General features: G+C 60.4%; 54 protein-coding genes (1 of these 54 cut by a window edge). 24 read left to right on the top strand and 30 right to left on the bottom strand.

What is annotated here, in order from left to right:
* Positions 1–12 precede the first annotated feature (12 nt).
* Entirely contained in the window at positions 13–1,026 is a 1,014-nt protein-coding gene (gene hemB, locus WA225_RS25740) for a porphobilinogen synthase (RefSeq protein WP_008084506.1), read from the bottom strand.
* A 207-nt stretch (positions 1,027–1,233) separates the two neighbouring features.
* On the opposite strand from hemB, the gene WA225_RS25735 reads away from it, so the two are divergent.
* Positions 1,234–1,884, top strand: coding sequence for a DedA family protein (locus tag WA225_RS25735; RefSeq protein ID WP_422610164.1), 651 nt, complete (start codon positions 1,234–1,236; stop codon positions 1,882–1,884).
* Positions 1,885–2,161: 277 nt separating this feature from the next.
* Positions 2,162–2,830 carry an isoprenoid biosynthesis glyoxalase ElbB gene (gene elbB, locus WA225_RS25730; protein ID WP_422610163.1) on the top strand — a complete coding sequence of 223 codons (669 nt, stop codon included), beginning with the start codon at positions 2,162–2,164 and terminating at the stop codon, positions 2,828–2,830.
* A 128-nt stretch (positions 2,831–2,958) separates the two neighbouring features.
* On the opposite strand, the gene WA225_RS25725 is transcribed toward elbB, so the two are convergent.
* Both WA225_RS25725 and WA225_RS25720 read right to left on the bottom strand, forming a co-directional pair.
* Positions 2,959–3,414 (bottom strand): YaiI/YqxD family protein, encoded by a 456-nt coding sequence (locus WA225_RS25725; RefSeq protein ID WP_034152009.1) that lies wholly within the window; start codon positions 3,412–3,414, stop codon positions 2,959–2,961.
* 105 nt (positions 3,415–3,519) lie between these two features.
* On the bottom strand, positions 3,520–5,415 hold the full coding sequence (locus WA225_RS25720) for an FTR1 family protein (protein WP_422610162.1): 1,896 nt from the start codon (positions 5,413–5,415) through the stop codon (positions 3,520–3,522).
* Between the two features lie 206 nt (positions 5,416–5,621).
* Between WA225_RS25720 and WA225_RS25715 the strand changes: the two genes are divergently transcribed.
* The 5 genes from WA225_RS25715 (at position 5,622) to WA225_RS25695 (ending at position 10,385) form a co-directional block, all read left to right on the top strand.
* Complete coding sequence (locus WA225_RS25715) at positions 5,622–7,022, top strand: COG3014 family protein (protein ID WP_422610161.1); 1,401 nt, start codon at positions 5,622–5,624, stop codon at positions 7,020–7,022.
* Positions 7,023–7,229: 207 nt separating this feature from the next.
* On the top strand, positions 7,230–8,624 hold the full coding sequence (locus WA225_RS25710; RefSeq protein ID WP_422610160.1) for a COG3014 family protein: 1,395 nt from the start codon (positions 7,230–7,232) through the stop codon (positions 8,622–8,624).
* 15 nt (positions 8,625–8,639) lie between these two features.
* Positions 8,640–9,014: a YcfL family protein gene (locus WA225_RS25705; protein ID WP_422610159.1), complete on the top strand. Its 375-nt coding sequence runs from the start codon at positions 8,640–8,642 to the stop codon at positions 9,012–9,014.
* A gap of 36 nt (positions 9,015–9,050) precedes the next feature.
* Complete coding sequence (gene lpoB / locus WA225_RS25700) at positions 9,051–9,638, top strand: penicillin-binding protein activator LpoB (protein ID WP_016772610.1); 588 nt, start codon at positions 9,051–9,053, stop codon at positions 9,636–9,638.
* 3 nt (positions 9,639–9,641) lie between these two features.
* The gene (locus tag WA225_RS25695; RefSeq protein ID WP_422610158.1) at positions 9,642–10,385 is read left to right on the top strand and encodes a penicillin-binding protein activator LpoB; all 744 of its coding nucleotides are present in this window, start codon (positions 9,642–9,644) and stop codon (positions 10,383–10,385) included.
* Positions 10,386–10,456: 71 nt separating this feature from the next.
* On the opposite strand, the gene rhtB is transcribed toward WA225_RS25695, so the two are convergent.
* The 3 genes from rhtB to WA225_RS25680 form a co-directional block, all read right to left on the bottom strand.
* Complete coding sequence (rhtB, locus tag WA225_RS25690) at positions 10,457–11,089, bottom strand: homoserine/homoserine lactone efflux protein (protein ID WP_034152015.1); 633 nt, start codon at positions 11,087–11,089, stop codon at positions 10,457–10,459.
* 190 nt (positions 11,090–11,279) lie between these two features.
* Positions 11,280–11,861 carry a mechanosensitive ion channel domain-containing protein gene (locus WA225_RS25685; protein ID WP_422610157.1) on the bottom strand — a complete coding sequence of 194 codons (582 nt, stop codon included), beginning with the start codon at positions 11,859–11,861 and terminating at the stop codon, positions 11,280–11,282.
* On the bottom strand, positions 11,861–13,771 hold the full coding sequence (locus WA225_RS25680) for an ATP-binding cassette domain-containing protein (RefSeq protein WP_422610156.1): 1,911 nt from the start codon (positions 13,769–13,771) through the stop codon (positions 11,861–11,863). The genes WA225_RS25685 and WA225_RS25680 overlap by 1 nt, the downstream gene beginning before the upstream one ends.
* 50 nt (positions 13,772–13,821) lie before the next feature.
* Between WA225_RS25680 and WA225_RS25675 the strand changes: the two genes are divergently transcribed.
* Positions 13,822–14,283: a TIGR02444 family protein gene (locus WA225_RS25675; protein ID WP_422610155.1), complete on the top strand. Its 462-nt coding sequence runs from the start codon at positions 13,822–13,824 to the stop codon at positions 14,281–14,283.
* Here the strand turns inward: WA225_RS25675 and WA225_RS25670 are convergent.
* Positions 14,280–15,503: an AlgP family protein gene (locus WA225_RS25670; RefSeq protein WP_422610154.1), complete on the bottom strand. Its 1,224-nt coding sequence runs from the start codon at positions 15,501–15,503 to the stop codon at positions 14,280–14,282. The two genes, WA225_RS25675 and WA225_RS25670, sit on opposite strands and share 4 nt — an antisense overlap.
* Positions 15,504–15,695: 192 nt before the next feature.
* On the opposite strand from WA225_RS25670, the gene WA225_RS25665 reads away from it, so the two are divergent.
* A complete protein-coding gene (locus WA225_RS25665) occupies positions 15,696–16,361 on the top strand; it encodes an FKBP-type peptidyl-prolyl cis-trans isomerase (protein ID WP_422610153.1) in 666 nt (221 codons plus the stop codon).
* 57 nt (positions 16,362–16,418) lie between these two features.
* Here WA225_RS25665 and WA225_RS25660 read toward each other — a convergent pair whose 3' ends face one another.
* The 7 genes from WA225_RS25660 to WA225_RS25630 form a co-directional block, all read right to left on the bottom strand.
* Positions 16,419–16,877, bottom strand: a complete 459-nt coding sequence (locus tag WA225_RS25660) for an Rsd/AlgQ family anti-sigma factor (protein ID WP_064116385.1) — start codon at positions 16,875–16,877, stop codon at positions 16,419–16,421.
* A gap of 183 nt (positions 16,878–17,060) precedes the next feature.
* Positions 17,061–17,612, bottom strand: coding sequence for a disulfide bond formation protein B (locus WA225_RS25655; protein ID WP_422610152.1), 552 nt, complete (start codon positions 17,610–17,612; stop codon positions 17,061–17,063).
* 218 nt (positions 17,613–17,830) lie between these two features.
* Positions 17,831–19,069 carry a heme biosynthesis protein HemY gene (locus WA225_RS25650; protein WP_422610151.1) on the bottom strand — a complete coding sequence of 413 codons (1,239 nt, stop codon included), beginning with the start codon at positions 19,067–19,069 and terminating at the stop codon, positions 17,831–17,833.
* On the bottom strand, positions 19,066–20,208 hold the full coding sequence (locus WA225_RS25645; protein ID WP_422610150.1) for a uroporphyrinogen-III C-methyltransferase: 1,143 nt from the start codon (positions 20,206–20,208) through the stop codon (positions 19,066–19,068). The genes WA225_RS25650 and WA225_RS25645 overlap by 4 nt, the downstream gene beginning before the upstream one ends.
* 16 nt (positions 20,209–20,224) lie before the next feature.
* Positions 20,225–20,986 carry a uroporphyrinogen-III synthase gene (locus WA225_RS25640; protein WP_422610149.1) on the bottom strand — a complete coding sequence of 254 codons (762 nt, stop codon included), beginning with the start codon at positions 20,984–20,986 and terminating at the stop codon, positions 20,225–20,227.
* Positions 20,983–21,924, bottom strand: coding sequence for a hydroxymethylbilane synthase (gene hemC / locus WA225_RS25635; RefSeq protein WP_422610148.1), 942 nt, complete (start codon positions 21,922–21,924; stop codon positions 20,983–20,985). Before hemC ends, WA225_RS25640 begins: the two co-directional genes overlap by 4 nt.
* A gap of 138 nt (positions 21,925–22,062) precedes the next feature.
* Positions 22,063–22,809 (bottom strand): LytR/AlgR family response regulator transcription factor, encoded by a 747-nt coding sequence (locus tag WA225_RS25630; RefSeq protein WP_007911111.1) that lies wholly within the window; start codon positions 22,807–22,809, stop codon positions 22,063–22,065.
* Between the two features lie 471 nt (positions 22,810–23,280).
* Between WA225_RS25630 and argH the strand changes: the two genes are divergently transcribed.
* On the top strand, positions 23,281–24,675 hold the full coding sequence (gene argH / locus WA225_RS25625; protein WP_422610147.1) for an argininosuccinate lyase: 1,395 nt from the start codon (positions 23,281–23,283) through the stop codon (positions 24,673–24,675).
* 120 nt (positions 24,676–24,795) lie between these two features.
* Here argH and WA225_RS25620 read toward each other — a convergent pair whose 3' ends face one another.
* Entirely contained in the window at positions 24,796–25,455 is a 660-nt protein-coding gene (locus WA225_RS25620) for a glutathione S-transferase family protein (protein WP_422610146.1), read from the bottom strand.
* A 123-nt stretch (positions 25,456–25,578) separates the two neighbouring features.
* On the opposite strand from WA225_RS25620, the gene WA225_RS25615 reads away from it, so the two are divergent.
* The 3 genes from WA225_RS25615 (at position 25,579) to WA225_RS25605 (ending at position 29,417) form a co-directional block, all read left to right on the top strand.
* Complete coding sequence (locus tag WA225_RS25615; protein ID WP_422610145.1) at positions 25,579–25,869, top strand: hypothetical protein; 291 nt, start codon at positions 25,579–25,581, stop codon at positions 25,867–25,869.
* Positions 25,870–26,144: 275 nt separating this feature from the next.
* Positions 26,145–26,390: a TIGR02647 family protein gene (locus tag WA225_RS25610; protein ID WP_008084565.1), complete on the top strand. Its 246-nt coding sequence runs from the start codon at positions 26,145–26,147 to the stop codon at positions 26,388–26,390.
* A gap of 183 nt (positions 26,391–26,573) precedes the next feature.
* The gene (locus WA225_RS25605; RefSeq protein ID WP_422610144.1) at positions 26,574–29,417 is read left to right on the top strand and encodes a class I adenylate cyclase; all 2,844 of its coding nucleotides are present in this window, start codon (positions 26,574–26,576) and stop codon (positions 29,415–29,417) included.
* A gap of 6 nt (positions 29,418–29,423) precedes the next feature.
* Here WA225_RS25605 and rnk read toward each other — a convergent pair whose 3' ends face one another.
* The 3 genes from rnk to cyaY form a co-directional block, all read right to left on the bottom strand.
* Positions 29,424–29,843: a nucleoside diphosphate kinase regulator gene (gene rnk, locus WA225_RS25600; RefSeq protein WP_422610143.1), complete on the bottom strand. Its 420-nt coding sequence runs from the start codon at positions 29,841–29,843 to the stop codon at positions 29,424–29,426.
* Positions 29,844–29,971: 128 nt separating this feature from the next.
* Positions 29,972–30,196, bottom strand: a complete 225-nt coding sequence (locus tag WA225_RS25595) for a DUF1289 domain-containing protein (protein ID WP_422610142.1) — start codon at positions 30,194–30,196, stop codon at positions 29,972–29,974.
* 4 nt (positions 30,197–30,200) lie between these two features.
* Positions 30,201–30,533, bottom strand: a complete 333-nt coding sequence (gene cyaY / locus WA225_RS25590; RefSeq protein ID WP_422610141.1) for an iron donor protein CyaY — start codon at positions 30,531–30,533, stop codon at positions 30,201–30,203.
* 217 nt (positions 30,534–30,750) lie between these two features.
* On the opposite strand from cyaY, the gene lptM reads away from it, so the two are divergent.
* Genes lptM through WA225_RS25560 form a run of 6 tightly spaced genes read left to right on the top strand, consistent with a single transcriptional unit; the run spans position 30,751 to position 35,357 of the window.
* Positions 30,751–30,924 (top strand): LPS translocon maturation chaperone LptM, encoded by a 174-nt coding sequence (gene lptM / locus WA225_RS25585; RefSeq protein WP_042561715.1) that lies wholly within the window; start codon positions 30,751–30,753, stop codon positions 30,922–30,924.
* A gap of 9 nt (positions 30,925–30,933) precedes the next feature.
* Positions 30,934–32,181, top strand: coding sequence for a diaminopimelate decarboxylase (gene lysA / locus WA225_RS25580; RefSeq protein WP_422610140.1), 1,248 nt, complete (start codon positions 30,934–30,936; stop codon positions 32,179–32,181).
* Positions 32,182–32,184: 3 nt separating this feature from the next.
* Positions 32,185–33,015, top strand: coding sequence for a diaminopimelate epimerase (gene dapF, locus WA225_RS25575; protein ID WP_008084573.1), 831 nt, complete (start codon positions 32,185–32,187; stop codon positions 33,013–33,015).
* A 13-nt stretch (positions 33,016–33,028) separates the two neighbouring features.
* Positions 33,029–33,754: a DUF484 family protein gene (locus WA225_RS25570; RefSeq protein ID WP_422610139.1), complete on the top strand. Its 726-nt coding sequence runs from the start codon at positions 33,029–33,031 to the stop codon at positions 33,752–33,754.
* A gap of 2 nt (positions 33,755–33,756) precedes the next feature.
* Positions 33,757–34,656: a tyrosine recombinase XerC gene (gene xerC, locus WA225_RS25565; RefSeq protein ID WP_034152032.1), complete on the top strand. Its 900-nt coding sequence runs from the start codon at positions 33,757–33,759 to the stop codon at positions 34,654–34,656.
* Positions 34,653–35,357, top strand: coding sequence for an HAD family hydrolase (locus WA225_RS25560; protein ID WP_422610138.1), 705 nt, complete (start codon positions 34,653–34,655; stop codon positions 35,355–35,357). Before xerC ends, WA225_RS25560 begins: the two co-directional genes overlap by 4 nt.
* Before the next feature lie 200 nt (positions 35,358–35,557).
* Here WA225_RS25560 and sutA read toward each other — a convergent pair whose 3' ends face one another.
* The 4 genes from sutA to glnK form a co-directional block, all read right to left on the bottom strand.
* Positions 35,558–35,884, bottom strand: a complete 327-nt coding sequence (gene sutA, locus WA225_RS25555; protein WP_007920420.1) for a transcriptional regulator SutA — start codon at positions 35,882–35,884, stop codon at positions 35,558–35,560.
* Positions 35,885–35,986: 102 nt separating this feature from the next.
* Positions 35,987–36,412 (bottom strand): secondary thiamine-phosphate synthase enzyme YjbQ, encoded by a 426-nt coding sequence (locus tag WA225_RS25550; RefSeq protein WP_102901435.1) that lies wholly within the window; start codon positions 36,410–36,412, stop codon positions 35,987–35,989.
* 215 nt (positions 36,413–36,627) lie between these two features.
* Positions 36,628–37,965 carry an ammonium transporter gene (locus WA225_RS25545; RefSeq protein WP_064116402.1) on the bottom strand — a complete coding sequence of 446 codons (1,338 nt, stop codon included), beginning with the start codon at positions 37,963–37,965 and terminating at the stop codon, positions 36,628–36,630.
* Positions 37,966–38,003: 38 nt separating this feature from the next.
* Positions 38,004–38,342: a P-II family nitrogen regulator gene (glnK, locus tag WA225_RS25540; protein ID WP_002555808.1), complete on the bottom strand. Its 339-nt coding sequence runs from the start codon at positions 38,340–38,342 to the stop codon at positions 38,004–38,006.
* A gap of 414 nt (positions 38,343–38,756) precedes the next feature.
* On the opposite strand from glnK, the gene WA225_RS25535 reads away from it, so the two are divergent.
* A complete protein-coding gene (locus tag WA225_RS25535) occupies positions 38,757–39,017 on the top strand; it encodes an accessory factor UbiK family protein (RefSeq protein WP_007920416.1) in 261 nt (86 codons plus the stop codon).
* A 791-nt stretch (positions 39,018–39,808) separates the two neighbouring features.
* The gene (locus WA225_RS25530) at positions 39,809–41,302 is read left to right on the top strand and encodes a YifB family Mg chelatase-like AAA ATPase (RefSeq protein ID WP_422610137.1); all 1,494 of its coding nucleotides are present in this window, start codon (positions 39,809–39,811) and stop codon (positions 41,300–41,302) included.
* Here the strand turns inward: WA225_RS25530 and WA225_RS25525 are convergent.
* The 3 genes from WA225_RS25525 to WA225_RS25515 form a co-directional block, all read right to left on the bottom strand.
* A complete protein-coding gene (locus tag WA225_RS25525; RefSeq protein ID WP_422610136.1) occupies positions 41,299–42,513 on the bottom strand; it encodes an aldose 1-epimerase family protein in 1,215 nt (404 codons plus the stop codon). The two genes, WA225_RS25530 and WA225_RS25525, sit on opposite strands and share 4 nt — an antisense overlap.
* A 215-nt stretch (positions 42,514–42,728) precedes the next feature.
* A complete protein-coding gene (locus tag WA225_RS25520) occupies positions 42,729–44,705 on the bottom strand; it encodes a methyl-accepting chemotaxis protein (protein WP_422610135.1) in 1,977 nt (658 codons plus the stop codon).
* 184 nt (positions 44,706–44,889) lie between these two features.
* Positions 44,890–45,810, bottom strand: coding sequence for a LysR substrate-binding domain-containing protein (locus tag WA225_RS25515; RefSeq protein ID WP_422610134.1), 921 nt, complete (start codon positions 45,808–45,810; stop codon positions 44,890–44,892).
* A 159-nt stretch (positions 45,811–45,969) separates the two neighbouring features.
* Here WA225_RS25515 and WA225_RS25510 point away from each other — a divergent pair, with 159 nt between their 5' ends.
* On the top strand, positions 45,970–47,364 hold the full coding sequence (locus WA225_RS25510) for a NorM family multidrug efflux MATE transporter (protein WP_422610133.1): 1,395 nt from the start codon (positions 45,970–45,972) through the stop codon (positions 47,362–47,364).
* Positions 47,365–47,411: 47 nt separating this feature from the next.
* On the opposite strand, the gene WA225_RS25505 is transcribed toward WA225_RS25510, so the two are convergent.
* Positions 47,412–49,085: a putative bifunctional diguanylate cyclase/phosphodiesterase gene (locus WA225_RS25505; RefSeq protein WP_422610132.1), complete on the bottom strand. Its 1,674-nt coding sequence runs from the start codon at positions 49,083–49,085 to the stop codon at positions 47,412–47,414.
* Positions 49,086–49,347: 262 nt separating this feature from the next.
* Between WA225_RS25505 and rep the strand changes: the two genes are divergently transcribed.
* Positions 49,348–51,357, top strand: coding sequence for a DNA helicase Rep (gene rep, locus WA225_RS25500; protein ID WP_201236314.1), 2,010 nt, complete (start codon positions 49,348–49,350; stop codon positions 51,355–51,357).
* Between the two features lie 59 nt (positions 51,358–51,416).
* Positions 51,417–51,989, top strand: coding sequence for a xanthine phosphoribosyltransferase (locus WA225_RS25495; RefSeq protein WP_122842209.1), 573 nt, complete (start codon positions 51,417–51,419; stop codon positions 51,987–51,989).
* 137 nt (positions 51,990–52,126) lie between these two features.
* Here WA225_RS25495 and WA225_RS25490 read toward each other — a convergent pair whose 3' ends face one another.
* The 4 genes from WA225_RS25490 to alr all read right to left on the bottom strand — a co-directional run.
* A complete protein-coding gene (locus tag WA225_RS25490) occupies positions 52,127–54,049 on the bottom strand; it encodes an acetyl-CoA hydrolase/transferase C-terminal domain-containing protein (RefSeq protein ID WP_422610131.1) in 1,923 nt (640 codons plus the stop codon).
* A 317-nt stretch (positions 54,050–54,366) separates the two neighbouring features.
* The gene (locus tag WA225_RS25485; protein WP_422610382.1) at positions 54,367–54,783 is read right to left on the bottom strand and encodes a c-type cytochrome; all 417 of its coding nucleotides are present in this window, start codon (positions 54,781–54,783) and stop codon (positions 54,367–54,369) included.
* A 181-nt stretch (positions 54,784–54,964) separates the two neighbouring features.
* On the bottom strand, positions 54,965–55,513 hold the full coding sequence (locus tag WA225_RS25480; protein WP_025112726.1) for a cupin domain-containing protein: 549 nt from the start codon (positions 55,511–55,513) through the stop codon (positions 54,965–54,967).
* A gap of 88 nt (positions 55,514–55,601) precedes the next feature.
* On the bottom strand, positions 55,602–56,526 hold the 3' portion of the coding sequence (gene alr, locus WA225_RS25475) for an alanine racemase (RefSeq protein WP_422610381.1). It continues 149 nt past the right edge of the window; the window shows 925 of its 1,074 coding nt (coding positions 150–1,074); its start codon lies off the right edge, out of view; its stop codon occupies positions 55,602–55,604.

Genomic DNA, 56,526 nt, shown 5'->3' with positions numbered 1-56,526 from the left:
TTCCTGGGAGGGCTATTTCTGCTCTCGTAACAATTGAGCGGCGCGGACAGCAAAGTAAGTCAGGATGCCATCAGCGCCGGCACGTTTAAAGGCGGTCAGTGATTCAAGAATCACCGCCTCGCTCAACCAGCCATTCTGGATCGCCGCCATGTGCATGGCGTATTCGCCGCTAACCTGATAGACGAAGGTCGGCACTTTGAAGGCATCTTTTACCCGGAAAAGAATGTCCAGATACGGCATGCCCGGTTTGACCATGACCATGTCCGCGCCTTCAGACAAGTCCGCACCGACTTCGTGCAGCGCTTCGTCGCTGTTGGCCGGGTCCATCTGATAAGAGGCCTTGTTGGCTTTGCCGAGATTCGACGCTGAACCCACGGCATCGCGGAACGGACCGTAATAGGCGCTGGCGTACTTAGCGGAATAAGCCATGATCCGCACGTTGACGTGACCGGCGATTTCCAACGCTTCGCGGATAGCCTGAATGCGACCGTCCATCATGTCCGACGGTGCAACCACCTGCGCGCCGGCTTCGGCATGGGACAGCGCCTGGCGGACCAGTGCGTCGACGGTGATGTCGTTCTGCACGTAGCCTTCTTCGTCGAGGATACCGTCCTGCCCGTGGGTGGTGAACGGATCCAGCGCCACGTCAGTAATCACGCCCAGTTCCGGGAAACGCTCACGCAGCGCGCGGGTGGCGCGCTGGGCGATGCCTTCGGGGTTCCAGGCTTCAGCAGCGTCGAGGGATTTCAATTCGGGCGGAGTGACCGGGAACAGCGCCAGCGCCGGAATCCCCAGCTCGACCCACTTCGCCGCTTCTTCGAGCAGCAAATCGATGGTCAGCCGCTCTACCCCGGGCATCGAGGCCACGGCTTCGCGGCGGTTTTCACCGTCGAGCACGAACACCGGCAGGATCAGGTCATCGACCGTCAGCACATTTTCCCGCACCAGCCGCCGCGAAAAATCATCACGACGATTGCGACGCAGGCGTGTGGCTGGGAACAGACGGTTGGCGGGGGTAAAGCTCACGGCGGACTCCTGAGCCCGCGCAAACGGGCGAGCGTGACAGTTATAGACGGCCATTATGACCAACAGATGACAGTTGTGTGAGACCTGTGTCACGTAGCCGCATTCCATTCTCAGTGTAGGAATTGTTCACGTCGAGACACATTTGGACACTTTCATGAATGTGTCCGAAGGGTTAGGCTGCGCGTTCATTTCGCCAGCACCCAGACAATGCTCCAACAATTTCTGCATGACTTTGGCTACTTTGCCTTGTTCCTCGGCACGTTCTTCGAAGGCGAAACCATTCTGGTGCTCGCGGGCTTCCTCGCGTTCCGTGGATACATGGACATCAACCTGGTGGTGGTCGTGGCGTTCTTCGGCAGCTATGCCGGCGATCAGCTGTGGTACTTCCTCGGCCGCAAGCACGGGCGCAAGTTGCTGGCGCGCAAACCGCGCTGGCAGTTGATGGGCGACCGCGCGCTGGAGCACATTCGCAAGCATCCGGACATTTGGGTGCTGAGCTTCCGCTTCGTCTATGGCTTGCGCACGGTGATGCCGGTGGCGATCGGCCTGTCGGGGTATCCGCCGGGACGCTATTTGTTGCTCAACGGCATTGGTGCGGCGATCTGGGCCACGGCGCTGGCGGCGGCGGCTTATCACTTCGGCGCGGTGCTGGAAGGCATGCTCGGCAGCATCAAGAAGTACGAGTTGTGGGTACTCGGCGCGCTGTTGATTCTTGGCGTTGGCCTGTGGCTGCGCCGCCGCTTCAAGAATGCGCGGCTGGCCAGGCAGGTTTACGCCGACGAGCAAGCCGCGAAAGCTGCACTGCTGAACCAGGCCGAAGCGGCCAAACCTGCCGAACCGAAGACGCCAGCCGAGTAACTCGCCGGCGACTGGCGTACAGCCCTGCGCACAGCGGGGCTGGTCGCCTCTTTCAGTCATTTATCGCCTCTGCGCTAGCGAACTCCCGTTCGTCAGCGGCGTTTTCACGTCAAAAATCATCCGCTCGTCACGCGACAGACATCCCAAATAATGAACACCCCGCCGTCGTTGCGATCCATGTAGAAAGCGCTCCATACAGGCGCAGCCGCCACTTAAGCCTATGGCAACGCGCGACAATTTAGTGGACATTTAGCGCCATGAATCTGGAGAGAAACCCATGAGCAAAAAAGTTGCAGTGATCCTGTCCGGCAGTGGCGTCTACGACGGCGCCGAGATCCACGAAAGCGTCATCACCCTGCTCCGTCTCGACCAACGCGGCGCCCAGGTGCAGTGCTTCGCCCCGAACATCGCGCAATTGCACGTGATCAACCACCTGACCGGCGAAGAAATGCCGGAGTCGCGTAACGTCCTGGTGGAATCGGCGCGCATCGCTCGTGGCAACATCAAAGACATCCGCGAGGCCGACGTCGACGACTTCGATGCGCTGATCGTGCCCGGTGGTTTTGGTGCAGCGAAGAACCTCTCGAACTTCGCCGTCGAAGGTGCTGGCTGCAGCGTGCAGCCTGAAGTATTGGCTTTGGCAGAGGCATTTGCCGAAGCAGGCAAGCCAGTCGGCCTGATGTGCATCTCGCCGGCCTTGGCCGCGAAGATCTATGGCCCGGGCGTGACCTGCACCATCGGCAACGATACCGATACCGCCACGGCAATGAACAAGATGGGCGCCACCCACGAAGACTGTGCAGTGACCGATATCATCGAAGACAAGGCGCGCAAACTGGTGACCACTCCGGCGTACATGCTCGCGCAGAACATCAGCGAGGCCGCCTCAGGCATCAACAAACTGGTCGACCGCGTACTCGAACTGACCCACGAAAACGACGCCTGATTCCCCGTAGTACAAAAATCCCAATGTGGGAGCGAGCTTGCTCGCGAAAGCGGTGTGTCATTCAACACAGCGTTGCGTGATCTGGCGCCTTCGCGAGCAAGCTCGCTCCCACAGGTTTTGTGTACCGCTCAAGATTGGCGCGATAGCCGGGTCAGGATCCGGTCCAGCGCATTGGCAAACGCCTGTTTCTCGCGATCGCCAAACGGCGCCGGGCCGCCGCTCATCTGGCCCTGTTCTCGCAAGTCGGTGAACAGGTTGCGCACCGCCAACCGTTCACCCATGTTCTGCGCATCGAACTCCTTGCCGCGCGGGTCCAGCGCCGCCACGCCTTTCTTTACCAAACGATCGGCCAGGGGAATATCGCTGCAAATCACCAGTTCACCCGGCACCGCGTGCTCGACCAGATAATCGTCCGCTGCGTCCGGGCCGCTCGGCACCACGATCAGTTTGACGATGGCCAGCCCGGGCTTGATCTGCGGCTGCCCGGCCACCAGCACCACTTCGAACTGGCGCTTGAGGGCAAACTTCACCACCAGATCCTTCGCCGCCCGCGGACAAGCGTCGGCATCGATCCATACACGCATTTTCCCAACCTCCAAAAACAATTCGCGAGCTAGCTCACTCCCACAAGGGTAACGCTAAACCTGTGGGAGCGAGCTTGCTCGCGAATGTGAGCGCAGCGAATGCTGTTAAGCGACTACCCGCCGCTTCTCCGCCACCCAACTACGCCCATACAACACAACAATCGCCAGAATCGCCACCGCCTGCGCCGTCAACGAATACGCATCGGCATGAATCCCCAGCCAATCGAACTCAAAGAACGCCACCGGCCGCGTGCCGAAGATCCCGGCTTCTTGCAACGCCTTCACACCATGCCCGGCAAATACCACCGACAGTGCGCACAACAGCGCCGCGTTGATGCTGAAGAACAGCGTCAGCGGCAGTTTCGCCGAACCGCGCAGGATCACCCATGCCAGACCGACCAGCAGTACCAGCGCCGTCGCACCACCGGCGAGTACCGCGTCATGCCCGGCAGGACCGGCCTGCAACCACAGGGTTTCGTAAAACAGGATCACTTCGAACAACTCGCGGTACACCGAGAAGAACGCCAGGATCGCGAAGCCGAAACGTCCGCCACCACCGACCAGACTGCTCTTGATGTAATCCTGCCAGGCGGCGGCATGTCGGCGGTCGTGCATCCACACACCGAGCCACAACACCATGACGCTGGCGAACAACGCCGTTGCGCCTTCCAGCAGTTCACGCTGCGAACCACTGACGTCGATCACGTATGCCGCCAGCGCCCAGGTGCCAAGGCCCGCCAGCAGCGCCAGGCCCCAACCGACGTTGACGCTGCGCACCGCCGATTGCTGGCCGGTATTGCGCAAGAAGGCGAGGATCGCCGCCAGCACCAAAATCGCTTCCAGACCTTCGCGCAGCAGAATCAGCAAACCGGAGATGTAGCTCAGCGACCAGCTCAAGCCGTCACTGCCGAGCAACCCGGCGGACTCTTTAAGCTTGGCCTTGGCCGCGTCGAGGCGCTGCTCGGCCTGCTCGACCGGCAAGCCGTCCTGCAACGATTGCCGATAGGCCATCAGGGATTTTTCGGTGTCTTTGCGCACGTTGGCGTCGACGTTATCCAGCGAGCTCTCGACCAGCTCGAAGCCTTCCAGATAGGCCGCAACCGACAGGTCGTAAGCCTGATCGTGTTCACCGGCGCGATACGCGGCCAGGCTCTTGTCCAGCGTCGCCGCGGTGTAGTCGAGCAACTGCGCCGGGCCACGCTTGACCTGCGGCGGCTGCGCGCGTTGCGCACGGAAGGTCGCTGCGGCTTGCGCGCCTTCGGCGGTCTGCACTTCGGCCGGGGTCTGGCGCGCCAGATCGGCGATGTTGTAGGTCTTGTCGGATTTGGCCGCCGCCGGATCGGCGCTGAAGCCGGCAATGTAAGTCGCCAGATCCCAGCGCTGCCGATCATCGAGCTGATCGGCAAACGCCGGCATGTCGGTGCCTTCGACGCCTTGGCCGAGGGTGTTGTAGATCGCATACAGACTCAGATGATCCAACCGCGCCGCATCCCGCAGATTGGCCGGTGCCGGGCTCATGCCGAGCCCCGCCGGGCCGTCACCGGCACCGCTGGCGCCGTGGCACACCGAGCAATTCTGCGCATAGAGTGGCGCACCCCGGGTGGGATCGGGGGTGATGATCGGCGCCTGGCTGACTTCATAGGCCACCGCCAGTTGCGCGCCCAGTTGCCGGGCCTGACGAGCCACTTCGGCACCGTCCTGTTTCGCACTGATTGCGTTATGCAAGGCTTCGACGCCCTGCTCCAGCGCAGCCTTTTCCGGCTTGGCGGGCATGCCGGCGATCAGGCCTTGCAGCGCCTGGGTGAACTCCAGTTGCTCACGATATTCGGCGTCATCGACGACGGTTCCCGCCTCGACCGTCGGCGGGTAATCCGCGCTGATGTAATCGAGCAGGTGCAGCGCTTGCGGCGCGCCTTCCACGGTATCGGCCAGCAGATTGAAACTGCTCAGGGCACACAACGGGAACACCAGCCAGGCCAGAAATCGGGACGAGGCAGTCATGAAAGAGTCTCAAATGGAAATGCGAAGTTACATATTGTTCACTTCGAAGGCGTTTCCCTCAAGCTTTGTCGGCATTCAGCGCAACGCCGCGGCGTGCAGCGAGCTGATTGATCGGCTTTGAAGCGTCATCCACAGCCCCCGGCATCTGCAAACCGTCCGTATAATGCGCCATCATTTCGCCTTCTCCGTTCAAGGAAGAACCCGCTATGCGCCACTGTCTGCTGCCGTGCCTTCTGATTGCTGCGCTTGTGCAACTCAGCGGTTGCGCCGCTTACCGTAATTACGACCTGGAGCTGGAACAGACCACGCAACAGCTCAAGGCCGGCAATATCGATGGCTCACTCGCTTTGATCGAGGCGCATAACCCAGGCGAAGAGAAGGATTTGCTCTATTACTTCGAAAAGGGTGCGGTACTGAGCGCTGGCGGTGAGTTGCCACAGAGCCAGGTTGCCTGGCGCAGTGCCGAGCAGATGGTTATACAGCGCCAGGACACCATCGAAACTACCGGCGACAAGTTGCTCGCCGCCATGGGCAATCAATGGGGCAGCATCATCAATGACAAGCTGCGCCGCTATGATGGCTACGATTACGAAAAAGTCATGCTGACCACACAAATGGCCCTGAACCAGTTGGCCATGAATGACTTCGACGGCGCCCGTGCCGACATCAAGAAAACCCACGAGCGCGAAGCGCTGATCGCCCGACAACGCGAACTGGAATACGAGCGCGTTGAAGAAGCGGCCAAGGCCAACGGCGCCCGCGTCCATTACAAGGACCTGCAAGGCTACCCAGTGGTCATGCTCGATTCACCCGCCGTCATTGCCTTGAAAAACGGCTACCAAAGCGCGTTCAGTCACTATCTCGCCGGGTTCACCTACGAAGCGCTCGGCGAAAAAGACCTGGCGGCGCCCGGCTATCGTCAAGCGATCGAGTTGCGCCCGGACATGGCGTTTTTCCAACAGGCCTTGCGCGATCTCGACAGCCCTGGACTGAAGGCAGACGAAAGCGATGTGCTGATCATCGTGCAGAGCGGACTGGCGCCGGCCCGCAGCTCCGTGCGCGTGCCCTACCCGGTGAAGCTCGCGGACGGGCAAGTCATCGTCGCCAATGTTTCGTTTCCGGTGATGGTTCCCGACACCTCGACCCCCGCATTCAATCAGGTGGCTATTGATGGTCGTCAGAAAAAGCTGATCGCGGTCAACAGCATTACCGACATGTCCTTGCGCACCCTGCGTGACGACATGCCCGGCATTATCCAGCGCACGACCTATCGGGCCTTTCTGGCAGCCGATGTTCAAGCCACGGACAATCGACGCGATCCGAGCAAAGCCTCCTACGTCACTCACTGGGACGGTTTCGAGCAGGCCGACACTCGCACCTGGCGCACCCTGCCCAACCTCACCCAAGTCGTGCGTCTGCGCCTGAAAAAAGGTGACCACCTGATCAGCCTGCCGAACGCCCCCAGCGCTGCGCCATTGAAAATCCGCATCGACCAGAACCGCCAGGTGATAGGCCTGCGTGCCTTGGGTGATCGTGTGTTTGCCAATGGCAGCGCATTTCAGCCAAACGGGGCGTCGGGAAAAAACGTGGTATCCAGCTTGAAATAAGTAATGGCACCTAACTTACCAGTGCAATTAAAAAGCTATTACATAGCCACCACCGCCTGCTTATAATGCCGCGCCCGCGTTATTGCGCTCGGGCATTAAAGCTCCTCTTGTTATGAGGAATTGGCAGGAGGCCAACGCCACTGTCGATGGGTCACACCAGCCCGACCAGCATTCGCGGCTGTTTTACTCCAGGGAAGAAGTACCCCCATGGCATTCCGCGCCCCCACTCTGATCGCGCTCAGCGCCGTCACTCTGCTGTCCGGCTGTTCGGCGTTTCGCAACTACGACTCGGAACTGGCACAGACCAACCAGCAACTGGCCACCGGCAACGTCGACGCCGCCCTGACCCTGCTGGAAAAGAACAACACAGGCCCCGACAAAGACCTGCTCTATTACTTCGAGAAGGGTGAGTTGCTGCGCGCCAAGGGCGATCTGTCCGGCAGCCAGAATGCCTGGACCAGCGCCGATGTAGTGGTGGGTCAGTGGGAAGACTCGGTCAAGCTCGACACCGGCAAGTACCTGGCCCAGTTCGGCAGCTTCATCGTCAACGACAAAGTGCGTCGTTACGAAGGCTACGACTACGAAAAAGTCATGCTGACCACGCAGATGGCCCTGAACCTGCTGGCGGTCAATGACTTCGACGGCGCGCGCACCGCGATCAAGAAGACTCACGAACGTGAAGCGGTAATCGCCGAGCTGCGTGACAAGGAATACCTCAAGAGCGAAGAAGAGGCCGAGAAAGAAGGCATCAAGACCCAGTACAAAGACCTGCAGGGTTATCCGGTCGCCAGCCTCGACGCCCCGGAAGTGGTCGGTCTGAAAAACAGCTACCAGAGTGCTTTCAGCCATTATCTGTCCGGTTTCGTCTATGAAGCGTTGGGCGAGAAAGGCCTGGCTGCACCGGGTTACCGCAAGGCTGCCGAACTGCGTCCGAACACGCCGTTGCTGGAGCAGGCACTGGTCAACCTCGACAAGCCAAGCAAGTCCGACGACAGCGATATTCTGATCGTCGTGCAAAGCGGTCTGGCGCCAGCCCGTGACTCGATCCGTGTGCCACTGCCATTGCCGATCTCCAACAACGTGGTGATCACGCCGCTGTCGTTCCCGATCATCAAGCCGGACACTTCCACCGCGACATTTGCGCAGATCGGCGTCGACGGTCAGCAGGTCGATCTGACCGCACTCAACAGCACCACCGCCATGTCCCGCCGCGCCCTGCGTGACGACATGCCGGGGATCATCGTGCGCACCACCGTGCGGGCGATCACCAAAGGCGTGGCGCAGAAGAAGATCAACGAAACCAACCCGCTGGCCGGTCTCGCCGTCGGCATCTCTTCAGCTGTGCTCGAAGGTGCCGATACCCGTACGTGGCGTACCCTGCCGGACAACACCCAAGTGGTGCGTCTGCGCCTGAAAAAGGGTGAGCATCAGGTTACCCTGCCGAGCGCCGTGGGCGGTTCGGTGGTCAAGGTCACTGTCGATCAGCGTTATCAGGTGATCAGCCTGCGCGCCGTCGGCAACCAGGTGTTCGCCGGTGGCCTCGCCGCACACGTCGTCCCGAGCGCCAGCGCGACCAACGTCGCCAGCCTCAAACAACCTTAAGAACGGAGTCTTTGCATGCGCTTCAAACTCATCGCCGTCGCCGCCCTCGCCTTGTTGGCGAGCGGCTGCGCCACCCCGCCACCGCCAGAGCCGGGCAGCGCCGCGAGCAAAGTCGTGGCCATGGGTCCGCAGAAACACATCGTCGTCGGCGCCATGCGCGTCGCCCGCGAAAACGGCTTCATGACGGTCAATGTGCAGTTGAGCAACACCCTCAACAGCAACAAGATTTTCTACTACCGCTTCGCCTGGCTCGGCGCGGAAGGTTTCCCGATCGCCGAAGAAGAAGTGTGGAAAAGCCAAATGATGTACGGCGCCCAGACCAGCTTCATTCAAGGCATCGCCCCGACCCCGAAAGCCGTGGACTTCCGTCTGGAACTCAAGACGCCGTAAGCCTGCCACCCTATTCCTGATTTAGAGAGCACTCCCATGTTTGCACGCTTTTCCTGCATCGCCGTCATCGCCCTGCTGGCCTCCGGTTGCGCCAACACCTCGCCGACCCTGGGCAGCAAGAACATCAGCTACGGCGACACCAAAGCGGTTGAAACCGTGACCAACGAATTCGGCTCGACCGACCTGCAAATGATCGCCGAGTCGATGACCCGCTCGCTGGCTCAGTCCGGCATTCTGCAGGGCCGTCCGGTGGTTCAGGTCTACGACGTGAAGAACAAGACCAGCGAGTACATCGACACCCGCGAAATCACCACCAGCATCAAGACTCAGCTGATGAAAACCGGCGTGGCCCGTTTCGCCAGCGACAACAACGCCATGCAGAGCCAGGTTGATCAGCTCAAGCTGCAAAACCAGAGCGGTCTGTACAAGAAAAGCACCGTGGCCAAGACTGGCAACATGGTTGCCGCCAAGTACCGCATCGAAGGTTCGATCAGCTCGATCGTCAAGCGCAGCAGCGACTACAAGGACGTCTTCTACAAATTCAGCCTGCAACTGATCGACGTTGAAAGCGGTCTGGCCGAGTGGATGGACGAAAAAGAGATCCGCAAAACCACGGAGCGTTAATTGATGCGCGCATGGATTGGCATGATGGCCCTGGCTTGCGCGTGCAGCGCGCAGGCGGCCCCGAAAGTCGCGGTGACGGATCTGGCCTATCAGGAACGTGTGGAGCAATACATCCACATCGTTTCGGCCCAGAGCAATCATCGCGAGGGTTACTACAGCTCCAGCGGCTCGTCGAGCTACAACGAGATCGAAGCGAGCACCAGCTACATCGAGCAAGGCGAGTTGCGTAAATTCACCGGCGACATCAAGGGTGAAATTCTGCGTACCGGCATGTTCCAGCTGGTGCAGGGCACGCCGTACACCGCGTCGTCCAAGGGTGACGTCTACGACGTGATCAAACGCATCAAGGCCGGCAACTTCAAAGGCGCCGACTATGTGCTGTTCGGCACCGTGTCGGACATCGATTTCACCCAGGACATCAACGAGCTGGCGAACACCGACAGCTATTCGGCAGTGCTGGGCCTGACATTGGTGGCGGACTTCAGCCTGATCAACACCAAGACCTTCGAGATCACCTCGGCCTTCACGGCGATGGGCGAAGCGCAGGACACCAAACTGGTGAACCACCGCGACATCAAGATCTCGCTGAACCGCCCACGGGTGGTACGTGACGTGTCAAAGGCATTGGGTGAGGACGTGGCCGGGCAACTGAGCATGCAGCTCGGTGGTGGCGGTTACGAACAGCCGCGTGAGCCGGCGCAACGCAACAACTTGCCGCGTGATACTGCGCCGGTGATCTTGCGCTGATCCTTGGCCGCTCTGCGTCCCAGCCACAAAAAAGGCGACCCGCAAAGGTCGCCTTTTTTTGCCTGCGCGGTTTATGCTGCCGCTTTACGCAGCGTCGCCATAAACGCCGCCGCGCCGATGAACAGCCCGGCAAACGTGCGGTTCATGCGCTTCTGCTGTTGCGGGGTGCGCAACAGACGCAGCACCTTCGATGCCAGACCGGTGTAGCCCGCCATGACGATCAGGTCGACGCAGACCATGGTCACACCAATCACCACATACTGAATCAGCAACGGTGCATGCGGGTTGATGAACTGCGGCAACACTGCGAGCATGAACACCAAGGCCTTGGGGTTGCTGATGTTCACCAGAAAGCCACGGAACACCAGCGCCAGCGGTTTGCCGATCGGCCGTACCGCCGCGTCATCGCTCATGTCCATGGGAAGCGCGCGCCACTGCTTGATGGCCAGATACACCAGATAAGCGACACCGAACCATTTGATCGCGTGGAAGGCCGTGGCCGAAGCGGTGAGGATCGCGCCAACACCGGCGCCGACAATCGCGATCTGCACCGCCAGACCAATCTGCAGGCCGAGGGCGTTCCAGTATCCGCGCCAGAACCCGTATTGCAGACCGCTGGACATCGACGCAATGGCGCCAGCACCCGGGGACAGACTGATCACCCAGCAGGCGGCAAAAAACGCCAGCCATGTTTGAAGCTCCATCGCACACCTCGATTCATGCTCGTGACAAATGCCTAAGCTAATGCGGGTTCGGGTGGATGACTACCAGTTTTTGCTAAATATTGCGGGAAGCTGAGGGCCCCTTCGCGAGCAAGCTCGCTCCCACAGTAGACCGCGATCCGATGTGGGAGCGAGCCTGCTCGCGAAGGCGTCAGAACAGACACCGCAGAATTTACTTCTCGAAACCGCTCGAAGGGAATACATCGGTCCCGCGCCAACGCCGCACCGAACGCTGGAAGAACAGACTATTGGGCACTTGCACCATCGCGCTGCCAGTCCCGAGCTCTTCCGCCTCGATCAACGTGGTGTAAAGCAGATTGATCGCCACCACCCGGCCCTTGACGCCGGGCTTGTCCGTGGTGTCCACCAGCTCAACGATATCGCCCAGGCGAAACGGCCCGACGGTGAAAATCAGAATCGCGCAGAGCAGGTTCGACAGCACACTCCACATGGCGAAGAACGCCACCGCCGCCACCGCAACGAAACCCGACAGCGCCGTCCACAACACCGTGGCTGACACGCCGAGGCGCTCCAGCACAAAGATCAGCGCGCTGCCCATGATCAGCCAGCGCAACACACCGCGCAGCGGCATCAGCAACTGTGGCGGGAACGGATAGCGCTCGCCCAGTCGGGTCAGGCCCTTGGCAACGAAGCGCTGGGCGAGATAGCCGGCCAGCAGGATCAGCAGAATCTGCACCGCAAACCAGATCGGCTCGACCCACTCTGCCGGCAGCGGCAGCTTGAACGCGTCCATCAGGACAGCGCCTCCAGCTCCGCCTGCATGCTTTCCAACACCTCGAGAGCCTCCATCCACGCCTCTTCCAGCTCGCCTTCACGAACCTTCAACCTGGCCTGTTCGGCGAGCAGATCACGCAATTCGTTCTTGCGTGCCGGCTCGTAGATGTCGCTGTCGCCGAGGCTGGCGTCGACCTTGGCGAGCTTCTCGTGAAGCTTGCCCAACTCGGCTTCGAGCTTGTCGGCTTCACGCTTGTGCGGGGCCAGTTGCTGACGCAACGCAGCCGCCGCCTGACGCTGAGCCTTCTTGTCAGTCTTGTCCGGGTTGACCGGAGTGCTGCTGACCGGCGCATTGCGCTGGCGGTATTCCACCAGCCAGCGCGCGTAGTCTTCGAGGTCGCCATCGAACTCTTCGACCTTGCCGTCAGCGACCAGGTAGAAGTTATCGGTGGTGCTCTTGAGCAAGTGTCGATCGTGAGACACCACCAACACCGCGCCGCTGAATTCCTGCAGCGCCATGGTCAGCGCCAGGCGCATTTCCAGATCGAGGTGGTTGGTCGGTTCGTCGAGCAGCAACAGGTTCGGGCGTTCCCAGGCGATCAGGGCCAAAGCCAGACGCGCCTTTTCGCCACCGGAGAAATTCAGCACCGGCTCATCGATGCGCGCGCCACGGAAGTCGAAGCCGCCGAGGAAGTCGCGCAGAGTCTGCTCACGCTCAGTCGGCGCCAGACGCTGCAAGTGCAGCAACGGACTGGCCTTGGAATCCAGCGAGTCGAGCTGATGCTGAGCGAAGTAACCGACCACCGTGTTCTCGCCACGGGTCAGGCGCCCGGCGATCGGTGACAGCTCGCCGGCGAGGTTTTTGATCAGGGTCGATTTACCCGCGCCGTTCGGGCCGAGCAGGCCGATCCGCGCACCCGGGGTCAGTTGCAGCTTGACCTTCTCCAGGATGGTTTTGTCGCCATAGCCCAGACGCGCATCCGACAGGTCGATCAGCGGGCTGGAGATTTTGCTCGACTCGCGGAAAACGAAATCGAACGGCGAATCGACGTGGGCCGCCGACAACTCTTCCATCCGCTCCAGGGCCTTGATCCGGCTCTGCGCCTGACGGGCCTTGGTCGCCTGCGCCTTGAAGCGGGCGATGTAGCTTTCCATGTGCGCACGCTGCGCCTGCTGCTTCTCGTAGGCCTGTTGTTGCTGGGCCAGACGCTCGGCACGGGCGCGCTCGAAGGCGCTGTAGCCACCGCGGTACAAGGTGATCTTGCGCTGATCGACATGCGCGACGTGATCGACGACTTCGTCGAGGAAATCGCGGTCGTGGGAAATCAGCAGCAAGGTGCCCGGGTAGCTTTTCAGCCACTCTTCGAGCCAGATGATCGCGTCGAGGTCCAAGTGGTTGGTCGGTTCGTCGAGCAGCAACAAGTCCGACGGGCACATCAAGGCCTGCGCGAGGTTCAGGCGCATCCGCCAGCCACCGGAGAAATCGCCGACCTGACGATCCATCTGCTCGTTGGTGAAACCGAGACCGGCGAGCAACTTGCGCGCTCGCGCATCGGCGGTGTAACCGTCGGCGCTGTCGAGTTCCGAGTGCAGACGGGCCTGAGCAGCACCGTCGTGCGCCGCTTCGGCGGCGGCGAGGTCACGTTGCACCTCGCGTAGACGCAGGTCGCCATCGAGCACATAGTCGACGGCAAGGCGCTCGAGCGTCTCGATCTCCTGGCGCATATGGGCGATGCGCCAGTCAGCCGGCAGGAAGCAATCACCCGAGTCCGGATGCAGCTCACCCCGAATCAGGGCGAACAGGCTCGATTTGCCGGCGCCGTTGGCACCGATGAGGCCAGCTTTGTGGCCGGCGTGCAGGGTCAGCTCGGCGTCTTCTAGCAGACGTTGCGGGCCACGCTGTAAAGTCAGGTTCTGAAGTCGGATCATAATGGCGGCGGAGTCTACCAGCTTCGCTCACAACTGGCGCGAGTAGCACGATGTCCTCTGACCTGTGGAGCTTTTCCCTTGCCACCTACGCCCGACCGGGCGTGGAAGACGCCTGCCTGCAACTGCAAACGGCGGGCGCGAACGTGTGCCTGCTGTTGTGTGGCTTATGGCTGGAACAACGCGGGGTGAACTGCGATGAACAACGCATCAACGCGCTTCAGGCGCTGACCACACCGTGGGATACCGAGGTGGTGCAGCCGCTGCGCGCACTGCGTATGCAATGGAAAGCGCGGGCGCTTGATGATGCGGTGCTGAAAGGCATGCGCGAGCAGATCAAATCACTCGAACTTGAAGCTGAGCGAGCGTTGCTGTCACGGCTTGAGGGTGTGGCGCAGGAGTGGTCGCAAAACGGCGCAGGCGCGAAGACCTGGCTGGAAGGATTGGCCGGCGCGGCGGCCAGCCCGAACCACGACGCGCTGCAAGTGCTGCGCGTCGCGGCAACCGGCACTTAGGAAGCGCTGGTTGGGTTGTTGCTGACGCTCGACACAGCGGCTGGCGATGGCGCCGTCGAAGGGGTCGAGGCAGTAGCGGCAGGTGCCGGTGCAGCTGGCGCAGCCGAAGTTGCCGGTGCGGCAGGTTTGGCAGCCGGAGCAATAGCCGGTTTGGCGGCAGCTGGTTTGGCGGCAGCTGGTTTGGCAGCGGCTGGCTTTTTAACGGCGGGTTTTGCCGCTGGCTTGGCGGCTGGTTTTGCAGCAGCAGGCTTGGCGGCAGCAGTGGCTGGTTTAGCAGCAGCGGCTGGCTTGGCTGCCGGTTTGGCGGCGGCTTTCACGGCTGGTTTTGCTGGTGCTTTTGCCGCAGGTTTGGCTGCAGCCGGTTTGGCAGCAGTCTTGGCAGCGGGTTTAGCCGCAGCAGTACGAGCAGCAGGTTTCGCCGCTGGTTTCGCTACAGGTTTGGCAGCAGTTTTGGCAGCAGGTTTAGCGGCCGGTTTGGCGGCTGCGGTTTTCGCCGGAGCCGCTTTGGCAGCAGCCGGTTTGGCAGCGACGGCACGGCTAGCTGGTTTAGCAGCGGCAGTACGGGCAGCAGGTTTTGCCGCAGTGGTTTTAGCCGCTGGTTTGACAGCGCTCGCCGCAGCTGGTTTTTTCACTGCAGGTTTTGCCGCAACTTTGGCAGCTGGTTTTGCAGCGGCTTTCACGGGTGCTTTTGCAGCAGGCTTGGCGGTAGTTTTAGCAGCAGCTTTTGCGGCAGGTTTGGCCGCCGCAGTTTTCGCCGCAGCTTTGGCTGCAGCAGGTTTGGCTGCGGCTTTCTTCGCCGGGGCCGCTGCCGGTTTGGCTGCGCGGGTGGACAATACTTTACCCACGGCTTCTTGAACACGACCCACACCCTGGGCCAGCTTCAGGCTTTCCTGAGCATCGCGCTTGAGTTGCAGAATGTAGCTGCGGGTGTCGGACTGACGATCCTTCAAGGCATCGAGCAGGTCTTCCAGTTCTTTTACTGCGCCCTTGGCTTTGGTCTGTGCCTTGGCTTTACCGGCAGTGGCTGCGTCCTGCAATTTAGTGCGGGACTTGTGCAGTTTTTCCTGCGCCTTGCCGCGTTGCTTTTCCAGTTTGGCGAGCAGTTTTTCAGCATCAGCCAAGGCTTGGGAGCAAGCGTTTTCCAGATGCTCGAGCAGGCTGCCCGAGAGTTGTTGGAGTAAGTGCAACGGAGTGTTTACAGGCTTCTTGGTGGCCGACATGGTTTACCTCCTGGCTGACGTGAGTGCGGCTCATACTAGACCTCTGCAGTTACCGCCGCTAGGGCATCTTGACAGTATCGATTGCGTTGCGTTGCACCGAAGCGAAAATGTTCTGCGCAAAGGTAAAAGCAGTTCACCGTTGCCGACGTTCACGCTGGCATAATCCACCGCATCTCAGGACGGAGAGTGCCCATGTCGCGCTACTTTTTTTTATCCCTTTGCATGGTTTTTTCGGCGGCTCACGCTGACGAAAAAACCAACGCGAACGATGCTCACGATCTGGCCTACAGCCTCGGTGCCAGCCTCGGTGAACGGCTGCGTCAGGAAGTCCCGCAATTGCAGATTCAGGCGTTGGTCGACGGCTTGCAGCAGGCTTATCAAGGCAAGCCGCTGGCGCTGAGCGAAGCCCGCATTGAACAGATTCTGGCCGATCACGAATCGCAGAATGCCGAGCACTCGGCACAACCTTCGAGTGACGCCGCGATGGAAAACGAACAGCGGTTTCTCACCGCAGAAAAAGCCAAACCGGGTGTGAAGGAATTGGCCGATGGCATCCTGCTGACCGAGCTGACGCCAGGCACCGGTACCAAGGCCGGACCGGACGGAAAAGTGCAGGTGCTGTATGTCGGTCGACTGCCGGACGGCACCGTGTTCGACCAGAACACTCAGCCGCAATGGTTCAACCTCGACAGCGTGATTGCCGGCTGGCGCACCGCGTTGCAGAACATGCCGGTAGGCGCGAAATGGCGACTGGTGATTCCATCGGATCAGGCGTACGGCGCCGACGGTGCCGGCGACTTGATCGCGCCGTTTACACCGTTGGTGTTCGAAGTGGAATTGCGTGGCGCGACCAGTTGAACAGGCAATAAAAAACGGTGCGTTTGGGGCGCACCGTTTTTTTGATCGGTAGAAAAATCAGGCCTGAACCGGATCCTCTTCCTTGTGCGCCGTATGCAGCACTTCAATCAGGCAGTCTTCGAGCTCGAAGCGCTCATGCAGCAGGCCGCCGAGCTCCTTGAATTTCTCGGCAACGCATTTGCCTTCGTCGCACAGATCGTTGAACGCGAGGAGCTTTTCGGTGATGACGTCGATACGTGGATAGATCGTCTCGGCGAGTTCCAGACCACGCTTGTCATTGAACGCCTTGGCTTCGCCAGTCAGCTGTTCGTAGATTTCGAAGTGCCCGGCCGAAACGTAATCGACCAGCACGCCGCAGAATTCCTGCAAGGGCTTGCGGCTCTCGGACAGCGACTCAGGCTGCGCGCCGAGCTTGTCGTAGGCGCCGATCAGATCTTCACGCTCCTGCAACCAGCGGTCGATCAGCAGATGAACTCCACCCCAGCGTTCCTGAGCATTCTGACAACTTTCGAGCATGGCGATCTCTCTTCCCTTGTGGGTCATGCTGCTCTACACCCGCGCCCCTCTTTTGATTTTGGCTTGGGGGCCGGCCGGGCAGAGCGTCATCGAGCAACATAATTCCAATGACACGTGCGGGCCAGATTATGCCCGCACGCCTATGGCTTCAAGGTACGCAGGAGATAAAGTTCATACAAGTGTTTAATCCCGCAGCGGCTCCCGGTGCGACGCTTCGCCGCTGAGCGGTCGTTGCAGAGCACTCCAGGCCAGCCGCAACATTTGATAGACCGCTAGAATCGACACCGCGACGAAGAGCAAAAGGCTCCACTCGGGAATGCTCAGATCGAACAGCGTCCAGGAAATTTCCGCGCAATCAGCGCCTCCGGTAAACACCCTCTGCAAGGCGCAGATCCACGGCAACCCGCTCAATAGCATCTCGGAGGTCGGGGAGCAGTTGGTCAATTGCAGCACCGGGTCACTCTGTATCAACACTTGCCGCCAGGCCGCCGTGGTGCCACCCAGGCTTGCACCCAGCGTCAGCAGCCAGTAAAGCCACAAACCGCCACGCTTGGGGCCGTGTACCGCCGCCAGACCACAGAAAACGCACAGCAGCGTGAGGAACAACCGCTGCACCAGGCACAGGCTGCACGGCGTCAGGCCGACCGCGTATTCAAGATAATAGGAAGCTCCCAGAGCAAAGGCCCCCGCAGTGAAAGCCATGAAGAACAAGGAGCGTGAGCAGGCCAACGACATGGCTTTTCCGTAACAGTAGAGACAGGCTGTTACGGTAGAGGAAAGCGCGTCAGCCTTTCAAGGCGAGGCCCTGCCGACAGTTCACCAGAGGTGTAGGGAAAACCCGACAGGTTAGCGAGGAAACGATGTAGCCCTGTGTAGGACTTTATCCGGGATGCCGGAAAAAGTTGAATTATCGAGGGCAAAAGGTCAACGAGGGAGTGGCCTCCCTCGCGTCTTCAGACCTGAGCCAGGGCCGGCAGCGGCGCGGCCAGCAGGCGTTCATCCAACAAGCCCAGACCTTCCTGAAACAACTGATTGCTGCGTTCGGTATCGCCCAGCTGCGCGAGCAGGCGTGCAAGTTCGGCACACGCCTCAGGGTTGCGCTGCACCCGCAAACTGCTTTCCAGATAATCCCGCGCTTTGCCCCACAGACTGGTTTGCAGGCACAGACGCCCCAGCGTCAGCAGCAGGCTCGGGTCGCTCGGGTGCTCCTTGAGCCAGCCTTCGGCCGTTTGCAACTGACGTGCAGGATCACTGCCGCGCACCAGACCATAAAGACGTGCGAGATGGCTGTCGTACTTGCGCTTCAGGGCTGCGCGCAGGACTTCTTCAGCCTGCACCTGAGCCCCCAGCTGACGTAACTGTTCGGCGTACGCCAGCACCAGCGCTGGTTCCTGACGCTGAGCAGAGGTGAGTTGCTCCCACGCCCGCTGGAGCGACTGCAAGCCCACCGTGCCGTCCTCTTCACGGTGCGCGGCCAACGACAGGTTTTCACCCCAGGCACGACGTTCCAGCTCCGCCAGTTCGGCCGACGGCAGGACCTTGTCCTTACGCAGCTCCGGCAGCAGGCGAATCACCGCCGACCATTCACCGCGTTGTTGATACAGACGCTGCAACTGACGCAGTGTCTGGGCATTGTGCGGATGCCGCTCGTGCATCGCTTGCAGGGTCACCAAGGCACCGTCGGTATCACCACGGTCGGTCTGCAACTGCGCATGACTCAAGGCAATCGCCAGCTCGGCCTGAGGCTGACGCTCCAGCGCACGTTCCAGCAAACGATCGCACTCCTCGTAATGGCCTTGCTCGTTGGCCGCACGGGCAGCGCCGAGGTAATACAGCAGGGGCTGACGCTCGGCTTCAGCCGCTCGATAGAGATGCCGCTGCGCACTGGCCCAGCGACCTTCAGCCAGATCCAGTTGACCATGCTCGATCGCCACCTGAACGCGGCGACTGCGGTTGCGGCGCGACCATGGGTTGACCACGCCACTGGACGTCATGACCAGCTCGACCAACGCCTTGATCCCCCAGATCAACAGCCATAGCACCGCGATCACCGCCAGAGTCGCCCACAGGCTCGACTCGTAACGGAAGCTCTTGTAGGCGACCAACACGTAACCGGAATGCTCGGCAATCGCCAGGCCCAGCGCCGCCGTTGCGGCGATCACCAGAAACACGATCACATACAGGCGCTTCATGGCGTCGCCTCCTGCGCAGTGTTCGCAGCAGGCTTGGCGAAGGGTTTCACCGATTCTTCGGCATTGACGTTGCGCCGCTCAAGATAGGCTTGCACGGCACTGAGGGTGCCAGCCAGATCCGGAGTCGTGACCGTGACCGGCTCCTTGCTCAGCTCGGCGACCTGTTCGAGCATCACTTTGCTTTGCGGATTGTCCGGGTTGAAATTGCCCTTGAGCACATCACGTGCTTCGGCCAGCGCCTGGGTGTAAACCGGCGCCTGCCCGTTGAGCGCGGCCCACTGCGCCTGCTCAAGCGACAGGCTGAGGGCCAGACGCACCTGGCTCAGGCTCTGCCCGGCCAGCAGTGGCCGCACGTTTTTGTCAGCATTGAAATCGATACGGATGTAGCGCGAAACCTGATCCCACCACTGCGCCCAGCGGCTGGCGCCGTCACCCTCGGCGGTCAGGCCCAGCAGCGATTCGCCGCGGTCCTTGTACTCCGGCGCCAGCTCGGTGAGGTCGATGACTTGATCACGCAGCGCGCCGAGACGCAGGAACAAACCGGTGCGATCCGGTTGCGAAGTACTGCGCAGCGCCACCAGGGTTTTCGCTACTTGCTCGCGAGCGGCGAAGGAACCGGGATCGTTCTGCTCACGGAGGATTTCGTCCGCGCCCTGCACCAGTGCCTGAGCGCTGCTGATGTCCTGCAACGCCGACAGACGCAGGCTGGCCAGACGCAACAGGTGCTCGGCCTCTGCCAGACGCCAATCCTTGCGGCTCGCACCGAGGACGGTTTCCAGACGCTGATTGAGGCGCTGCTGATCACCCTGCAGTTGCGTGACCAGACGCTGGCGTTCAGCGAGTTCGTCGGCACCTGGCAACTGCGCGAGGCGCTCAGTCAGACGCTGTTCGTTGAGTTTCAGGCTCTGCGCCTGATCATTCAACGCCTGCACCTGGCCCGATTGTTGTTGCGTATTGGTCTGCAGGTGTCGCACCTGCCAGACACCCCAGCCACCGATGGCGACGCCAGCAGCGCCGAGCAACAGGGCGACGATGGCCAGTCCATTGCCTCGGCGCGGCTCTGTGGCCGGCGGTGGCGTTTCAACCCGGGCATCAATCACAGGTTGCACATCATCTTTAGGCAAGGCTGTTTCGCTCACGTATCCATCCTTTGCATTAGAAAACGGGTACGGGATGCTCCCGCAACGCCGTCAGCAAAGCCGCGGCACTCGCGCCGCGGCAATCCACAACTGTTTGAGCCCCGGCGGCATGTGCCAGCTCGGCGACCCTTGGGCTTGGAACAAACAACGGCAACTGCGCAATTGTCGGCCAGCCGTCGCCGGCCATCTGACGCAGGTGCTCAAAACCCTGTCCACTGCTGACCACCAGCCCGTTCAAGCGTTCCGCTTCGATCCGCCGCGACAGTTCGTTCGGCGCATAGGCTGGCAAGTCACGTCGATACAATTCCAGGTACTCGACACTAGCACCAAGCGTACGCAAACGCTCGGCGAGCAACTCGCGGCCGCCCTCCCCGCGCAGGATCAAGACCCGCGCACCGGGCTGGCTGACTGCCTCACGCAGACGCGGCAATTGCAGCAAGGCTTCGCTGTCATCACCGTCAACCGGGAAGTGTGCGTCGAGGCCACGATCCAGCAGAATCTGCGCGGTCGCGGCACCAACACTGAACCACGGCATCGTCAGCGAAGACACGTCGTCGAGCAGGTCCATGGCAATGCGCGCCGCCGGTTTGCTGACGACGATCACCGCGTTGCATCCCGGCAACAGCACCATCGCCTGACGAATCTTGTCAGAGACTGGCAGCGCGACGATGTCCAGAAGCGGCAAACAGCTACTGAAAACGCCCTGCGCCGCCAACGTCTCGGCGAGCGCCGCACAATCTTGCGCAGGGCGCGTCAGCAGCAGGCGCCAGTCAGTCACTCGTGACCTGCCTCGCCGTAGACTGCTTTGAGAATTTCGGCTGCGCCTTGGCTCAGCAAGTCTTCAGCCACCTGAACACCCAACGCCTCAGCATCGGCGCGTGGCGCGCGGGCTTCGGCGCCAAGCAGCAAGCCACCGCTCGGTTCACCGACCAGACCGCGCAACCACAACTGCTCGCCTTCAAGCACGGCGTAGCAGGCGATCGGCACTTGGCAGCCACCATTCAAATGTTTGTTGAGGGCACGTTCGGCGGTCACGCGCGATGAGGTATCGGCGTGATGCAACGGTGCGAGCAAGGCGTGAATTTCGCTGTCGGCGCTGCGGCATTCGATGCCGACCGCACCTTGGCCACCGGCCGGCAGGCTGTCATCGACGCTGATCGCCGAGGTGATGCGCTCTTCAAAACCGAGACGGATCAGGCCGGCGGCGGCGAGGATGATCGCGTCGTACTCACCGGCATCGAGTTTGGCCAGACGGGTATTGACGTTGCCGCGCAGGAAGCGGATTTCCAGGTCCGGCCGACGGGTCAGCAACTGCGCCTGACGACGCAGACTCGAAGTACCGACGATGCTGCCGGCAGGTAACGCTTCGAGGCTGGCATAGGTGTTGGAAACGAAAGCATCGCGCGGGTCTTCGCGCTCGCAGATGCAGAACAGGCCAAGGCCTTCAGGGAAGTCCATCGGCACGTCTTTCATCGAGTGCACGGCGATGTCGGCTGCGTTTTCGAGCAGTGCAGTTTCCAGCTCTTTGACGAACAAGCCTTTGCCGCCGATTTTCGACAGTGGCGAATCGAGCAGTTTGTCGCCGCGACTGACCATGGGCACCAGCGTCACCAGCAGGCCCGGATGGGCCGCTTCCAGACGGGCTTTGACGTATTCGGCCTGCCAGAGGGCCAGCGCACTTTTACGGGTGGCGATGCGGATTTCGCGAGAGGACATGGATCAATCCGTACTGAATAGATACGGCGGATAATAACAGCTCAGCCAAATCCACTTTGACTTGAATCAGAAACGACGTGGCCTCCCTGGCCCGCAATGCCCGGTAAAAAGTTCAGGGTGCCGCCCGGAATGACCGGGTTACAGGCCCTGCATCATTTTGCGCACACCGGCCACATGCCGACGACTGACGATCAGCGCATCACCATTGAGACCTTTGAGGAACAACTGGAAATGCCCCAGCGGCGTGCGTTGCAGACGTTCGATGCGATCGCGCGCGACCAGCGCGTTACGGTGGATACGCACGAATCGCTCGCCGAATTCGTCTTCGAGGGCCTTGAGCGGCTCGTCGAGCAGCACTTCGCCAGCCTCATGGCGCAAGGTCACGTATTTGTGGTCGGCAATGAAGTAAACCACCTGATCCAGCGGGATCAGTTCGATGCCTTTGCGGGTACGCGCGCTGATGTGGCTGCGCGGCCCGGTGCCACTTTCGGCAGCGGGACGGGTCAGGGCCGAGAGTTGCGCCCGGTTGGGACGTTCCGCCCGTTTCAGGGCGTCATGCAGATGTTCGGTTCGCACGGGTTTCACCACATAGCCCACGGCGCTGGCCTGCAGGGCTTCCACGGCAAATTCATCGGGGCTGGTGCAAAACACCACGGCGGGCGGCGTTTCTCGCTCGCACAGACGGGCAGCGACCTGCAGGCCATCGAGGCCCGGCATACGGATATCGAGCAGCACGATATCCGGCTTGTGGCTGTCGATCAGTGCCAACGCCTCCTCGCCATTCGTGGCGCTGGGCTCCAGGACTGTGTAACCCTCAAGCTCACTCACCATTCGGCTGAGGCGCTCGCGAGCCAGGGGTTCGTCATCAACGATCAGGACATTCATATTGCGCTGGATTCCTGCGTGAGTCTCGCACAAGGATAGCGTAGACAGGTGAAGTGACGTCCGTCACCGCGATCCACGCTAAGACTAGCCCGAGCGCCAAAAAGTGCCGTACGTCGGCCAGCAATATTTGCCAATGCCCGGGTCGTACTGCTCGAAGCCCGCTGTTTCCTGCGTTTCTCACGGGGTTTGCCGAAGGACAAAGCACCCACCCCCTCTTCTTATAGTCGGCGGCCAGACCTTTGCGCGATCTGCAGTCGCGCCGACCCTTATGTCCAACTGTAGACGCTCGCCGGGCCGATATTGCTCAATCGGAAAATATCCTTGTGCAAATCCCCCGGCACCTGCGCCGACTATGGTGCAGACAATGAGAAAAAAACGTATCGACCAGTGTCAGCGACAGGATTGGCAACCCTGTTATTATCCGCGCCAGCGTTTCACGCCTTTTTTCTTCAAGCCGATACGAGCGAATTCATGAGCACTGACAAGACCAATCAGTCCTGGGGCGGCCGCTTCAGTGAACCCGTCGACGCCTTCGTCGCCCGCTTCACCGCCTCCGTCACTTTCGACCAGCGCCTGTATCGCCACGACATCATGGGCTCGATCGCCCACGCCAGCATGCTGGCCAAGGTCGGCGTGCTGACCGATGCCGAGCGCGACAGCATCATCGATGGCCTGAAGACCATTCAGGGCGAAATCGAGGCCGGCCAGTTCGACTGGCGCATCGACCTCGAAGACGTGCACATGAACATCGAAGCGCGCCTGACCGATCGCATCGGCGTCACCGGCAAGAAGCTGCACACCGGGCGTAGCCGCAACGACCAGGTCGCCACCGACATCCGCCTGTGGCTGCGTGACGAGATCGACCTGATCCTCGCCGAAATCACCCGCCTGCAAAAAGGCCTGCTGGAGCAAGCCGAGCGCGAAGCCGCGAGCATCATGCCCGGCTTCACCCACCTGCAGACCGCGCAGCCGGTAACCTTCGGGCACCACATGCTGGCCTGGTTCGAAATGCTCAGCCGCGATTACGAGCGTCTGGTCGACTGCCGCAAGCGCACCAACCGCATGCCATTGGGCAGCGCCGCGCTGGCTGGCACCACCTACCCGATCGACCGCGAATACACCGCGCAACTGCTGGGCTTCGACGCCGTTGGCGGCAACTCGCTGGACAACGTTTCCGATCGTGATTTCGCCATCGAATTCTGCTCGGCCGCGAGCATCGCGATGATGCACTTGTCGCGTTTCTCCGAAGAACTGGTGCTGTGGACCAGCGCGCAGTTCCAGTTCATCGATCTGCCGGACCGTTTCTGCACCGGCAGCTCGATCATGCCGCAAAAGAAAAACCCCGACGTGCCAGAACTGGTGCGCGGCAAGACCGGCCGTGTGTTCGGCGCACTGATGGGCCTGCTGACCCTGATGAAAGGCCAACCGCTGGCCTACAACAAGGACAATCAGGAAGACAAAGAGCCGCTGTTCGACGCCGCCGACACCCTGCGCGACTCGCTGCGCGCCTTTGCCGACATGATCCCGGCGATCAAACCCAAGCACGCGATCATGCGTGAAGCGGCGCTGCGTGGTTTCTCCACTGCGACCGATCTGGCGGATTACTTGGTGCGTCGTGGTCTGCCGTTCCGTGATTGCCACGAGATCGTTGGCCATGCCGTCAAGTACGGCGTGGACACTGGCAAGGATCTGGCCGAGATGAGCCTGGCAGAACTGCGCCAGTTCAGCGACCAGATCGAAGAGGACGTGTTTGCCGTGCTGACCCTCGAAGGCTCGGTGAATGCTCGCGACCATATCGGCGGCACTGCGCCGGCGCAGGTCAAGGCAGCTGTGGTGCGCGGTCAGGCGCTGATCGCCAGCCGCTAAAAGCATCGCTGGCAAGCCAGCTCCCACAGGGTTATTTGCTGGAACACAATTTTTCGTTCGCCCCAAAGACCTGTGGGAGCTGGCTTGCCAGCGATGACTGACTTCAGAACGCTACAAACCTCACTTCTTGGCAGCGATCATCGCTAAAAACGCCGGCATCGCCGCCTCCTTGTCTGCCGCGATCTTCTGCACATGCGGGTTCTGCTCAAGCCGCTCGAGCAGCGCCTTCGCCTGCGGCAGCTCCGCCAGCAAATCAATCCCGAACAGTTTCTGCCCGACCGCACAGGCCAGCGGCACGCTGTAGAGGAAATACAAATCGGCAATGCTCAGACTGTCGCCCGCCACGTACGGGGCGAACTTGCCGTGTCGTCCCAGCGCCGCAAAACCCAGCAGCAATTCGGTTTTAGTCTTTTCCTTGATCGCATCCGGCAGGCTCATGCCGAAGAACGCTTCGCCATAGCAGGCGCGTCCCGGCAGTTCGATGTACAGCTCGATTTCCTTGGCAATCGCCAACACCTGCGCGCGCTCGAACGGATCGCTCGGCAGCAGCGGTGTGCCTTTCTGGGTTTGTTCGAGGTATTCGAGGATGATCGCCGTTTCGTTGATAAAACCGGCGTCTACACCCAGCACCGGTACTTTGCCGCGCGGGCTGATGGCCAGTGATTCCGGGGTTGCTGTCGGGTAGAAGGTGACCTCTTCGAACGGCAGGCCTTTTTCCAGCAGCGCCAGTTTGACCATGTTGTAGTAGTTGCTGACGGAGAATCCATAAAGCTTGAGCATCACATAGCCTCCAGGCCGTGCGGGGTGGGCAGTGCCTGTTTATAGATCGCTCAGGCGTTTCCCGCCAGCAGCATCACGCCGCTGAATGCGGGTAAACTGGCGCCTTTCCTTGAGGAGCCTGCCATGAGCGAGCCGACAGACATCGACAATGACAACGAAGAAGAAGAGTTCACCGAAGCGACGCTGATCGAAGCCATCGAGAACCAGATCGAAAGCGACAACCCGCCAGCGGCCAAAGCGACTTTCAACAAGCTGACGTTGGTAGGCACTGAACGTGAAGAGATCCTCAATCTGATGGCCCACGTGCTGGCCTACGAGATTGACGCGATGCTCGATGAAGACCGTGCGTTCAATACCGAATGGTACGAAGCGGCGCTGCGTGCACTGCCAGAGCTGCCACCCGAAAAGCAGTAACAACAAATCCCCCCCTGTGGCAGTGACGGTGCGACGATTCGACTTGCTCGCGAAGGCGTTTTATCAGTCAACTTATTTGGTGAGTGACACATCGCTTTCGCGAGCAAGCTCGCTCCCACACAATTTGTCACCCATCTATCCGCCCTGCGCCTGAGCCCCGACTACACTGGAATCCGCCTCAAGACAAAATCCCTGATCTGAGCACTGGACATGCCGCACAAGCGGGTTCACCTTAGGGACGCTGTCGTCCAATTCCTAGAAAGTCTGGAGTCCTTATGTCGCTTACCCCTGAGTTGGTTGCCGAACTGGAAGTCCTCGCACTCTTTCCCCTGGACAGTTCCCAGGAAGGTTTGAAAATTCATCAGACCGCTGCCCCGAAACATATTTCTGCCGCCAAACGCCTCTTTGAAAAAGACCTCACCGATCAGCCCGATGGCGGGTATCTGACCAGCCTCGGTCGCGACGCTGCACAAAATGTGCAAACCGTGCTGACCATTCTGAGAGAGCAAGAAACCGCCTGAATCTCCCCGACTTTGCCCACGGGAACTCCTGCCACGGGATTTCCGCGGGCCTGCCCGGTCGCCCGCGATAGAAATCTGACGTCAAAAAACAAATTCAGCTTAAAAGTCCCGCTGCGCTAAGGCTAAACTGCCTGACATTCCGAGACCCTCTACGTCCGAGCCTGCGAGCCGGTTTGAGCTGACATGACGCGCACCCACGAAATCCGCCCCGACCTGGACGAAGGCATTGACCGCAAGGTCCTCAGCCAGCTGCGCGCGCGTTTTCTCAAACTCAATGAAGGCCGCCTGGGCCGCGCCCTCGAAGGGTTGTCGCCACGCCAACAGAGCGTGCTGACGCTGTTGCCGTTGTTCTTCCACGTCAATCATCCGCTACTGCCAGGTTATGTCTCGGGCAGCACGCCGGCCGGCCTGTCGAATTACGAGCCGGACGCCAATGTGCTCACCGAAGCCCAGCGCCTGACCCGTTCGTTCTCCTATAAACCGCGCCACGGCAGCAACCCGCCACGACCGGTTCATGGCCTGTTCCTGATGGGCAGCCTCGGCACGCTGGCTCAGGCCGATCAGAGCGACATGGACGTGTGGGTCTGCCACGCACCGGACCTGAGCGACAGCGAACTCAGTGAGCTGAGCAAGAAGTGCCAGTTGCTGGAAGCCTGGGCCGCAAGCCAGGGCGCCGAGGCGCATTTCTTTCTGATCGACCCGGTGCGCTTCGTCAAAGGTGAACGCGACACTCAGCTCAGCTCGGAAAACTGCGGTAGCACTCAGCACTATCTGTTGCTCGACGAGTTCTACCGCACGGCGATCTGGCTCGCCGGGCGCACGCCAATCTGGTGGCTGGTGCCGGTTTACGAAGAAACCGCCTACGACCTTTACACCCACACCCTGCTGTCGAAGCGCTTCATTCGCGCCGACGAAACCCTGGATCTCGGCCATCTGGCGACGATTCCACCGGGAGAGTTTATCGGCGCGGGTTTGTGGCAGTTGTTCAAAGGCATCGAGTCACCCTACAAATCAGTGCTCAAACTGTTGCTGACCGAGGTCTATGCCAGCGAACACCCGCACGTGCAGTGCCTGAGCCTGCGTTTCAAAAAAGCCGTGTTCGCCAACCAGCTCGATCTCGATGAGCTGGATCCGTACATGGTCGTGTACCGGCGCATCGAGGAATACCTCACCGCGCGCAACGAGCCGGATCGGCTGGAGTTGGTGCGGCGCGCGTTGTACCTCAAGGTCAACCGCAAGCTCACCGGCAACAGCCGCAGCCAGGGTTGGCAACGTTTGCTACTGGAACGGCTGGCCAGCGAATGGCATTGGGATCAGCGGCAACTGGCGTTGCTGGATAGCCGCAGCCAATGGAAAGTGCGTCAGGTCAGCGCCGAACGCCGTGCGCTGGTCAACGAGCTGAATTACAGCTATCGCTTCCTGACCCAGTTTGCCCGCACCGAGCAGACCGTCAGCCTGATCAATAAACGCGATCTCAACGTCCTCGGTCGCCGGCTCTATGCCGCCTTCGAGCGCAAGGCCGACAAGGTTGAGTTCATCAACCCCGGGATCGCCCCGGATCTGGCCGAAGACACATTGACGCTGGTGCAATCGCGCAACAAAAAGGAGCCGGGACAAACCCAGTGGGGCCTGTATAACGGCAGCCTCACGGCACTTGAGTGGGAACACTTCGCACCGATCAAGCGCAGCCGCGAACTGCTCCAACTGCTGACCTGGTGTCACCGCAACGGTGTAATCGACAGCAGCACGCGCCTCGCTTTGCATCCCGGCACCAGCGACCTGAGCGAGTTCGAGCTGTTCAACCTGCTCGGCAGCCTGCAACAGTGCATCGCCCTGCCCCTGCCTACAGTGGCCGAAGAGCCGTTGCTGCGCGCCGCGGTGCCGAGCGAAGTGCTGCTGCTGGTCAACGTCGGCGTCGATCCGCTCAAACATCACCGCGACCTGAATATCCTGATGACCACCGAGCGTACCGACTCGCTGAGTTACGCCGGGGTGCGCGAAAACCTCGTGCTGACGCTGGATCAGGTCACGCTCAACAGCTGGAACGAAGTGCTGGTCAACCGCTTCGACGGGCCGCATGCCCTGCTCGATTGCCTGCGTGATTACCTCAACAATCTGCCGCGCGGGCCATTGCAGCCGTCGTTGAAGGTTCGTTGTTTCTGCCACAACCGCGCGCAGTTCATTGCCCGTCGGGTCGAGGAAATCGTCGACACCGCACAGAACCTGTTGCTCAGCGAGCTGAACCACCGCTATCTGATTCAAGTGCAGCAGCATTATCACGTGCTGGAGTTGGTGCCGGGCCAGGTCAACCACGTCGCCCTCGCCACCCTGCCGGCCCTGCTTGATTACCTGGGTGAAGAACAGCCGCGTTACAGCCCGCTGCACCTCGACCCAATGGCGCTGGAAGATCACGATCTTGCGTTGATTCTGCCGATGGGCCAGCCGGAATGCATTCAAGTGTTCTACCGCATCACCGAGCAGCAGGCCGAGTTGTACGTATTGGATGAGTTCAATGCGCTGTGGCAGCAACATTTGCCTTATCACGACGAGCAGAGTCTGCTGGTGCCGTTGCAGCGTTTCCTGCAATCGATCCTGTTCCGCCGCGAGGCCGTGCTGCCGATGGACGCCGGCCCCGATGTCCGCCTCGAAACTTTGTATTACCAGTTATTGCCTTCCGGCCCGGGGCGCGCGCGCCGGGTCGAAGCGCGACCAGCCCCGCAGACGCCCGCCAACAAGCCGTTCTACGACGTACAGGCGATCGTCGGCAAAGCCGCACCGGGCGAAGTGCAGGTCACCCTGTATTGCAATCAACGGGAATTCAGCGAACTGGAACATGGCGACCAGCTATTCAGCGTGGTCGCCCGAGAGATCGTCGAGCAGCGCCGCGACAGCGAACGCTATCGCTGCTACATCACCGACCTCGACCTTTCGGGCCTGCTCGGTGACGGGCAGAGTTCAAGCAATCTGTATCTGCGCTACAAGGCTGACCTGGAGCGCGCTCTGAACGAGGCACTCGAACAGGTCTGAGGCGGGTTACTCGGGGAACGCGCCACCGTTGGCCGGCTGCGATTCGACTTCGAGCAAGGTCAGCTTGAGGGTCTTGCCACCTGGTGCCGGCCAGTCGATGTGCTGACCGACCTTCAGGCCCAGCAGCGCACTGCCGACGGGTGCCAGGATAGAGATCTTGCCTTCATCGGCGTTGGCATCCTTGGGATAGACCAGCGTCAGGTGGTAATCCTTGCCGCTGCCTTCTTCGCGGCAATGCACGCGGGAATTCATCGTCACAACATCGGCGGGCACTTCATCGTGGCCGACCACGTCGTCGGCACGGTCCAGCTCGGTTTGCAGCGCAATCACGCCCGGCGCAGCCTGGTCTTTATCGTTCAGGTTGTCGATCAGGCGCTCCAGACGTTGCACGTCCAGACGGGTAAGGGTGATGGAAGGTGCGGTCATGATCCGGGCAGACTCCTTTCTTCTGCACACAAAAAAAGCAAAACCCCGCCAAAAAAGACGGGGTTTTCACCGGGCCTCGATGGGTTGAGGCGTGTTCGGACACTATCACAGCTCAAAAAATATACAAGTCACGCCCCGTCGCACTGCTTGCGCCGGGACGCCTGCGCGCAAATCACTCGCCGCCGCTCATCGTCCGCCGAACGCCATTCGCGAATGTCCTCGACATGGCGGAAGCAGCCGAGGCAAACCTTCTGCTCATCCAGCCGACACACGCCGCTGCACGGCGAAGGCACGGCCGGGCTGATGTTGCTGTAAAGCGGCTTGGGCGGACGAACAGGCGCGGTGTCAGTCACGAAATCACAGACCTTCGAAGTCGAAGTCGGCGCCAGCCTGCTGCTTGACGATGCGCTCGAGCATTTCGCCCAGTTGCTCTTCGCTCTTGTCACACATCCAGCGCTCGCTTTCTTCGTCGTAGTCGAAGTGGAAACCACCGGACACCGCCGCCAGCCACAGCTGACGCAGCGGTTCCTGGCGGCTGAAAATCAGCTGCGAGCCGTTTTCGAACTTGACGGTGAGGACACCCGCCGAGTTCTCCATGTCGATATCCAGGGCGCTTTCGTCAAAGATGTCTTCCAGTTTTTCCTGGGTTTCATCGACCAGATCGTGGAAACGCGCTTCGGACAAACTCATTGTGGCAACCTCAAAAAATGTCTGATCAGGCTCAAGCGCCGCAAGATACGGACGCTGCCAGCCGATTGCAAAGATTAACGACCAAGCACCGTTTTCCATCCCACAGGGATATGGGTGCATTTAAAGAGCCCCGCCGGACGGGAACCCCCTCGCATAGGCAAGCTGCCGGGTGGCCGGTATACTCCGGCGCAATTAACGCATTTTCAAGGATTTCGCCATGAAGCGCCTGATCTCTTCCCTTGCTGCGCTCGTCGCGGTTGCCTGCCTCGTTTCGGCCTGTGGTCAAAAAGGCCCGCTGTACCTGCCGGATGACGATCAGGACCCGGCCGAGCAAGCCCAGTCTTCGCAAAAGCAGCCTGCCTCGAAAGCACACAAGCACGACGTTTACTAAGGGATCGCCATGGACGCTTTTAACTACCGTGGCGGGGAACTGTTCGCGGAAGGTGTGGCGCTGTCCGCCATCGCCGACCGCTTCGGCACGCCCACCTACGTTTACTCGCGCGCGCACATCGAAGCCCAGTATCTGGCCTACGCCGATGCGCTGGCCGGCATGCCGCACCTGGTCTGCTTTGCGGTCAAAGCCAACTCCAACCTCGGCGTATTGAATGTCCTGGCCCGTCTCGGCGCCGGTTTCGACATCGTTTCCCGTGGCGAGCTGGAGCGTGTACTGGCTGCTGGCGGTAGCCCTGACAAAATCGTCTTCTCCGGTGTCGGCAAGACCCGTGACGACATGCGCCGTGCGCTGGAAGTCGGCGTGCACTGCTTCAACGTCGAATCCACCGACGAGCTCGAGCGCCTGCAAGTCGTGGCTGCCGAACTGGGCGTTCGCGCACCGGTTTCGCTGCGGGTGAACCCGGACGTCGATGCCGGCACCCACCCGTACATTTCCACCGGTCTCAAAGAGAACAAGTTCGGCATCGCCATTGCCGACGCCGAAGACGTGTACGTGCGTGCCGCGCATCTGCCGAACCTGGAAGTGGTCGGTGTCGACTGTCACATCGGTTCGCAACTGACCACGCTGCCGCCGTTCCTCGATGCGCTTGATCGCCTGCTCGATCTGGTCGATCGCCTCGGCGATTGCGGCATTCACCTGCGCCACATCGATCTCGGTGGTGGTTTGGGCGTGCGTTATCGCGATGAAGAGCCGCCATTGGCTGCCGACTACATCAAAGCCGTGCGCGAGCGTCTCAACGGTCGTGATCTGGCGCTGGTGTTCGAGCCGGGCCGCTTCATCGTCGCCAACGCCGGCGTGCTGCTGACGCAGGTCGAGTACCTCAAGCACACCGAACACAAAGACTTCGCCATCGTCGACGCGGCGATGAACGACCTGATCCGCCCGGCGCTGTATCAGGCGTGGATGGACGTCACCGCGGTCAAACCGCGTGACACTGCCGCGCGCCAATACGACATCGTCGGCCCGATCTGCGAAACCGGCGACTTCCTCGCCAAGGACCGTGAGCTGGCGCTGGAAGAAGGCGACCTGCTGACCGTGCATTCGGCCGGTGCCTACGGTTTTGTGATGAGTTCCAACTACAACACTCGTGGCCGTGCCGCTGAAGTGCTGGTAGACGGAGACCAGGTTTTTGAAGTGCGCCGCCGCGAAACCGTGGCCGAGCTGTTTGCCGGCGAAAGCCTGCTGCCGGAGTAACCCATGCTGCTGCGTTTTACTAAAATGCACGGCTTGGGCAATGACTTCATGGTTCTCGACCTGGTCAGCCAGCACGCGCATATTCAGCCAAAGCACGCCAAGCAATGGGGCGACCGCCACACCGGTATCGGTTTCGACCAGTTATTGATCGTCGAGGCGCCGAGCAACCCGGACGTGGATTTCCGTTACCGGATCTTCAACTCCGACGGCTCGGAAGTTGAGCAGTGCGGCAACGGTGCGCGCTGCTTCGCGCGCTTCGTGCTCGACAAGCGTCTGACCGCGAAACGGCAGATCCGCGTCGAGACCAAGGGCGGCATCATCGAACTGGACGTGCGTAACGACGGCCAGATCGGCGTGAACATGGGCGCCCCGCGTCTGGTGCCGGCGGACATCCCGTTCGAAGCGCCGGCGCAAGCCATCAGCTATCAGCTGGAAGTCGACGGCACCACGGTCGAACTGGCCGCCGTGTCGATGGGCAACCCGCACGCCGTCTTGCGCGTGCAGGACATCAACAGCGCACCGGTGCATGAGCTGGGGCCGAAAATCGAACACCATCCGCGCTTCCCGGCGCGGGTCAACGTCGGTTTTCTCCAGGTCATCGACCGTAACCGTGCGCAGTTGCGCGTGTGGGAACGCGGCGCCGGGGAAACCCAGGCCTGCGGTACCGGCGCGTGTGCAGCGGCTGTCGCTGCGATCAGCCAGGGGTGGATGGATTCGCCACTATTGATCGACCTGCCCGGCGGGCGTCTGTCCATTGAATGGGCAGGCCCTGGCCAACCGGTGCTGATGACCGGTCCGGCAGTGCGTGTATACGAAGGACAAGTACGTCTTTGAGTGAGCAGAAACCATGACCGATAAGCCTCAGGTACCCGCCCGACAGTCCGACGAATCAGCGTCCGAGAGCCTGGAGGCGGCAGCGGTTGCCGCATACCTCGAGGCTCATCCGGACTTCTTCGTCGAGCACGAAGAACTGTTGCCCGCCATGCGCATTCCCCACCGACGCGGTGACACCGTGTCGCTGGTTGAGCGGCAGATGACCATCCTCCGTGACCGCAACATCGAGATGCGTCATCGCCTCTCGCAGTTGATGGACGTCGCCCGCGACAATGATCGCCTGTTCGACAAGACCCGCCGCCTCATTCTCTCGCTGATGGATGCCGCCAGCCTGGAAGACGTGGTGATCAGCGTCGAAGACAGCCTGCGCCAGGACTTTCAGGTGCCTTTTGTCAGCCTGATTCTACTGGGCGACAACCCGGCGCCGGTCGGTCGTTGGGTTACTCACGCTGATGCACAAGTCGCCATCGGCGGCCTGCTCACCGAAGGCAAAAGCGTCAGCGGCAGCCTGCGCGAGCACGAACTGGATTTCCTCTTCGGCGAAGAACAACGCAAGCAAATCGGTTCCACCGCCGTGGTCGCGGTCAGTCATCAAGGCATCCACGGCATTCTGGCGATCGCCAGCCGTGATCCGCAGCACTACAAGAGTTCGGTCGGTACGCTGTTCCTCAGCTACATCGCCGAAGTCATGGGCCGCGTGCTGCCACGGGTCAACAGCTCCCTGCGCTCGGTACGCTGAGCATGGAACGACAACTGGACGCTTACTGCGAACACCTGCGCAGTGAGCGACAGGTGTCGCCGCACACACTGTCGGCTTACCGCCGCGACCTCGATAAAGTCCTTGGCTGGTGCGTCAAACAGAACATCGGCAGTTGGGCGGCGCTGGATATTCAGCGCCTGCGCAGCCTGATCGCTCGTCTGCATGCACAAGGTCAGTCCTCGCGCAGCCTCGCCCGCCTGCTCTCGGCGGTGCGCGGGCTCTATCACTATCTCAATCGCGAAGGCCTTTGCGACCACGATCCGGCGACTGGCCTGGCGCCGCCGAAAGGCGAACGTCGCCTGCCCAAAACCCTCGACACCGACCGTGCGCTGCAATTGCTTGAAGGTGCGGTCGAGGATGATTTTCTTGCGCGCCGGGATCAGGCGATTCTGGAGTTGTTCTATTCCTCCGGCCTGCGCCTTTCCGAACTGACCGGGCTCAATCTTGATCAACTTGATCTGGCCGACGGCATGGTCCAGGTGCTCGGCAAGGGCAGCAAAACCCGTTTGCTGCCGGTGGGCAAAAAGGCCCGCGAAGCGATCGAACAGTGGCTGCCGTTGCGGGCGATGACTAATCCTGCGGACGATGCCGTGTTCGTCAGCCAGCAAGGCCGACGCCTTGGCCCGCGAGCGATTCAGGTGCGGGTCAAACTGGCCGGCGAACGCGAATTGGGGCAGAACCTGCACCCGCACATGCTCAGGCACTCCTTCGCCAGCCACTTGCTCGAATCCTCACAGGATCTGCGAGCGGTGCAGGAATTGCTCGGCCACTCCGACATCAAGACCACGCAGATCTACACCCACCTGGACTTCCAGCACCTGGCGGCGGTCTACGACAGCGCCCACCCACGGGCCAAACGCATGAAAGGCGATGATTCATGAGCATCCAGTTGATCACTTTCGACCTCGACGACACCTTGTGGGACACCGCCCCGGTGATCGTCAGTGCCGAAGCGGTATTGCGCGAATGGCTGAGCGAACATGCGCCGAATCTGGGCGCGGTGCCAGTGGAGCATTTGTGGGCGATTCGTGAGCGCGTGCTGGCCAACGAGCCGGGACTCAAGCATCGGATCAGTGCGCTACGTCGGCGGGTGTTGTTTCATGCGATGGAAGACGCTGGATATGCCCATGGCGAAGCTACCGACCTGGCAGACAAGGGTTTTGAAGTGTTTCTGCATGCGCGGCATCAGATCGAAGTTTTTCCTGAAGTCGAGCCAGTGCTGGAGATTCTTGCCAATCACTATGCGCTTGGCGTGGTCACCAATGGCAATGCCGATGTGCGTCGGCTGGGGCTGGCGGATTACTTCAAGTTTGCGTTGTGCGCGGAAGATATCGGCATCGCCAAACCGGATGCCCGGTTGTTTCATGAAGCGTTGCAGCGTGGTGGCGCCACGGCTGAAACCGCCGTGCACATCGGTGACCATCCGGGTGACGACATTGCCGGCGCACAGCAGGCCGGATTGCGGGCGATCTGGTTTAACCCGGCAGGCAAAGCCTGGGAAGCGGATCGTCTGCCGGACGCTGAAATTCGTAGCCTGACTGACTTGCCAGCAGTGCTTGCACGCTGGAATGCCCAACACTGACCCTGAATTTACATCATTCCCTGTGGGATCTGGCTTGCCAGCGATGAGGTCTGCACATTCAACATCAAAGTTGTCTGGCAGGCCGCCATCGCTGGCAAGCCAGCTCCCACAGGATCTCCATCGCTGCCCTCAAGCGTTTATTCCAGGCATGAAAAAGCCCGCAGCGACGGCGGGCTTTTTCAGCAAGCCAGCGGCACGCCTCAGATAGGGCGGCTGCCGTACTTGTTGTCCGGCTTCTTCGGCGGATCGGCGACCACATTGGCCTCCACTTCCTGAACCTTGCCGCCACGCGACAGGAACTCTTCCATGGCCTTGGCCAGGGCGTCGCGTTCCTTGTTCTTGGCTTCAATGCTCGGCAACTCGTCTACCGACACCGCAGCCTTGGCTTTGCCTTTGGCAGCCGGGGCCGGCGTATCGTCGCCACCATCGTCGTCAGCAACGTCTTCCGCTGCTGCTTCCAGACCTTCCTCGGCCTCGTCTTCGTCGCCTACTTCGAGGTCGTCGTTTTCCAGATCATCGTCGCTCATGTTCTACCTCATGACTTGCGAAAAGCAGATTAGTTATAGACCAGCTTTGGCAACTGTCGAAAGTCGCCGTTAAAAAATCAGTAACCATTGGTGACCAACGGTTTATGCCCCTTCACCGTGCAAGGTGGCGAGGACTTTTCGAGCGCCGCCGTGATCACGATGCTCGCCCAGATAAACGCCTTGCCAGGTCCCCAGTGCCAGGCGACCGGCCGAAACCGGCAGACTGATCTGGCAACCAAGCACGCTGGCCTTGAAGTGCGCCGGGAGGTCGTCCAGGCCTTCGTCGTTATGCTCATAGCCGTCTGTTCCTTGTGGGATCAGACGATTGAAAAATCGTTCGAAGTCGCGACGGACCGCCGGATCGGCGTTCTCGTTGATGGTCAACGACGCCGAGGTATGCTGCAGCCACAAATGCAACAGACCGACCCGGCACTCCCTGAGTTCAGGCAGCCCTTTGATCAACTCGTCCGTTACCAGATGAAAGCCCCGGGGCCGTGCCCGCAGGGTTATCAGAGTCTGTTGCCACATACAGTTCTCCGCACGTTCGGGGCGCATTCTAGCGCGCTCTGGGAAAAAACAAAGGCCCTAATATTCCTGCAATGATGTAAGCCATTGGCCGCAGAAAAACGCTCGTCGTAAACACGACTAAAGCCGTACGAAAAATCCTTTCAGCTGCTCTCTCTGCGACAAATTCCAGACAAAAAAATGCCCGGCGAACCGGGCAAGTTTTTTAGTGCGCGTACTTACAGGTTGTAGCCGCGTTCGTTGTGTTGTGCCAGATCGAGGCCGACCGACTCTTCTTCCTCGGTCACACGCAGACCCATGACGGCGTCGAGGACCTTGAGGATGATGAAGGTGACTATCGCGGTGTAGATCACCGTGAAGCCGACGCCTTTGCACTGAATCCACACTTGTGCGGCGATGTCGGTCACAGTGCCGAAGCCACCCAGCGACGGCGCAGCGAAAACACCGGTCAGAATCGCACCGAGGATACCGCCGATACCGTGTACGCCGAACGCGTCCAGGGAGTCGTCATAACCGAGTTTGCGTTTCAGGGTAGTGGCGCAGAAGAAGCACACCACGCCCGCCGCCAGACCGATCACCAGTGCGCCCATCGGGCCCACGGTGCCGGCAGCCGGAGTGATCGCGACCAGACCGGCAACCACACCCGAGGCGATGCCCAGTGCGCTAGGCTTGCCGTGAGTGATCCACTCGGCAAACATCCAGCCCAGTGCGGCAGCGGCGGTTGCGATCTGGGTAACCAGCATCGCCATGCCGGCGGTGCCGTTGGCAGCCGCAGCGGAACCGGCGTTGAAGCCGAACCAGCCGACCCACAGCATCGCCGCGCCCATCAGGGTGTAACCGAGGTTGTGCGGCGCCATCGGCGTGGTCGGGAAGCCTTTGCGCTTGCCCAATACCAGGCAGCAGATCAGACCGGCCACACCGGCGTTGATGTGCACCACGGTGCCGCCCGCGAAGTCGAGCACGCCCCAGTCCCACAGCAGGCCGCCGTTGCCGGACCAGACCATGTGCGCAATCGGTGCATAAACCAGGGTGAACCAGATGCCCATGAAGATCAGCATCGCGGAGAACTTCATCCGCTCGGCGAACGCACCGACGATCAGCGCCGGGGTGATGATCGCGAAGGTCATCTGGAAGGTGACGAACACTGCCTCGGGGAACAACGCCGCAGGCCCGGTCAGGCTGGCTGGCGTGATACCGGCGAGGAACGCCTTGCCGAAACCGCCGACGAAGGAGTTGAAGTTGACGACGCCCTGCTCCATGCCGGTGGTGTCGAACGCGATGCTGTAGCCATAAATGACCCACAGGACGCTGATCAGACCGGTAATGGCGAAGCACTGCATCATCACGGAAAGAATGTTTTTCGAACGAACCATGCCGCCGTAGAACAGCGCCAGGCCCGGGATGGTCATGAACAGCACGAGGGCTGTCGAGGTGAGCATCCAGGCGGTGTCGCCGGAATTGAGGACCGGGGCCGCCACTTCGTCTGCCGCCATAGCAAGGCCGGGCATTACGATAGACAACAGGGCTCCTAGCCCTGCGAATTTACGCAGAGTCATATTGTTTTCTCCTGGGGCGTTGGGGTTTGTGGCGGCGTTTAAATCGCGTCGGTATCGGTTTCGCCGGTACGGATGCGAATCGCCTGTTCCAGATTGACCACGAAGATCTTGCCGTCACCGATCTTGCCGGTGTTGGCCGCTTTGGTTATCGCCTCGATAACCCGATCCAGATCCTTGTCGTCGATGGCCACGTCGATTTTCACCTTGGGCAGAAAATCGACCACATATTCCGCGCCGCGATACAGCTCGGTGTGACCCTTCTGCCGGCCGAAGCCTTTGACTTCAGTAACGGTAATGCCCTGCACGCCGATTTCGGACAGCGACTCGCGCACGTCGTCCAACTTGAACGGCTTGATGATGGCAGTGACTAGCTTCATGAAAACTCTCTCCCGAATTGGTGGACTTGCCCCAGGAAAACAAACCCGACTCAAGTCTAAGCGCAGTGCCTGGCTTTGTAACGCATCGTCGGCCGTACCTGCCCGACTGACGCCAGCTAACCGCTGCCGACGAAACTCCCCGCTTCGTCTGCCGCACTGCATTCGTCACAGCGACTGCATCAGTGCATGGGTCGTAGGTGACTAAGCAGAAACCTTGCCATCTCGCCAAAAACCCCTGATTTCAATCCCTTGGCCGCTGCCGCAAGCCATCCCGTGCAAAAGGCCCTGCGGATACGCACAACAACGGTGCGTTGCCGTCCGTCCGCCTGCGCGAAAAGCGTGCATCCCTGACCACGAGATTGACTATAGACACTGCGTGATACACTGCCGGCCATTGTTTCCAGGACATCCACCATGCTCGCGCCCAAAGACTTCCTCGACGCCCTGAGCGGCACCGCCTCCCGCCTGTTCAGCGGCGACACCCCGCTGCCGAAAGCCGAAATCGAAAGCCAGTTCAAGATGCTGCTGCAAAGCGCCTTCAGCAAACTCGACCTGGTCAGCCGTGAAGAATTTGATAGTCAGATGGTTGTGTTGGCGCGTACTCGTGCACGCCTCGAGAGCCTTGAAGCCAAGGTTGCCGAGATGGAAGCGAAGCTGACGCCGCCCGCCGAGTAAAACTGCAACGCCTGAGCAAAAATTCCTTCAATTTTGCTAATGGAAATTAAACCGCTCCTGCCGAAGCAGGAGCGGTTTCCGTCAGATCAATCCTTACAACGAATTATTCCAACGGTCTCGCAGAATCTCGTACAGGCGAAAAGCCCATAACGCGATCCTGACGAGGCGCCACATATGTTTAAGAAACTTAGACATACTTTGGCCCTCCTTGCGTGGGGCCAAACCTCCGATGCACTTTCCGGCGTACGAACACCTTCGGGACTGCACGTGAGCGTGTCCGCTAAGGCGGCCGGTTGTGGGCTCCCCAAAAACAGCACCGGCACGGGTCTCACACCGTGTCGAGGAACATGAAATCTTTAGGCTCCCGACCACACTTTACGAATACTCAATGCGTGGGCATCGTCGACTCGGATTTTATTGCAAGCTCCCAGAGGCAATTTAAACAAGGTGTATCAAGCCATGAAGCTCGTGGTCGGAAATGAATAAAACAGTCCACTCCAGAACCGGGTTGATAAGCGAAGGATGACTTTTGCACTTGCACCCTTGAGCAAAGGTGCATAGTCTCAGCGAACGTGAGTGTGTCCGCTAAGGATGCGCAGGCATTGGCCTCACCGAAGCCTGCATACAAAAAAACCGCCTACTCAAGGCGGTTTTTTTACGCTTGAAAGTTACTGTCTCCTGCAACATCCGGTGAAAAATCGCTCATAGAACCCACCTACCAACATCCCCTCCCCCGACTACCCTTCTAACACCCGCAGGAAGCGGCCCCCGATTCAGCTCAAGGAACGACCATGTCCCTCTCCATCGTCCACAGTCGCGCCCAGATTGGCGTGGAAGCCCCCGCTGTCACCGTCGAAGTCCATCTGGCCAACGGTCTGCCGTCGCTGACCATGGTCGGCCTGCCCGAGGCGGCGGTGAAGGAGAGCAAGGATCGGGTGCGCAGCGCGATCATCAATTCCGGGCTGCAGTTTCCGGCGCGGCGGATCACTTTGAATCTGGCGCCGGCAGATCTGCCCAAGGATGGCGGGCGATTTGATCTGGCGATTGCCTTGGGGATTCTGTCGGCGAGTGTGCAGGTGCCGTGTCTGACGCTGGATGATGTGGAATGTCTGGGTGAGTTGGCGTTGTCCGGCGCAGTACGAGCGGTGCGCGGCGTGTTGCCGGCAGCGTTGGCGGCGCGCAAGGCTGGCCGGGCGCTGGTGGTGCCGCGGGCGAATGCCGAGGAAGCGTGCCTGGCTTCGGGGTTGAAGGTGTACGCGGTGGATCATCTGCTGGAAGCAGTGGCGCATTTCAACGGACATACGCCGGTGGAACCTTATGTTTCGGACGGCTTGATTCATGCCGCCAGACCCTATCCCGATCTCAACGAAGTGCAGGGGCAAATGGCAGCCAAACGCGCACTGCTGATTGCGGCGGCGGGAGCGCACAACCTGTTGTTCAGCGGGCCACCGGGGACCGGCAAGACGCTGTTGGCCAGTCGCTTGCCGGGATTGCTGCCACCGCTGTCCGAATGCGAAGCGCTGGAAGTGGCGGCGATTCAATCAGTCGCCAGCGGCGCGCCGCTGACTCATTGGCCGCAGCGTCCCTTCCGTCAACCGCACCACTCGGCATCCGGGCCGGCACTGGTCGGTGGCAGCTCAAAACCGCAACCCGGCGAAATCACCCTCGCCCATCACGGCGTGCTGTTTCTCGATGAACTGCCGGAGTTTGATCGCAAGGTGCTGGAGGTACTGCGCGAACCGCTGGAGTCGGGGCATATCGTGATTTCCCGAGCCAAGGATCGCGTGCGCTTTCCAGCGCGATTTCAGTTAGTGGCAGCGATGAATCCGTGTCCCTGTGGATATCTTGGCGAGCCGAGCGGCAAGTGTTCGTGTACGCCCGATATGGTGCACCGTTATCGCAACAAACTGTCGGGACCGTTGCTGGATCGGATCGATCTGCACCTGACGGTCGCGCGGGAGGCGACAGCGTTGAATCCAGAGGTGAAACCAGGAGAGGACAGTGCCAGTGCGGCGGCCGTCGTGGCCGAGGCACGGGAACGCCAGCAGAAACGTCAGGGTTGCGCCAATGCGTTCCTCGATCTGCCGGGGTTGAAGCGGCACTGCAAGTTATCCACAGCCGATGAAACCTGGCTGGAGTCCGCCTGTGAGCGACTGACGTTGTCGCTGCGCTCGGCCCATCGCCTGCTCAAGGTCGCCCGCACTCTGGCAGACCTCGAGCAAGTCGATGCAATCAAACGCGAACACTTGGCCGAGGCGCTGCAATATCGACCGGCGACACCTTAATGCCCGGTCAGATCAACCAGCGGCGTCTGCCGCACTTCGGTCTCGCGCCCGGCCTGAATCCCGGTCACGCGCTTCAAGGCGTTATCCACAGCGCCTTTGTCCGCAAGCAGGCTGTAGCTGATCTGGAACTGTTTGTGTTCTTTCGGTGCAATGGTCGGCACCAGATTCAGCGGACGCTGATAGCGACGGTTGTAGGAAAAACTGGTGCCCGGCTCCAGCCCGGTGACATAGCCCTGGCCTTGAGTGTCAGTGTTTTTCCATAGGGAAAACACCGGCAACTGCTGGGTATTGAAGCCGACGGAGACGCCGAGGCTGCCAGCCTTGTTGTGCAAAACGGTCAGGGTTTCACCTTTCGCGTCGCCATAGGGCACAACGTTATAGACGGTTTCGTCATAGTCCTTGGTCGGCGCGCGATAGGTCTGCCAGTCAGCCAGATCGCCTTTGGCCTTGTCGTTGAACGGCGAGACCTGTTTCACCGGTGCAGCAAAACGCGCGCCCTGCTCGAGGAACGGCGTACTGAAGTTGCTGTGGTACAGCGCCTGGTATTCCTTCGGATAGTCGCCGTTGTTGGTCAGCGTATCGTTGAGTGCAAAGCGCACGCTGCCGGGCTCGGTGACCAGCTCAGTGACGACCGAGAAGTCGACTTTCTTGAAGGCCTGCTCTTTCAGCTCGCCGCGCAGACTGATGGCATAGGGCGGTTTTTCGTCAATGTGCAGGGTGACGGTGCTAGCCGGAATGTTGGCAGCGCGGCCGTGCAGGGTCAGCAGTTCGCCATTATCGATGCCGGGATGGCCGACCCACTCATAACCGCAGCGGGCGACCAGTTCATTGAAACCTTCCAGCCAGCCAAGCCCGCCGCGCCCATTCAATTCTATGAAGGCCGGGTTGACCACGTCCTTGACCGGTGAATCCCAACCCATACGCACGTTGCCGACAGAGGCTTGCAAGACATTCATGCCTCGTGTTGGCACCACCGAGAGTTTCATTGTGCCGTTATCGATATCAACAATGCTGACGCCTTCCTGCCGCCCACCGTGCAAGGTGCGCAGGCTTACGGAGAAGGGTTTGTCGGTTTTCACGCCGAGTTGCTCACTGGTGATCGTCCAGTTTTGCGCGGGCTTGTTGGTGTCGAGAAGGACGTAATCCCAGGCCATGGCGTGGGAAGCAGCAGTAAATGCGCCGAGGGCGACGGCGAGTTTGAGCGGGGTCATGGCAGCAGCCTTTATTGGAGTTGTGCCATTTTTATAGCGCTGCGGAAACGTTTCAGCAAGTGTATTAGATCGACAGATTGCATGTTCTGCCGAGGATCTTCAGTGATGCAATCGCGAGCAGGCTCGCTCCCACAGGGGATCCGGGTCTTCACAAAATCTGTGATTCGCACCGGACACTGTGCGAGCCTGCTCGCGAAAGCTATATCAAGGCTGTATCAACGGAATCGATCAACCTCGGAACGCAAATCCGCCGCCAGCTTTTCAAGCTCTTTCGCGGTAACAGCCAGGTTCGAAACAACCTCACGCTGCTCACTGTTAGCCAACGCAATGCTTTGCAGGTTACTGCTGAGCAACGTCGCAGTGCTGCTCTGTTCCTGAGTCGCTGTGGTAATCGCGGCAAACTGCTGCCCCGCCGAACGGCTCTGTTCATCGATTCGCGCCAGCGCCGACGCTACATTGGCGTTGCGCGACAGGCCTTCCTGCATCAGCACATTGCCCTGCTCCATGGTGCTGATCGCGTTGCCGGTTTCCTGCTGGATGCTGTGGATCATGCTGGAAATTTCATCAGTCGCCTGACGAGTCCGCGAGGCCAGGCTGCGCACTTCATCGGCCACCACGGCAAAGCCACGACCCTGCTCACCGGCGCGGGCTGCCTCGATTGCAGCGTTGAGCGCCAGCAAATTGGTCTGCTCGGCAATCGAGGTGATCACGCCGACGATGCCGCCAATTTCCTGCGAACGCTGACCGAGGGTGTTGATCACGGTGGCGGTGCTGTTCAGGGCGCCAGCAATTTGCTCCAGCGACGACGACGCTTCTTCCATCGAGCTGCGACCAATCTGCGTTTGCTGGGCGTTTTCCTGCGCCAGACGCTGGGTTGCGCCCATGTTGTCGGCGATGTTCAACGAGGTCGCGCTGAACTCTTCCACCGCGCCGGCCATGCTGGTGATTTCGCCGGACTGCTGCTCCATGCCTTCGTAGGCACCGCCGGACAAACCGGACAGGGCCTGCGCACGGCTGTTGACCTCTTCCGAAGAGCGGCGGATGTGCTCGACCATGGTCGACAGCGCCTGACTCATCTGGTTAAACGCGCGCGACAACTGACCGATTTCGTCATTGCTCGACACGTTCAGGCGCACGCTCAGATCACCAGCGCCCAAAGCTTCCGCCTGACGCACCAGATCGCTCAATGGTGCCAGCTTGCTGCGCAGCAACCACACAACGGAACCCACCGCCAACAGCATCGCCAACAGACTGCCAATGGCCAGTTGCGTGCCGACGCTCCAGGTCACTGCACGGATCTCGGTTTTCGGCATGCTCGCCACCACCGACCAGGGCCCGCCGTCGAACGGCACAGCAACGCTGTAGAAATCCTCGGATTTGTCAGCCCAGAACTGACCTTTGCCCGGCGTCTTGGCCAGACCAGTGATCACCGGAATCGCCTGATCCTGCGCCTGCACACCGGCTGGCGCGACCAGCCATTTGCTCTGCTCGTCGAGCAGCGCCAGCGAGCCGGTCTGACCGATGCGGAAACGCTTGAGGTTGTCGAACTGGGCGTTCTGCGCGTCGGTGTAATCGAAGCCAACGAACAACACCGCAATCACCTTGCCGCTGCCGTCACGCACCGGCGTGTACTGAGTCATGTAGGAGCGCTCGAACAACAAGGCTCGACCGACGTAACTTTGTCCTGCCATCAGCTTCGCGTAGGCCGGGTGCGCGTGGTCAAGCAAGGTGCCGATGGCGCGCGTGCCGTCCTGTTTGGTCAACGAGGTGCTGACCCGCACGAAGTCTTCGCCGCTGCGCACGAACAGTGTGGCGACGCCGGCGGTCATCTGCTTGAACTCGTCGACCTCCTTGAAGTTGTTGTTCAACACTTCGCTGCCCAAGTGCAGACCCGGGGTCTGGGTGCCAGCCACCGTGACTGGCTCATCGGCGTGAATGCTCAAGCCGGCGCTGAAGCGCTTCTCGAACAACCCGCTCAGGCGCTGGGTGCTTTCCCGTAGCGTGCCGTGGAAGGTGCTCAGTTGGTCGGCCAGCAGCCGCGCCTCACTGGCCAGATGCTCTTCACGGGTGGCGAGGTTGGCGGTATCCAGCGAACGCAGGGCGAACACCGTACTGCCGCTGATGACAATCGCCAGTATCACGGCGAGCGCGAGGCCCAGCTGCGAGGCGATCCGAGCGCGAGGTTGAGACATGGACAGCTCCTGGCCGAGCCACGGGATCCTCCTTGATCTCGACTCGGATAATTTTCTAATAGTGGGGGTGAAGCGTGGAGACCGGCACGACGGTTCCACATGCTCATAGTCGGCGATGAAAGCGAATACTTGAGCGCGCCACGTGGGTATGGCGTAAGGCCGGCATTGTGGCGGCTCGAACGTTTCAGCTCAAGCGCGCCACCGCTGGCAGCGTCATGGCGCGGACTTCGCCTTGCAAGAAGTCGCTGAGGCGGCGCAAACGTTCACCTCCGGGACGGGTTTTTGGCCACACCAGGTAATAATTCAGTCCGCTGGCGACCGCCGTCGGCCACGGCAGACTCAGGCGTCCTTGCGCGACGTCCTCGGCGACCATCAACAGATCGCCCATCGATACCCCGTAACCGCGCGCCGCTGCGATCATGCCCAGTTCCAGCGTGTCGAAGACTTGCCCGCCCTTGAGCGACACCTGATCGGACAGCCCCATGTGCTCCAGCCAGCTGCGCCAATCACGACGGTCAGGCGTCGGATGGAGCAACTCAGTGGAGGCCAGCCGAGCCAAATCCCACGGTTGATCATTCAGCAGGTTCGGTGCGCCGACCGGGATCAGTTCTTCCGGAAACAACAGACTCGCCTCCCAATCCGGGGGGAAATGGCCATCGCTGAGCAACACCGCGCAGTCGAAAGGCTCATCGTTGAAATCCACCGAATCAACATCCATCCACGCGCTGGTCAGTTGTACTTCGTTGCCCGGCTGCAAGTGGCGGAAACGACTGAGCCGCGCCAGCAACCAACGCATGGTCAGGGTCGACGGGGCCTTCATGCGCAAAATATCGTCTTCGGCACGCAAGGTGTTGCAGGCCCGCTCCAGTGCACCGAAGCCTTCGCGGACGCCCGGCAACAGCAAGCGCGCGGCTTCAGTCAATTGCAGATTGCGTCCGCTGCGATGAAACAGCCGACAGGCAAAGTGATCTTCAAGGGTTCGAATATGCCGACTCACCGCACTCTGAGTAATCGACAGTTCCTCGGCAGCCCGGGTGAACGAACTGTGTCGCGCCGCCGCTTCAAATGCGCGCAGGGCATACAAGGGAGGAAGGCGACGAGACATACAGAAAGCTCCTATAGCGGGATGCAGCCAGCCTGACAGAATCTTCTCAGGATGAGTTTTAATCATGCCACCCATCCTTTTTATCCCTTTGTGCAAAGCCTGCCAAGGCCTGAGAATCGACGGTCTCCTGTTCCCTCTGAAAGTTGAGTGGTGATGACCATGCAGCATCCTGTGCGTACCGAACTCTGGGCCATCCTGCGGCTGGCAGGGCCGTTGATCGCTTCACAGTTGGCGCACATGCTGATGGTGCTGACCGACACGTTGATGATGGCGCGCCTGAGTCCCGAAGCGCTGGCCGGTGGCGGTCTCGGCGCGGCGAGCTATTCGTTCGTGTCGATTTTCTGCATCGGCGTGATTGCCGCGGTTGGCACGCTGGTGGCGATTCGCAAGGGTGCCGGCGACATCATCGGCGCGGCGCGTCTGACCCAGGCCGGGTTGTGGCTGGCGTGGCTGATGGCGCTGGGCGCCGGGTTGCTGCTGTGGAACCTGGAACCGGTGTTGCTGCTGTTCGGCCAGACCGAAACCAACGTCAACGCTGCCGGGCAATTCCTGGTTGCCCTGCCCTTCGCCCTGCCCGGCTACCTCAGTTTCATGGCGCTGCGCGGGTTCACCAGTGCGATTGGCCGGGCGACGCCGGTGATGGTTATCAGCCTGGCCGGCACCGTGGCCAACTTCCTGCTCAATTACGCGCTGATCACTGGCATGTTCGGCCTGCCGAAAATGGGTCTGACGGGCATCGGACTGGTCACGGCGATCGTCGCCAATTGCATGGCGTTGGCGCTGGCCTGGCATATTCGCCGGCATCCGGCCTATGACGCTTATCCATTGCGCGAAGGCTTGTCGCGACCCAACCGACAGTACCTGAGAGAACTCTGGCGCCTCGGCCTGCCAATCGGCGGCACCTACGCGGTGGAAGTCGGTTTGTTCGCATTTGCGGCGTTGTGCATGGGCACCATGGGCAGCACGCAATTGGGCGCGCACCAGATTGCTCTGCAAATCGTTTCGGTGGCGTTCATGGTGCCGGCGGGTATGTCGTACGCGATCACCATGCGCGTCGGTCAGCATTACGGCGCCGGGCAATTGAGCGATGCGCGGATGTCCGGGCGGGTCGGGATCGTCTTTGGCGCCGTGGTCATGCTGGGTTTTGCCATGGTGTTCTGGTTGCTGCCAAATCAGTTGGTCGGGCTGTTCCTCGATCACAACGATCCGGCGTTTGCCGAGGTGATTCGCCTCGCGGTGAGCCTGTTGGCAGTGGCCGCGTGGTTCGAGCTGTTCGACGGCACGCAGACGATTGCCATGGGCTGCATTCGCGGGCTCAAGGATGCGAAAACCACGTTTCTGGTCGGGCTCGCTTGCTATTGGCTGATTGGTGCGCCGGCAGCGTGGTGGATGGCGTTCCATTTGAACTGGGGGCCGACGGGCGTCTGGTGGGGATTGGCGCTGGGGCTGGCGTGTGCGGCGGTGAGTTTGACGCTGGCGTTTGAGTGGAAGATGAAGCGGATGATTCGGCTGGAGCCGCAATCTCGGGGCTTCAACATCCCTCAACCTGAATGAAGTTCCCCTGTGGGAGCGAGCAAGCTCGCTCCCACAGGGTTATGTGCTCAGCTCACGATTTCGAGGGCTGACTGCTGGCTTGAGCCGAAGGTTAGATATTCAACCAGTTCCGCCAACGGCAACGGCCGGCTGATCAGATATCCCTGCACCTGATCGCAACCAAACCCGCGCAGCAGTTCCAGTTGCTCCGGCGTCTCGACACCTTCGGCAACCACTTCCAGATGCAGGTTGTGCGCAAGGTTGATCATCGCGTGCACCAGTTTGCGGTTCTCTTCGCGCTGCTCCATACCGCCGACGAAGCTCTTGTCGATCTTCAGCAAGGTGATCGGCAGGCTGTTGAGGTGCACGAACGACGAAAAACCGGTACCGAAATCATCCAGCGAGAAACGCACACCGAGGCGGCCGAGCGCGTCCATGGTCTGCTTGACCAGATCGCTGCGGCGCATCACCGCGGTTTCAGTCAGTTCGAACTCCAGCCATTGCGCTTCGACGCCCCGCTCAGCGATCAAGCGGCTGAGCGTCGGCAACAACTGGCTGTCCTGAAACTGGCGGAACGACAGGTTGATCGCCATGTGCAGCGCCGGCAGACCACGCTCGCGCAGCGCCTGCATGTCGCGCAGGGCCCGGGAAATCACCCAATAGCCCAGCGGCACGATCAAGCCGCTCTGCTCGGCAAGCGGCACGAATTCGCTCGGCGGCAGCAGACCGCGCTCGCCGTGACGCCAGCGCACCAACGCTTCGAGGCCGACAATCTGCCCATCCTCAAGATTCAGGCGTGGCTGGTAATGCAGTTCCAGTTCATCGCGACGCAAGGCCCGGCGCAGCTCGCTTTCGAGGTCGGCCATGCTCCGTGCATTGCGGTTGATGCGTTCGTTGAAGATGTGAAAGGTGCAGCCCTGTGTGCTTTTGGCTTGCTGCATGGCGATATGTGCATGCCACATCAGCGGATCGGCGCCGCCCTGTGCGCGAGCATGGGCGATGCCGAGGCTGGAGCCGATCAGCAGACTTTCGCCATCGACCCAATAGGGTTCGGCGAGTGCTTCGGTGATGCGTTCGGCCATCCACTCGGCGCGTTGCGGCGCGCGGCGGGTGTCGATCAGCAAGGCAAATTCATCGCTGCCAAGGCGCGCCAGTTGGTCGCCCGCCTCAAGCTGACTTTTCAGCCGCGCAACCACTTGCAGGATCAAGCGATCACCCGCCTGATGGCCGAGGGCGTCGTTGGCGTGACGGAAGTTGTCGAGATCAAGATGCCCGAGGGCCAGACCGCGCCCGTCGTTTTCCGCGAGGCGCGCCGTGAGCAAGGTCTGGAAACCCTGGCGATTGGCAATGCCGGTCAGCGGATCCTGTTCGGCGAGGCGTTGCAGCGTGGTTTCGAGAACGCCGCGTTCGCGCACATGGCGCAGGCAACGGCGCAGCATGCCGGCGTCGAGGGCATCGAACACCAGCCAGTCACTGACGCCAACCGGTGCGGTGTCCGGTTCGTGCTCCAGCAGCAACACCGTCGGCAGGCTGCAACGGCCCGGTGCCGGTTGCAATGCCGGAAGGGTCAACAACACCGCATTGCGGTTGTCTTCGAACAAACTGCTGACCGAGTCCCAGCTCGGCGCGCTGATCAGCACTGCCGCGCTCCCCATTGGAGTCAGACACTCGCGCAATAACGCTGTCCACGCTGGCTCTTCGGCCAGTAGCAGCAAACGCAAGGGTTCGACAGGCGTAGACAAGCTAGCTCCCTAGACTCTGCAAAGATGTGGGCGGGGCATTATGCCGTTGCGATGTTCAATGACCAAATGACAACGGTTATCAAAACGTTATTTTGTGTCACGAATGAGAACATTAGCCGCAAAATCACCGCGCATCCTCCGCGAAAGTAACAAAACCGGCAAATTTGAATCGCGTGGTACGTCACAAGTCGGAGAGAGCAGCACAATTCTCTGAGCCTGTTAAAATGCCGGCCCATTTCGTCAACGACTCCCGAATTTTCGTATGTCCCGACTCAATCCCCGGCAGCAAGAAGCCGTGAACTACGTCGGCGGCCCTCTATTGGTGCTCGCCGGTGCTGGCTCCGGCAAGACCAGCGTGATCACGCGCAAAATCGCGCACCTGATCCAGAACTGCGGCATCCGTGCCCAGTACATCGTCGCCATGACCTTTACCAACAAGGCCGCGCGTGAGATGAAAGAGCGGGTCGGCACCCTGCTGCGCGCCGGCGAAGGACGCGGCCTGACGGTCTGCACCTTCCACAACCTCGGTCTCAACATCATCCGCAAGGAACACGCGCGGCTGGGCTACAAACCCGGCTTCTCGATCTTCGACGAGACCGATGTAAAAGCGCTGATGACCGACATCATGCAGAAGGAATACGCAGGCGAAGACGGCGTCGACGAGATCAAGAACATGATCGGCGCCTGGAAAAACGACCTGATCCTGCCGCCTCAGGCGCTGGAGAACGCGCGCAACCCCAAGGAACAGACTGCCGCCATCGTCTACACCCACTATCAGCGCACGCTGAAAGCGTTCAACGCGGTGGACTTCGACGACCTGATCCTGCTGCCGGTAAAACTCTTCGAAGAACACGCCGACATTCTCGAAAAGTGGCAGAACAAGGTCCGCTACCTACTCGTCGACGAATACCAGGACACCAACGCCAGCCAATACCTGCTGGTGAAAATGCTTATCGGCACGCGCAACCAGTTCACCGTGGTAGGTGACGATGACCAGTCGATCTATGCCTGGCGCGGCGCGCGGCCGGAAAACCTGATGTTGCTCAAGGACGACTATCCATCGCTGAAAGTGGTGATGCTCGAGCAGAACTACCGCTCGACGAGTCGCATCCTGCGCTGCGCCAACGTGCTGATCTCGAACAACCCGCACGAATTCGAAAAGCAGCTGTGGAGTGAGATGGGCCACGGTGACGAGATCCGCGTGATCCGCTGCCGCAACGAGGACGCCGAAGCCGAGCGCGTGGCCATGGAAATCCTCAGCCTGCACTTGCGCACCGACCGTCCGTACAGCGATTTCGCCATCCTCTATCGCGGTAACTATCAGGCCAAGCTGATCGAGCTGAAGTTGCAGCACCACCAGGTGCCGTATCGCCTGAGCGGCGGTAACAGCTTCTTCGGCCGTCAGGAAGTGAAAGACCTGATGGCCTACTTCCGCCTGATCGTCAATCCGGATGACGACAACGCCTTCCTGCGAGTGATCAACGTGCCGCGCCGCGAAATCGGCTCGACCACCCTGGAAAAACTCGGCAACTACGCCACCGAACGCAAAATCTCGATGTACGCCGCCACCGACGAAATCGGTCTGGGCGAACATCTCGACAGCCGCTTCACCGATCGCCTGTCGCGCTTCAAGCGCTTCATGGACAAAGTGCGCGAGCAGTGCGCCGGCGAAGACCCGATCTCGGCGCTGCGCAGCATGGTCATGGACATTGACTATGAGAATTGGCTGCGCACCAACAGCTCCAGCGACAAGGCGGCCGATTACCGGATGAGCAACGTCTGGTTCCTGATCGAGGCGTTGAAAAACACCCTCGAGAAGGACGAAGAAGGCGAAATGACCGTCGAGGACGCGATCGGCAAACTGGTCCTGCGCGACATGCTTGAGCGTCAGCAGGAAGAGGAAGATGGCGCCGAAGGCGTGCAAATGATGACGCTGCATGCGTCCAAGGGTCTGGAATTCCCTTACGTGTTCATCATGGGCATGGAAGAAGAAATTCTCCCGCACCGCTCCAGCATCGAAGCCGACACCATCGAAGAGGAACGCCGCCTGGCCTACGTGGGCATCACCCGCGCGCGCCAGACCCTGGCCTTCACCTTCGCCGCCAAGCGCAAGCAGTACGGCGAGATCATCGACTGCGCGCCGAGCCGCTTCCTCGATGAGCTGCCGCCGGACGATCTGGCGTGGGAAGGCAACGACGACACACCGACCGAAGTCAAAGTCGTGCGCGGCAACAGCGCATTGGCTGATATACGCGCGATGTTAAAGCGCTAGAATTGACCACTTTTTTTACTAGACCTTCGGCGCACCAAGCGCCAAAAGAGGACAGCTTCATGGAAGCATTGCAGCAGAAAATCCGCGAACAAGGCATTGTGCTTTCCGACCAGGTCCTGAAGGTCGACGCCTTCCTGAACCACCAGATCGACCCGGCCCTGATGAAGCTGATCGGCGACGAATTCGCCTCGCTGTTCAAGGACTCGGGCATCACCAAGATCGTCACCATCGAAGCCTCGGGTATTGCCCCGGCGATCATGACCGGTCTGAACCTCGGCGTGCCGGTGATCTTCGCCCGCAAGCAACAGTCCCTGACCCTGACGGAAAACCTGCTGTCGGCGACCGTTTACTCGTTCACCAAAAAGACCGAAAGCACCGTGGCCATCTCGCCGCGTCACCTGACCAGCAGCGACCGCGTGCTGATCATCGACGACTTCCTGGCCAACGGTAAGGCCTCGCAGGCGCTGATTTCGATCATCAAGCAAGCCGGCGCGACCGTTGCCGGTCTGGGCATCGTCATCGAGAAGTCGTTCCAGGGCGGCCGCGCCGAACTGGACTCGCAGGGCTATCGCGTTGAATCGCTGGCCCGCGTGAAATCGCTGAAGGATGGCGTCGTCACCTTCATCGAATAACCGCTGAAAGCCGCAAGCTCACCGCAATACCTGTGGGAGCGAGCTTGCTCGCGAAGGTGTCAGATCAGTCCCCTTTTCAGTGACTGACTAACCGCTTTCGCGAGCAAGCTCGCTCCCACAGGTTTTTTTGTCGTTTGTTACTGCGCGGTGGCCTTCAAACCTGTGAGGAGCAGGCGCTGGAAGAGGTCTTCTTTCAAGCCTTCCGGATTTGTGAGTTGCATGCGCTCAAGATGCTCGGGATACAGCGATGCCTCCGGCGCATCGAGCGCTGCCTTGCCCAGCTCCAGAATCTCGGTGAGTTTGAATTTGCTCTTCAGCCAGTTCAGCGCGCGCAGCAAATCCCGTTCGATCGCCGTAAAATCACAGCCCAGCGGATACTCCGGAAACAGGTTCGGATGCCGTGCGGCAATCGCCTGCAAACGCTGCGGCGTGTTGTCGGCAAAGCGTGGGTCGAGGCGGAAATCCTTGGGCAGTTTGCCAACCTTTTGCGCTTGCTCGATCAAGCCCTGCTGGAAGCGTGAGTCGCTGATATTCAGCAGTGACTCGATCACCACCGCGTCGGATTTACCGCGCAGGTCGGCAATGCCGTACTCGGTCACAACGATATCGCGCAGATGCCGTGGAATCGTGCAGTGGCCGTACTCCCAGACAATGTTGGAACTGACATCACCACCCGATTCACGCCAGCTGCGCAGGATCAGAATTGAGCGCGCATCGTGCAGCGCATGCCCCTGCGCGACGAAGTTGTACTGCCCGCCGACGCCACTGAGCACGCGCCCGTCTTCCAGTTGATCCGCCACGCCCGCGCCCAACAACGTCATGGTGAACACGGTGTTGATGAACCGCGCATCAAGGCGCTGCAAACGCTTGAGCTCTTCCTGCCCGTACAACTCGTTGATGTAGCTGATGCGGGTCATGTTAAATTCGAGGCGTTTGCTCTGCGGTAAGTCGCGCAAACGCTCGTAAAAACTGCGCGGGCCAAGGAAGAAACCGCCATGCACCGAGATGCCGTCAGTCTGCGCGGCCTCATCGAGGGTGCCGGCATTGGCCTGTTCCTGCGTCAGCACATCCGGGTAGACCTTGCGCCGGATGATCCCGGCATCCGCCAGCACCAGCAGGCCGTTGACGAACATTTCGCTGCAACCGTACAGGCCTTTGGCGAAGGGGCCGGTGCCGCCTTCGCGATTGATCAACTGCGCCCATTGGCTGAGGTTGATGTCGTCGAGCAGCGCTTTATAGCCGGCATTATCGGCTTGACGTGCGAGCAGTGCGGCAGTCAGCGCATCGCCCATCGAGCCGATGCCGATCTGCAACGTACCGCCGTCGCGCACCAGGGTGCTGGCGTGCAAACCAATGAAATGATCCTGAAACCCCACCGGCATGTTCGGTGTGGAAAACAGTGTGCTGCTGTCTTTCTCGTCGATCAGCAGGTCGAAGGTGTCGATATCGACTTCGGCATCGCCGGGCATGTATGGCAGATCGGTGTGCACTTGGCCGACCAGCAAAATGGTCTCGCCGGCGTCGCGGCGCTTGGCGATCATCGGCAACAGGTCGAGGGTGATGTCCGGGTTGCAGCTCAGGCTCAGGCGATCCGGATGTTCGCTGCTACTGGCGAGCAATTGCGCTACCAGATTCAGCCCGGCGGCGTTGATGTCGCGCGCGGCGTGGCTGTAGTTGCTGCTGACGTAATCCTGTTGAGCCGGCGCGCTGTTGAGCAGACTGCCGGGCTGCATGAAAAACTGTTCGATGCGGATGTTGGCGGGCAGGCTGTCGCGATGCAGGTCGGCAAGGAAATCGAATTCCGGATAATCACCGAAGACGCGCTCGACAAAGGGTTCGATGAAGCGCTTCTGCAAACCATCCCCTAGGTTCGGACGGCCAAGGCACAGCGCGGTATAGATCGTCAGTTGCCGCTCGGGCAGGCTTTTGATCCGCCGGTACAGCGCGTTGACGAAGTGATTGGGTTTGCCCAGGCCCAGCGGCATGCCCATGTGGATATGCGCCGGCAACCGCGCCAGCACGTCATCCACTGCCTGTTCGATCGAACACAACTGCACCATCTGAAGCCTCCTGCCCGTTCCGTGAATAGGGGTAGACCGAGCTTGCCTTGAGTTTGCTGCAATGAACAGAGTCAGATTCCCCTCACCCTAACCCTCTCCCGGAGGGAGAGGGGACTGAATGGGGGATATTGGGGAGGTGCGCCGACGTGAACCTGCTTCGCCGAATCCATAATCGCAAAGGTCTCTCAGGTCGATGTAGAGCGCCAGACACCTCGGTCGGCTCCCTCTCCCTCCGGGAGAGGGCTGGGGTGAGGGGTTCTTGAATCGCGCCCACAAAAAAACCGTCCGAAGACGGTTTTTTTCATCAGAAGCGCGGCTTATTTCAGGCCAGACATCTTCTGAATCGCGCCCTTCAGCTCGTCATCCGAGCAATCGGCGCAGGTGCCTTTTGGCGGCATGGCGTTCAGGCCGGTAATGGCTTTGGCCAACAGACCGTCGAGGCCGCCCTGGTGATCGGCGCGGTCTTTCCAGGCGGCGGCATCACCGATTTTCGGCGCGCCCAACAGGCCCGTACCGTGGCAAGCATTGCAATGCTTGGCAATCACCTCATCCGGGGTTTTCGCCCCGCCACCGCCGCCTGCGGAAGCGGCCACTTCCATCCCCTTGCATTCCTGCCCTTGCACACACACCTGGCCGACAGGCTCGAGGCGCTTGGCAATGTCGTCATTCGTCGCAGCTTGAGCGCTGACAGCCCAGAGGGCCAGTACGGTTGCTGGTGCGGCCAGCATTTTCATAATTAGGTTCACGCGTTCACCCTCAATGGTGGCTATTCACGCCTGCGGCCACGGTTCGCAGGCGGGCGGAAGTATAGCGGGTAGCCCGCCACACTGAAACAACCCCATAGTCGAAGGGGTTATACCGCACGGTAGAAAAACTCTCCGGATGCCTTTGCCATCATGGCTTGGCACCTCTTTGTTAAAAATTCGCCGGCGTGGCTGCGCTGATTAGTCGCGCAGGCAAGTCGAACGGATTACGAAAACGGTGCGGCTTGGTACTTTCAAAGTAGTAGCTGTCGCCGGCTTCGAGAATAAAAGTTTCCAGGCCCACCACCAGTTCCAGACGACCTTCCACCAGAATCCCGGTTTCCTCGCCTTCATGGGTGAGCATTTCTTCGCCGGTGTCGGCGCCCGGCGGGTAGATTTCATTGAGGAAGGCGATGGCGCGGCTGGGGTGCGCGCGGCCGACCAGTTTCATGGTCACGGCGCCGTCGGAAATGTCGATCAGCTCGTTGGCCTTGTAGACGATCTGGGTCGGGATTTCCTGCAGGATTTCTTCGGAAAAGAACTCGACCATCGACATGGGAATGCCGCCCAGTACCTTTCTCAACGAACTGATCGAAGGGCTGACGCTGTTCTTTTCGATCATCGAAATGGTGCTGTTGGTGACGCCCGCGCGTTTGGCGAGTTCACGCTGGGAAAGCCCTTTGAGCTTGCGGATCGATTGCAGTCGTTCACCGACGTCCAAGGCGCGAGCCTCCTGATGTTGTAAGAATATTGAGCGTTATCATGGCGACAGCGTTCAGTATTTACAACACTTGGCCCGCGCAGCGGCGTCAACCCTCGGAATAGAGCCTTGGCACTCGACGCAGGTTGCAGAAGATCTGGTACGGGATGGTGTCGGCCCACTGCGCCACTTCACTGGCGAGGATGTTTTTGCCCCACAGTTCGACGGTCGAACCGAGGTCGGCTTCCGGCACATCGGTGAGATCGATGCAGAGCATGTCCATTGAGACTCGACCGAGAATACGGCTACGTTTACCCGCCACCAAAACCGGCGTACCGGTCGGTGCCTGACGTGGGTAGCCATCGGCATAACCCATGGCGACCACGCCGATGCGCATCGGTTTGTCGGTGATGAATTTGGCGCCGTAGCCGATCGGCTCGCCGGCCGGCAACTCACGCACGCAGATGACTTTCGACTCCAGGGTCATCACCGGTTGCAGACGATCCGCCACGGCGTTGGCTTCTTCGAACGGGGTCGCGCCGTACAGCATGATGCCCGGACGTACCCAATCGCTGTGAATCTGCGGCCAGCCGAGCACGGCCGGCGAGTTGCGCAGGCTGACTTCGGCGGCGAGACCGTGCCGCGCCGCTTCGAATACCGCGACCTGATCGGCGCTGCTTTGCTCGTGCAGCTCATCGGCGCGGGCGAAGTGGCTCATCAAGACGATTTTCGCCACTTTGCCGCTGGCCAGCAGACGCTGATAAGCCGCCGCATAATCCTTCGGATGCAGACCCACGCGGTGCATGCCTGAATCGAGCTTCAGCCACACCGTGATCGGCTTGCTCAGGGTCGCCTGCTCGATCGCTTCGAGCTGCCACAGCGAATGCACCACGGTCCAGAAATCATGCTCGACGATCAACGCCAGCTCATCGGCCTCGAAAATCCCTTCCAGCAATAACACCGGCGCGCGAATGCCGGCGGCGCGCAGCTCCAAAGCCTCCTCGATGCAGGCAACGGCAAACCCGTCGGCCTCG

The organism is Pseudomonas sp. (genome assembly GCF_049300855.1).
Classification (GTDB): Bacteria; Pseudomonadota; Gammaproteobacteria; order Pseudomonadales; family Pseudomonadaceae; genus Aquipseudomonas.
The sequence above is the reverse complement of the archived record's forward strand: the minus strand, read 5'-3'. Positions and strand labels throughout refer to the sequence as shown.

Excerpts from the sequence above, each read along its gene's own strand:
- WA225_RS25735 (WP_422610164.1), top strand. The coding sequence starts at position 1,234 with ATGCTCCAACAATTTCTGCATGACTTTGGCTACTTTGCCTTGTTCCTC.
- elbB (WP_422610163.1), top strand. The coding sequence starts at position 2,162 with ATGAGCAAAAAAGTTGCAGTGATCCTGTCCGGCAGTGGCGTCTACGAC.
- WA225_RS25725 (WP_034152009.1), bottom strand. The coding sequence starts at position 3,414 with ATGCGTGTATGGATCGATGCCGACGCTTGTCCGCGGGCGGCGAAGGAT.
- WA225_RS25720 (WP_422610162.1), bottom strand. The coding sequence starts at position 5,415 with ATGACTGCCTCGTCCCGATTTCTGGCCTGGCTGGTGTTCCCGTTGTGT.
- WA225_RS25715 (WP_422610161.1), top strand. The coding sequence starts at position 5,622 with ATGCGCCACTGTCTGCTGCCGTGCCTTCTGATTGCTGCGCTTGTGCAA.
- WA225_RS25710 (WP_422610160.1), top strand. The coding sequence starts at position 7,230 with ATGGCATTCCGCGCCCCCACTCTGATCGCGCTCAGCGCCGTCACTCTG.
- WA225_RS25705 (WP_422610159.1), top strand. The coding sequence starts at position 8,640 with ATGCGCTTCAAACTCATCGCCGTCGCCGCCCTCGCCTTGTTGGCGAGC.
- lpoB (WP_016772610.1), top strand. The coding sequence starts at position 9,051 with ATGTTTGCACGCTTTTCCTGCATCGCCGTCATCGCCCTGCTGGCCTCC.
- WA225_RS25695 (WP_422610158.1), top strand. The coding sequence starts at position 9,642 with ATGCGCGCATGGATTGGCATGATGGCCCTGGCTTGCGCGTGCAGCGCG.
- rhtB (WP_034152015.1), bottom strand. The coding sequence starts at position 11,089 with ATGGAGCTTCAAACATGGCTGGCGTTTTTTGCCGCCTGCTGGGTGATC.
- WA225_RS25685 (WP_422610157.1), bottom strand. The coding sequence starts at position 11,861 with ATGGACGCGTTCAAGCTGCCGCTGCCGGCAGAGTGGGTCGAGCCGATC.
- WA225_RS25680 (WP_422610156.1), bottom strand. The coding sequence starts at position 13,771 with ATGATCCGACTTCAGAACCTGACTTTACAGCGTGGCCCGCAACGTCTG.
- WA225_RS25675 (WP_422610155.1), top strand. The coding sequence starts at position 13,822 with ATGTCCTCTGACCTGTGGAGCTTTTCCCTTGCCACCTACGCCCGACCG.
- WA225_RS25670 (WP_422610154.1), bottom strand. The coding sequence starts at position 15,503 with ATGTCGGCCACCAAGAAGCCTGTAAACACTCCGTTGCACTTACTCCAA.
- WA225_RS25665 (WP_422610153.1), top strand. The coding sequence starts at position 15,696 with ATGTCGCGCTACTTTTTTTTATCCCTTTGCATGGTTTTTTCGGCGGCT.
- WA225_RS25660 (WP_064116385.1), bottom strand. The coding sequence starts at position 16,877 with ATGCTCGAAAGTTGTCAGAATGCTCAGGAACGCTGGGGTGGAGTTCAT.
- WA225_RS25655 (WP_422610152.1), bottom strand. The coding sequence starts at position 17,612 with ATGTCGTTGGCCTGCTCACGCTCCTTGTTCTTCATGGCTTTCACTGCG.
- WA225_RS25650 (WP_422610151.1), bottom strand. The coding sequence starts at position 19,069 with ATGAAGCGCCTGTATGTGATCGTGTTTCTGGTGATCGCCGCAACGGCG.
- hemC (WP_422610148.1), bottom strand. The coding sequence starts at position 21,924 with ATGTCCTCTCGCGAAATCCGCATCGCCACCCGTAAAAGTGCGCTGGCC.
- WA225_RS25630 (WP_007911111.1), bottom strand. The coding sequence starts at position 22,809 with ATGAATGTCCTGATCGTTGATGACGAACCCCTGGCTCGCGAGCGCCTC.
- argH (WP_422610147.1), top strand. The coding sequence starts at position 23,281 with ATGAGCACTGACAAGACCAATCAGTCCTGGGGCGGCCGCTTCAGTGAA.
- WA225_RS25620 (WP_422610146.1), bottom strand. The coding sequence starts at position 25,455 with ATGCTCAAGCTTTATGGATTCTCCGTCAGCAACTACTACAACATGGTC.
- WA225_RS25615 (WP_422610145.1), top strand. The coding sequence starts at position 25,579 with ATGAGCGAGCCGACAGACATCGACAATGACAACGAAGAAGAAGAGTTC.
- WA225_RS25610 (WP_008084565.1), top strand. The coding sequence starts at position 26,145 with ATGTCGCTTACCCCTGAGTTGGTTGCCGAACTGGAAGTCCTCGCACTC.
- WA225_RS25605 (WP_422610144.1), top strand. The coding sequence starts at position 26,574 with ATGACGCGCACCCACGAAATCCGCCCCGACCTGGACGAAGGCATTGAC.
- rnk (WP_422610143.1), bottom strand. The coding sequence starts at position 29,843 with ATGACCGCACCTTCCATCACCCTTACCCGTCTGGACGTGCAACGTCTG.
- cyaY (WP_422610141.1), bottom strand. The coding sequence starts at position 30,533 with ATGAGTTTGTCCGAAGCGCGTTTCCACGATCTGGTCGATGAAACCCAG.
- lptM (WP_042561715.1), top strand. The coding sequence starts at position 30,751 with ATGAAGCGCCTGATCTCTTCCCTTGCTGCGCTCGTCGCGGTTGCCTGC.
- lysA (WP_422610140.1), top strand. The coding sequence starts at position 30,934 with ATGGACGCTTTTAACTACCGTGGCGGGGAACTGTTCGCGGAAGGTGTG.
- dapF (WP_008084573.1), top strand. The coding sequence starts at position 32,185 with ATGCTGCTGCGTTTTACTAAAATGCACGGCTTGGGCAATGACTTCATG.
- WA225_RS25570 (WP_422610139.1), top strand. The coding sequence starts at position 33,029 with ATGACCGATAAGCCTCAGGTACCCGCCCGACAGTCCGACGAATCAGCG.
- xerC (WP_034152032.1), top strand. The coding sequence starts at position 33,757 with ATGGAACGACAACTGGACGCTTACTGCGAACACCTGCGCAGTGAGCGA.
- WA225_RS25560 (WP_422610138.1), top strand. The coding sequence starts at position 34,653 with ATGAGCATCCAGTTGATCACTTTCGACCTCGACGACACCTTGTGGGAC.
- sutA (WP_007920420.1), bottom strand. The coding sequence starts at position 35,884 with ATGAGCGACGATGATCTGGAAAACGACGACCTCGAAGTAGGCGACGAA.
- WA225_RS25550 (WP_102901435.1), bottom strand. The coding sequence starts at position 36,412 with ATGTGGCAACAGACTCTGATAACCCTGCGGGCACGGCCCCGGGGCTTT.
- WA225_RS25545 (WP_064116402.1), bottom strand. The coding sequence starts at position 37,965 with ATGACTCTGCGTAAATTCGCAGGGCTAGGAGCCCTGTTGTCTATCGTA.
- glnK (WP_002555808.1), bottom strand. The coding sequence starts at position 38,342 with ATGAAGCTAGTCACTGCCATCATCAAGCCGTTCAAGTTGGACGACGTG.
- WA225_RS25535 (WP_007920416.1), top strand. The coding sequence starts at position 38,757 with ATGCTCGCGCCCAAAGACTTCCTCGACGCCCTGAGCGGCACCGCCTCC.
- WA225_RS25530 (WP_422610137.1), top strand. The coding sequence starts at position 39,809 with ATGTCCCTCTCCATCGTCCACAGTCGCGCCCAGATTGGCGTGGAAGCC.
- WA225_RS25525 (WP_422610136.1), bottom strand. The coding sequence starts at position 42,513 with ATGACCCCGCTCAAACTCGCCGTCGCCCTCGGCGCATTTACTGCTGCT.
- WA225_RS25520 (WP_422610135.1), bottom strand. The coding sequence starts at position 44,705 with ATGTCTCAACCTCGCGCTCGGATCGCCTCGCAGCTGGGCCTCGCGCTC.
- WA225_RS25515 (WP_422610134.1), bottom strand. The coding sequence starts at position 45,810 with ATGTCTCGTCGCCTTCCTCCCTTGTATGCCCTGCGCGCATTTGAAGCG.
- WA225_RS25510 (WP_422610133.1), top strand. The coding sequence starts at position 45,970 with ATGCAGCATCCTGTGCGTACCGAACTCTGGGCCATCCTGCGGCTGGCA.
- rep (WP_201236314.1), top strand. The coding sequence starts at position 49,348 with ATGTCCCGACTCAATCCCCGGCAGCAAGAAGCCGTGAACTACGTCGGC.
- WA225_RS25495 (WP_122842209.1), top strand. The coding sequence starts at position 51,417 with ATGGAAGCATTGCAGCAGAAAATCCGCGAACAAGGCATTGTGCTTTCC.
- WA225_RS25490 (WP_422610131.1), bottom strand. The coding sequence starts at position 54,049 with ATGGTGCAGTTGTGTTCGATCGAACAGGCAGTGGATGACGTGCTGGCG.
- WA225_RS25485 (WP_422610382.1), bottom strand. The coding sequence starts at position 54,783 with ATGAAAATGCTGGCCGCACCAGCAACCGTACTGGCCCTCTGGGCTGTC.